The organism is Xanthomonas hortorum pv. cynarae (assembly GCF_002939985.1).
Lineage (GTDB): Bacteria > Pseudomonadota > Gammaproteobacteria > Xanthomonadales > Xanthomonadaceae > Xanthomonas > Xanthomonas hortorum_D.
This window is the reverse complement of the sequence record NZ_MDFM01000003.1, coordinates 55674-111594: the sequence shown is the minus strand read 5'-3', so window position 1 is coordinate 111594 and position 55921 is coordinate 55674. Positions and strand designations below refer to the sequence as shown.

Genomic DNA, 55921 nt, shown 5'->3' with positions numbered 1-55921 from the left:
ACTCCAGTGGCGTAAAGCGCGGGGGTGGTGGATGAACCATGTCTGCAGAAGATAGCCACGCTGCTGTGTTGCGTTTGCGTGACTGCAGTCGCGATCAACAGTTGCCGATGCGCATGTCGTCTCGGCGCCGCTGATGTTGGTCCGTGGCAATCCACGCTCAAGGGTGGCGCGTTACGCCAAGGAGCGTGTTCGGATGGGCGAATCCAGCGCCGCATCGCCGAAGCGGACAGGCCGCTTCGGCCTAAGAGCGTCTAACAAAACTACTGCGCGGCCGGTGCTGGGAATCGGCATGTACCCTCGTACACTGCGGTTCTGAGCGCGCCGTCCGCACCACCTAGCGAGCGAGCGCCTGACAGTGGGTGCAGTGGTTTTGTCGGCCGCATCTTGGTGGATGCAGTCAAAAGTCAAAATCAAACGCTGAATGGGTCGAATGCGCGGTGCCCTCACCGCTCGCGGGACACGCCGTGAATCCGTCCGTGGAGGCTCGGTGGCGGCATCCATGCCGCCACACGGTCCCGCAATCGGTGAGGACACCGCACCAGACAGTTTGCTGGTTGCTTGAAAACATGCACACCGACCATCGCGACTGGTCCTTGCCCGCCCACCATCGCGGGACCTTACGCGGCATGGATGCCGCCTAAGAGCTTACAAGGACGTACTTGCAGCGTGTCCCGCAATGGTGGGTGGGCAAGGGCCCTGCAGCCAGGCAGCAGATCAGCCGGCCTGCAGTGGACTGGCGTGAAGTAGTTTTGTTAGAGCGTGTTATGAACTTTGAAAGAGGGGGGCTGCATTTCCAAGCATCAGGATCGTGAAGACGACGAAGTGCAAACCGGCCAATGTTTCTGGCAGTCGCTCGTAGTCCCGTGCCAGCCGTCTGAAACGATTGACCCACCCGAAACTGCGCTCGACGACCCATCGGCGTGGAAGCAAAACGAAGCCTTTCTTAGCTTCTTGCAGCTTGATGACGTGCAACTCAATGCCTTCTTCCTTGGCCGCCTGTGCCGGTTCTTCGCCGGTATGGCCCTGATCCACAAACGCAATCTTGACCGTTTCACCGGTCACGTGTTGCACTTCTTGAGCCAACGAGCGCACCTGCGCGCGTTCCTGCTCATTGGCCGGCGTGACCTAGACGGCGAGCAGATGTCCTAGCGTATCGACCGCCATATGCACCTTGCTGCCCTTCTTGCGTTTATAGCCATCGTATCCAGCACGCGGCCCACTTTCACAGGTGGACTGCAGCGTTCGGCCATCGAAGATGACCGCGCTTGGCTGGCCTTTCTTCCCCTGTGCCACACGCAAGAGTGAGCGCAGATCGCCGACCATGGCTTCAAAGCAGCCAGCTTGCAGCCAACGCTGCGTTTGCTGATACACCGCCTCCCAAGGTGGAAAATCGTTGGGAAGCAATCGCCACGGTGCGCCGGCGCGTGCGATCCAGCGCAGTGCATTGAACATCGCGCGTAGCTCATACTTGCGCTGCGGTGCCTGCACATTCATCAGCGTCAAATAGGGAGCCGCAAAAGCCCATTCTTCGTCGGAAATATCGGTGGGATAAGGCTTACGAGGCTTCATCCGTATACGTTAACGTGACAAGGGCAAAGTGCATAACACGCTCTAGTCGCTCTTAGTCCCTGGCACGCTCGACATGGGTCTGATTGTCGGGCGTGACAGAGCCGGGGACAAAACGGATATTGATGAGAGGCGGCAGGGATTCGTACAAAGACAGCCGTAGTGAGCTAACTAGTTGTCAATATAGAATTTTTTCAAAGATTCCTGCGGCCCCTCTTTCTGTTACGCAGTGAATGCTGGAGAAATCGTGTTTAGTGCGGCCCCGCGGTGGATAGAACGATGCTGGGGACTCTTGCCGCATCATCAGACTTGTAGCTGTATTTCACCGGCGCATTATTGAAGGTTGAGCCGATCGCCGAATTGCCGGTTGCTGCGTCATACACGTTTTTTTTCTCGTAGAAATTGTACATGTCCCCGCTTGATTCCAGTCGAATCTGGTTGCTATTATTGGTTTTGTAAAAATAGTTTGATTCGGAAAAAACAATGCTGCCGCTACCTACCTGCAAAGCGTTGTACTGCTGCTTTTCATAGCGGCGACCATCGGCAGCGGTGCGCATACCATTGGGCAAGGTGCTATTGTCAAAGTAGTTATTGTAGGCATGGACCCAACCGCGGAGTAGGGGGCGCCCGGCAAGATTGGGGCCAAACCAGTTGTGGTGCATCGTCACGTGCAGCTTATTGCCACCATATACATATGAGTCATTCCTGTTGTGACCAACAAGGATTGCCAAGCGCTCATTTGCGAGGTCATGATAATTTTTATCGACCCAGTTCCATACCGGATCCGGATTCATGTTGACCCAGCTGTTGCTGAAGTAGAAGTGATTGTACGACAGCGTGATGTAATCAGATGACCTGCCGACTGATAAAAGATCATCGCTCATGTCGTAGAAATCGCAGTGGTCGATCCAAGCATTGGATATACGCCGCAATGATACGCCCACGTAGTTGATGCCAATGTTGTTGGAAGTTCCTTCGACTTGGTCAGGCAAGGCTTGCAAGTCGCCGACATTGCCAGAGAATGAGATGTTTCTGATAACCACGTTTTGAATGTTTGTCCCGGCGGGCAGCTTCTCGCCGCTAAATTTCAATTGGATATTCTGCAAAGCCGCGCCACCGCCTGCAGCACCCTCGATTGTTATGTTGTTCCAAGCTGTGCTGGAGAAATTCAGGGTGGTCAATTTTGGGCCGCCGTAGATCTTTCCACGGATGATGATATGATGGTTTTTGGCATTGAATGCCGCTTGCAGCTCTGCAAGCGTTGTCACTGTAATCGCAGTCTCGCCAGATACAGACGCTGAAGAAAATCCACCGGTTCCAGCCTTGGCGATACCAACCTGTGCGATAAAAAAAGCAAGAAACAGCGAGATAATAGAGAAATGCAAATACGGACCTTTACTGGAAAGCGAAGCGTTGATGTGTGTTGCTATTCCTCATGACTACATAGCCAAGTTTGGCTACAGACTGCACGCTGTTCGATTAACTCGAACAGCGTGCAGGTATTCCAGAAATAACGAACGGTTATCTATCAAGTAAGAAATTACGTTACAGCGATTTGCATGCCTAGTTGATGGCTGCTGCCGTCTGATACAGGTTACGGATTGCTGACGTCCACTGAGGACCGAACGAGGTGTGGGTGAACTGCTTATAGGCAAATGAGATCATGCCGACTTCGACGTCCTGCACGGGATCCTCCTCCGTCGAAACCAAAGGTGAGCCGCTGACGCCGGAGCGTGCGTCCCACTCCAGGCCCTCGATGGCATAGTCCTTGTTCATCCATGGGTTCGGCTCTGCTGTGCTGGTCACGCTGACAGGCGTGTTCGCATTGGCACCAGGGTCGGTGTTGTAGCCTGTTTCCCGATATTCGTTGTCGTCTTCCTGACCGACGAAGCGAACACCAGATGCTCCGACAGTATTCGACAAGGTGGCGCCGGAGGGCTTCATTGTCGTGGGGGCTTGCACCTGGAAGAACGCCGTATCGTAGTCGACGGCTCGCTCTGCGACCCAGCGATTATCGGCCGTGATGGTCGTCGCAGGCCACACACCGTAGGGGGCGGTGCCGTTGTAGGCGGGCACGAACACCAAGTCCGACACAAACTTACCTGGTAGGGCAGAGACGCATCGCCCGGAGGTGGCTACGACGTTTCCGGAATCGGAGACGACCGCGTTGCCAGTGCAGCGCTGGTCCACGCCGTTCGCCCGAAAGAAGACAACGCCGAGATGAGCTGCTGGGGAGAATCCTGGAACCGGCACTGATGGATCCGTCTTCGGCGTCGGCACCGATCCTGTCACCACCTTCAACCCTGCGCTCCGGTTTTCACCGCTGGCCAATGCCGAATTCTGCAACTCTGGCGGGTCGCCGTCGACCGGGTTGGCATCCACGAACGATGCGGAAACAGCAGCTTGCATCCGTGCGAGCGTCCAGTGGGAAGTACTCGCATCTCGCTGAGCAGTCGGAACAACGTGCTGCAGGATGGCGCCGGCGGAGAGGTTGACCGACTTGGTGCTTGCAGACACGTCGGTAATCGCTAGGATGGTGAGAATCGCGCAGGAAGCGCGCAGTGATGTGTTTTTCGGCAAATATGCCATGATGATTTTAACCTATATGTTTTGCTTGGAGTTGAGCCACCCAAGCGGATTAATGTAATTAGAATATATAAATACTTTACAAGTAAATCGCAGCTATGCCCATGGTTATGGCAGATTTCCCCCGCCGCTACCATCAGCGCTACTGCTTGTTTTCCTCGAGCGCAAATGCGCTGCATCAGCAGCATGGGTTCTATCCTAACCCTGAGCCGCTCATTTGATTTGTTTTGTTGCGAATGCAATGGTGCGTGTGCGAAGGTTGTTCATTCCCCATCGTCTTCCCAGGCGCGCGCCGGTAACAATGTTGGTGATGTTGGTGCCCAAGCCGAATCGCGTTGTCGCCATGTGTAGACGAAGGTGCGCATCGTCACATGCTGTGTGCAGAGAGACTACCAGACTGGTCACCCGCGTAGACACGCGCATGCGAGACATCGAGATGGCAGATCCCAAAGAGTTGCAGGAAAAATTCTGGAAAGCCTTGAAATCCGATCACACCGTGATGCTGGGCCTGGACGGCGTCGAAGACGGCCATGCGCGCCCGATGACCGCACAGATCGAAGGTGACAGCGGTGGTCCGATCTGGTTCTTTACCTCCAAGGACAATGCGCTGATCGCGATGCTGGGGCAGGGCCGTCGCGTCATCGGCGCCTTCAGCAGCAAGGGGCATGATCTGTTCGCCAGCATCAGTGGCGCCTTGCACGAGGACACTGACCCTGCGGTGATCGATCGCTTATGGAACCCGCACGTTGCTGCGTGGTACGAAGGCGGCAAGGATGACCCGAAATTGGCATTGCTGCGCCTGGACGCGGACCACGCACAAATCTGGCTCAATGGTTCCAGCCTGCTTGCCGGCATCAAGGTGCTGTTCGGTGTCGACCCGAAGAAGGACTATCAGGACAAGGTGGCGGACGTCCCGCTGCGTTGAGGGTTTGTTTGGCGGATGCGGATGGTGATCAGGATCGGCATGTGGCAGCTGTTACGTGCCGCAATGCACACCGGCCGCGTCCGCCTGGCGGCCCTGTCGTGTTTTTGAGCGCTTTGCTTGAAAGTCACATCCAGGTGGTTTTCAGGTATCAACTGGCGCGATGCGCGCACACCAGGGAGATGCGACATGCAACGGATCGAAATTGGCCAGATGGTATTCCTGCGTGATGGTGAAGTCGGCGTAGGCGCAATACGCGATATTCGCAACGAAGGCGCCGAGCTCGTCATCAATATCGAAAACGGCGGCGATTTTGTGCTGCCTGTGTCGGTGGTGCGCGACGTGCATTCCGGTAAGGTGATGCTGGATGTCGATCAGTTGCCTGAAGAGGTGCGCGATGCTTTGCGCCACCCGCACGACAACGAGTTGCGAACCAGTCGGTATGCAGCCAGCAACCCGCAGGACGGCGCGCTTAAGTAAGTGTTCGTCTCCCGGCCCGGGTAATGCGCGGGTGTTCGGCGGTCTGGTGTGGTGCCTTGATGGGTGTCAGTGGCTTCGGTGGCCTTGTCCATCTGTAGCTAAGGGCGTCCCATGCGGCATGGTGACTTTCGGGTCGTGCCGGCCGATGACCGATGTTTTACTGTCCAATCTCAGGACAGTGGAATTGGATGATGGGAATTGGCAAGCTCGCACTGGCTCTATCGATCCTTGTTGCGTTCGAGGCTTGCGGTGCAACGGCTCAACAGGACGAAGCCCAGGTTCGATCTGCCGACGCGGCGTTTTGGAAGGCCTACAACGCCTGCGATATGCAAGCCATTGCGGGTTTGCTCACTGCGGACGTGGAGTTCTATCACGACAAGACCGGGCTCACGACCTCGCGCGAGGCTGTTGTCGACTCTCTGCGTCACGGACCCTGCGCCGACGAAACCTTGCGTCTTCGACGTGAGGCGCTCAACAACAGCATCGCGTTCCATCCGCTCAAGGGCGGTTACGCAATGTTGTCGGGCCGTCACCGCTTTTATGTGCAGGAACGTAACAAAGCGGAGCGATTGGATGGTCAAGCCGACTTCACCACGGTCTGGAAATTTGCCGATGGACGTTGGCGCATGCATCGCGTGCTCAGTTATGCGCATGGCCCCGTGCCGTACACGCCGCCACCAAGAACGACAACACTCCGGTCGCGGTGCTGCAGCGCTACGCAGGCCGCTATCGCTCGCCTCGCATCGGAATCATTCAGATCGCGGTCGCCGGCGATCATCTGACGCTTACCGACGGCAGTTTCATCGCCACGCTCTATCCGCAATCCACCATGCGTTTCTTTGCCATGGAGCGCGATCTGCGTTTTGACTTCGAGACCAACGGCGACGGACTTTCCAAAGTCTTGGAGGTCTATGAAAACGGTGTGGTCAGCGAACGTGCCATGCGCGAAGATCCTGCTGCGCGCGAAGACTGAGCACAGACATGTCTCGCCGGCTGCGTTCGGAAGCACTCAAGCGAATAGATCGATGCAGGCGAGCCGTCACATCACGGGTCTCTGGCTCAGCTGCCCACAACGTCTGGCGGCAGATCATCCAGTAGCAAAAACGTACGTGGCGCGGCATCTGGCGGGCCAGCCGAGGGTAGTGCCGGTTGCTCTGCTTCGTCCTTGAGTTGCACGCCGGATAGCTTGCGTCGAAATGCCTCGCGTAACAGGTACGCAAGTTTGTGCGTGGCTTCGGCGTAACTCAGCCCTTCGGCGCGGATGTTGGAGATGCAATTGCGCGCGGCGTCGGTCAGGCCGAGCCGTGGGGTGTAAGTCAGATACAGGCCCAGGCTGTCGGGCGAACTCAGTCCCGGCCGCTCGCCGATCAGCACGATCACCGCACGGGCCTTGAGCAATTCGCCGACCTCGTCGCCGATGGCCACACGCCCTTGCGCAATCAGCACCACCGGTGCCAACGACCAGCCCTCGTGTGCGGCCAAGCGATCGATATGCTCCAGCATCTGCGGGGCATTGCGGTGTACGGCCAGCGCCGAGAGCCCATCGGCGACCACGACCGCCACATCATGTCCACCGCCATGCACGGCAGTCAGACCACGCAGTTGCGTGGCGGCGTCGGCGGCCAGGCGCCGGCCCAGATCCGGGCGTTGCAGATATACATGCCGATCCGCCGCCGCGCTGTGCAGCAGCATGCTGATACGCCCGCGCTGTTCGAGTTCGGCCTGCAGCGGCGCTGGATCGAACGCCAGATGCACCGCATCGCGTGCTTGCGCATGCGCTAGCTGGAAATCCAGATGTGCAGCTGTCGGCAGGCTGGTGCCGACGCGCCCCAACGCGATCCGTGCCGGCGTGAGGTGACGCAGCTGTGCCCAGGCATCGCGCGGTGGCGTCGTGGGGCTGCTCATTGCGCCGCGCTGCTGTTCAATTGCGCCAGCGCACGCCGGAACGGTGCCGGCACCTCGCTACCGAGTTCGAAGCGGCCATCGCGCAGGCGCAAAATGCCTTGCTGTTCCAGCCACTGTTCGAACTCGGGCGCAGCACGCAGGCCCAGTGCCTGGCGCGCATACAGCGCATCGTGGAACGAGGTGGTCTGGTAGTTGAGCATCACATCGTCCGAGCCGGGGATGCCCATGATGAAATTGATGCCGGCGGTGCCGAGCAGGGTCAGCAGCACGTCCATGTCGTCCTGATCGGCTTCGGCATGGTTGGTGTAGCAGATGTCGCAGCCCATCGGGACGCCGAGCAACTTGCCGCAGAAATGATCCTCCAGCCCGGCGCGGATGATCTGCTTGCCGTCGTAGAGATACTCCGGGCCGATAAAGCCCACCACGGTATTCACCAGCAATGGCTTGAACTGCCGCGCTACTGCATAGGCGCGCACCTCGCAGGTCTGCTGATCCACGCCATGATGCGCATTGGCCGACAACGCGCTGCCCTGGCCGGTTTCGAAATACATCACGTTGTCGCCGACGTTGCCACGGCGCAACGACAGACCTGCCTCGTAGCCTTCCTGCAGCAAGGCCAGATTGATGCCGAAGCTGGTATTGGCAGCTTCGGTGCCGGCGATGGACTGGAACACCAGATCCACCGGCACGCCGCGGCCGATCGCCTCGATGGTTGTGGTGATGTGCGCCAGCACGCAGGACTGCGTGGGAATCTGGTAGCCGGTGATCACCGCATCGAGCATGCGCAACAATGCGGTGGTGGCGGCCAGACTGTCGCTGGCCGGGTTGATGCCGATCACCGCATCGCCGTTGCCATACAACAAACCGTCGAGCACGCTGGCGGCAATGCCGGTGGCGTCGTCGGTGGGGTGGTTGGGTTGCAGGCGCGTCGACAAGCGTCCGCGTAATCCCAGCGTGTTGCGAAAGCGCGTGACCACGCGCGTTTTCTGCGCGACCAGAATCAGATCCTGCACCCGCATCAGCTTGGACACCGCCGCCACCATCTCCGGTGTCAGTCCGGGCGCCAGTGCGGTGAGTGCAGCTTCGTCGGCCTGCGCACTCAACAGCCAATCGCGAAAGCCGCCGACGGTGAGATGCGCGACCGCAGCGAACGCCGTTGCATCGTGTTGGTCGACGATCAAGCGGGTGACTTCATCCGCTTCGTACGGCACCACCGCTTCATCCAGAAAATGGCGCAGCGGCAGGTCCGCCAGCGCCATCTGCGCAGCGACGCGTTGCAGACCGGAGTCGGCGGCGAGCCCGGCCAGTTGATCGCCCGAGCGTGCCGGCGTGGCCTTGGCCAGCAACGTTTTGAGATCGGCAAACTGGAAGCGCTCGCCGCCTGCGGTGAAGGCGAACCCACTCATCTGACAGTGCTCGCAGGCGTGTGCTGGCCGCGCAAGCTCAGCACGCAACACACCGCACCAAACAGCAGCAGACCCACAAAGATCAGCGCCACGATCGGGTTGAACCACACCATCGCCACCAGGCACACCAGCGCCAGCAGCAGCGCAATCGCCGGCACCACCGGATAACCCGGTGCGCGAAAACTGCGCTCAAGCAATGGCTCGGCGCGGCGCAGTTTGAACAGGCTGAGCATGCTCATCACATACATCACGATCGCGCCGAACACCGACATGGTGATCATCGCCGCGGTCAGCGACATGCCCTGGATCTTGACCACGCCATCGCTGCAGATCGCCGCGATACCGATCGCGCCACCGGCCAGAATCGCGCGATGCGGCGTGCGAAAGCGCGACAGCTTGGCCAGCCCATGCGGCAAAAAGCCGGCACGCGCCAATGCGAAGAATTGCCGCGAATAGCCCAGGATGATGCCGTGGAAACTGGCCACCAGACCAAACAGGCCGATCCACACCAGCATGTGCAGCCAGGTCGAGCTATTGCCGACCACCGCTTTCATTGCCTGCGGCAACGGGTCGTTGATGTTGGACAGCTGGCGCCAGTCGCCGACGCCGCCGGCAAACACCATCGTTCCCAGCGCCAGCACCACCAGCGTGAGGATGCCGGCGATGTAGGCGCGCGGGATCGTGCGCTTGGGATCCTTGGCTTCTTCGGCCGCCATCGCCGCGCCCTCGATCGCCAGAAAGAACCAGATCGCAAATGGAATCGCAGCGAAGATGCCGGAGATCGCCGCCGGGCCGAAATCGTTGCTGCCGGCCCAACCGTTGGCGGCAAAACGCGCGACGCTGAAACCCGGCGCCACCACGCCCATGAACACCAGCAGTTCGATCACCGCCAGCAGAGTCACCACCAACTCGAAGGTGGCGGCGATCGCCACGCCGACGATGTTCAAGCTCATGAAGATCACATACGCCCCGATTGCGGCGATACGTGGGTCCAGGGTCGGAAACTGCACGTTGAGATAGGCGCCGATCGCCATCGCGATGGCCGGCGGTGCGAACACGAATTCGATCAACGTGGCCAGGCTCGCCAGCATGCCGCCATAGGTGCCGAACGCGCGCAGGCTGTAGGCGAACGGTCCACCGGCGTTCGGGATGGCCGTGGTCAGCTCGGTGAAGCTGAAAATGAAGCAGGTGTACATCACCGCCACCAGCACGGTGGTCACCAAAAATCCCAGGGTGCCGGCGGTGCCCCACCCGTAGCTCCACCCGAAATACTCGCCGGAAATCACCAGTCCCACGGCGATCCCCCACAGTTGCCAGGTGCCCAGTGTGGGTTTGAGTTGCTCGTTGCGCATGTCGCACATCTCCTGCAGTCGGGGGAGGGGAGATGAAGCACGTCCCACGCCGCAGCGGTGGACCAACCGTCTGGCTCGATCGCTCGTTACGAAAGTGGCGAGGATCGAGGATCGAAGATCGTCCCGGTTATACCCCAAAGCCCCGCGACCAACACAGGCACAGCGGGTAGGCCGCAGAGAACAGGCCGCCACGCTGAGGCAACCAGTGCCCGCTGTTTCATTTCGCTACCCAACGGCTTTATTTGTTGCGCTCAAGTACCAGCAACGGATCGATGCGCACATCGAACCAATTCATCCCCCAATGCAGATGTGGCCCGGTCGCGCGCCCGGTGGCGCCCACCGCAGCAATCATCTGACCCTGCTCCACGCGATCGCCCACTTTCACGTCGATGCGCGACAGGTGCAGAAAGTTGGAGCTCACCCCGAAGCCATGGTCCAGCAGCACCGTACCGCCGGTCAGATACAGATCCGGCGCGGCGAAGGTGACCACGCCGGCGGCCGGCGCCTTGACCGGTGTGCCGGTGGGTACCGCGATATCCATGCCCGAATGACCGGCACCGGGCTGGCCGTTGTAGACACGTGCATTGCCGAAGCGCCCGCTGATGCGGCCCTGCACCGGCCAGATGAAGGGCTGCGCGAAATCGGTGCGCGCATCGTCGCGATCGCGCGCGGCAGTGACCTGCGCCTGTTCGCGCTTGATCCGCTCGGCGATCGCCGCAGGCGGGTTGACGGTCTTGGGAGGCACGCCGTTGACACGTTCCACCGGCCAATCGCGTGGCGTCACTGCGATGCTGGCAGTCTCCTTGCCGCCATCGGGCCGGGTGATCTGCACCTGTAACGGGCCGGTGGCATCGCGGCCGATACCGAACACCACGCTGCCATAGCCGCTCACCCGCAGCGTACGGCCGGCGTACTGCACCTGGCTGCCCGCCGGCACCTTGCCGATCACCATCGCGCCTTGCGAGGCGCTTGGCGGAAACACCACCTCTGCAGCGGCCGCGGACTGCGCAGCGGCGCTGCCAACAGCAAACGCGAGCGGTGCCAGCGCAAGCCAGGCGCCAAACAGGGCTGCGCGCATCAGCGGTCGAAGGTCAGGCGCTGACCGGCGGCACTGCCGACCAACTGTTCGCCATCCCACACCTGCTGGCCGTTGACCCAGGTCGCGGCGATGCGCGAGCGGAAGGTGGTGCCTTCGAACGGCGACCAGCCGCACTTGGACAGCACCTGCTCGCGCTTCACGGTGAACGGGGTGTTGTCGATCATCACCAGGTCGGCGAAATAGCCTTCGCGCAGAAAACCGCGTTCTTCCACATCGAACAACTGCGCCGGCGCATGCGCGAACTTCTGCACGATGCGGGTGATCGGCAGCTTGCCTTCATGCACCAGCTCCAGCGCGGCGACCAGCGCGTACTGCACCAAGGGCAGGCCCGACGGTGCCTGCGCGTAGGGCTTCTGCTTCTCTTCCCAGGTATGCGGGGCGTGGTCGGTGGCGAGCACGTCGATGACGTCTTCGGCCAGCGCTTCGATCAGCGCCAGGCGGTCGTCGGCGTCCTTGATCGCGGGGTTGCACTTGATCAGGTTGCCCAGCCGCGCGTAATCGCTGCGGTCGAAGCGCAAAAAGTGGATGCAGGTCTCGGCGGTGATGCGCTTGCGCACTTTGCCGTCGGCGTCGACCAGCGGGCCGGCTTCGAACAGCGCCAGCTCGTTGGCGGTGGAGATATGCAGCACGTGCAGGCGGGTGTTGTGCTTGCGCGCCAGCGACACCGCCAGCTGCGAAGACTTCAGGCAGGCCTCGCGCGAGCGGATGTCCGGGTGCATCTCCGGAGTCAGCGCATCGCCGTACCTTTCCTTGAATTCGGCCAGCGTCGCATCGATGGTCGGGGTGTCTTCGCAGTGGGTGATGATCGGCGTCGGCGCGTCGCGGAAGATCGCGTCCAGCGTCTCGGGGTTGTCGACCAGCATGTTGCCGGTGGAGGCGCCCATGAACACCTTGATGCCCGGCGCGGTCTTGGGATCCAGCGTCTGGATCGCGGCCAGATTGTCGTTGCTGGCGCCCATGTAGAAGCCGTAATTGGCCCAGGCGCGCCCGGCTGCGGCGTCGTACTTGGACTGCAGCGCAGCCGCATCCAGGGTCGGCGGATTGGTGTTGGGCATGTCCATGAAGCTGGTCAGGCCGCCGGCCACGGCAGCGCCGGATTCGGTGGCGATATCGCCCTTGTGGGTCAGCCCCGGCTCGCGGAAGTGCACCTGGTCGTCGATCATGCCCGGCAGCACCCAGCGCCCGGCCGCGTCCACCACCGTATCGCCTGCAGCCGGAGTGATCTTGTCGGCGATCTTGGCGATGCGGCCAGCTTCGATCAGGAGATCGGCATCGAACTCCTTGCCTTCATTGACCAGGCGGGCATTGACGATGACGGTTCGGCTCATGGGTGGGGTCCTTTGCAGCGGCAGGAAGTGGAAGAGGGCGAAGACGCGGATGTGGGCGCGTCGGGGACGGGATCGAACCCGCCCGGATGGAAAGGATGGCAACGGCCCAGCCGGCGCGCAGCCAGCCAGCAGCCGCGAAGCGGGCCGAAGCGGCCGATCGCGGTCATTGCATACTCCGAGCAACTGGGCGCAAACCGGCAGCGCGGCCCTAACAGAGGGCTAATGAATATTTTGTAGAAGCGCAGCAGCGCGATGAGCAGGCGTGAGATCACTTGCCAATGATATGCCACTTGGACTAATGGGTGGTTGCCGGGGGTCCTTGGGGTAAGCTATAAAGGCCCGCTTTCCCGGGCCCCGGGGGAACCAAGGATGAGCGTTTCGTGGCTGCTAAAAAAACTGCAAACAAGGCCGTAGAGGCCGCCAAGAAGTCCGCCAAACCCGTTGCGAAGAAAGCGGCGGCGCCTGCCGCTGCAAAACCGGCTGCCAAGCAGGCGACGCCGGCCACCAAGCAACCTGTTGCCAAGAAGGCAGCTGTGACCAAGGCCGCTGCCAAGCCGGCGCCGGCCTCCAAGGCCGCAGTGCCCCAGCCCGCGGCTGTTAAACCTGTAAAACCGGCCGCCAAGAGTGCTGCAAAGCCGGCGGCAAACAAGGCAGCTCCGGCTGCCGCCAAACCGGCCGCCACGCCGGTGGCGCCCAAGTCCGTACCGAAGCCGGCTGCCAAGCCGACTCCGGCCAAGTCAGTCCCGGTCAAGGCTGAAAAGCCCGCGCCCGCACCGGCCCCCAAGGCCGTCCCTGCGAAGCCGGCAAAGCCTGCGACCCCGTCAGTTAAGAATCCCGTGCCCGTTTCGAAATCTTCAGCAAAAACACCAACCAAAACCGAAGCCCCCGCCAAGCCCGCCGCGACCCGTCCGGTCGGTAAGGTGGCCGTGGCCGTGACTGCCAAGTCGTCCAGCCCGACGCCCAAGACCAAGTACAAGGTGGTCGACTACAAGATCGACGAGACCACCGGTCGCCCGATCCTGCCGCAGGGCTACAAGCCTGCCGCGGACGAGGAGTACATGAGCAAGCTGCAGCAGGAGTACTTCCGTCAGCGTCTGCAGCGGTGGCGCAACGAGATGGTCGAGGAATCCAAGCAGACCATCGAGAACCTGCGCGAAGAAGTGCGCGATATCGGCGACGAAGCCGAGCGTGCCACCCGCGAGACCGAGAACTCGCTTGAACTGCGCGCCCGCGACCGTGCACGCAAGCTGATCTCCAAGATCGACAGCACGCTCAAGCGTCTGGAAGACGGCGACTACGGCTATTGTGTGGACACCGGCGAAGAGATCGGCCTGGACCGCCTGGAAGCGCGTCTGACCGCCGAGCGCACCATCGACGCGCAAGAGCGTTGGGAGCATCTGCAGAAGCAGCACGGCGATTGATCGTTAGGATTGATCGTTCAGTAAGCGTCGAAGCGTCATTGGTCGACTAAAAAAACCCCGCCATGTGCGGGGTTTTTGATGCGTCAAGGGAACAGGGATGCCGGCTGCGTTCGCTACCGGCATCTCGCCATTGCGCACGTCACTGCAAATCGCGCAGATCCAGCTTGCGTAGCTTCGGCGCCTTCCACGCGGTGGTCGCAACCACGCCCAGCGTGACGCCGCCGCCGATCACCACCGCCGGCACCAGGCCGACCAGGCGCGCCATCACCCCGTCGTAGAACGCGCCCAGCTCGTTGGACGAGCCGATGAAGATGCCGTTGATCGACGACACCCGGCCGCGCATCGCATCGGGCGTGGCCAGCTGCAGGATGGTCTGACGCACCACCACCGAGACGCCGTCGCACATGCCGTAGACCAGCAGGATCGCCGCCGACAGCCAGAAATGCCGCGACAGGCCGAACGCGATCGTGCACAACCCGAAACCGGCCACCGACAGCATCAGGATGCGCCCGGCATTGCGCTGCAGCGGGTGCCGCGCCAGCCACACGCCGACCACGATCGAGCCCAGTGCCGGTGCGCCGCGCAGGATGCCCAGGCCTTCCGGACCGTAGTGCAGGATGTCGTGGATGAAGGCGGGCAGCATCGACACCGCGCCACCCAGCAGCACCGAAAACATGTCCAGCGCCATCGCGCCCAGCATGATCTGGTTGGACAGCACGAATTGCGCACCTTCGGCGATGCTGCGAAAGATCGGCGCGCGTGGGCCCTCGTTGACCGGCTCGCTGACGCGCAACAGGGCCAGCGCCAGGATCGCCACCAACGCCACACTCGCCGCAACGCCATACGCCAGGCCCTTGCCGCCCCAGCCGACCAGCACGCCGCCCAGCGCCGGGCCGATGACCATGCCGGCCTGAAAAGTGACGCTGCCGATGCTGGCGCCGCGCGCGAAGGCTTCGCGTGGCAACGCACGCGCGAACAAGGCGTTGTAAACCGGCGACAGGAACGAGCGCGCCGCACCGGTCAGTGCGATGGCCGCATAGATCGGCCACACGCCTTGTACCGGCAGCCAGCCATGCGTGATCGCCAACAGCAGTAGCGCAGTGGCGACCAGGCCTAGCACCGCGACCATGCCGAGGCGTCGGCGCGGCAGATGATCGACCAGATAGCCGGCAAACGGCGCGATGCAGAAGAACGGCAGGATCTCCGCCAGGCCGATCAGCCCGAGCGAGAGCGGATTGCGGGTGATCTCGTAGATATGCCAACCGACCGTGACTGCGACTATCTGATACGACAGCATCGCCGCCACGCGATACAGTAGCACCAGGCCGAAGCCGGGGTAGGCGAACAGCGTGCGCAGCGAGGCGGCAGGCGAGGGAGGCGTGGGCGTGCTCACTGCTGGGCGCGGGCGGTGTCGCGAATGAAGGCCAGCATCGCCGCCACACCGTTGCTGCGGGTCGGCGACAGGTGCTTGGCCAGGCCAATGCCGGCGATGTAGTCCGGCTCGGTGGCCATGATCTCCTGCGCGCTACGCCCGGAGTACACGCGCAAGGCGAGATAGATCAGCCCGGAGACGATGGCTGAATCGCTGACGGCGTGGAAGTCCAGCCGCTCGGCGTTGCCCTCCGGCACGATCCACACCATCGACTGGCAGCCATGCAGGCGGTGTTCTTCGGTCTTCCACTGTTCCGGGAAAGTGGGCAACTTGCGGCCCAGGTCGATCAGGTACTGGTAGCGCTCGGACCAATCGCTGAAGAAGGAAAATTCCTCGGCGATGGTGGCCTGTGCTTCGATGGCGGTGGGTTCGAGCGGGAAGGGGGTAGTGGTCATCTAAAGTCCAGAATCAATTCTGTGAAAGCCCCTCTCCCTATGGGGCGAGAAGGCGCGGTTTGCGCGCCACTGGCGCGCGTGCCTTGGAGCGCCCGCGCCGCCAGCGCGGGCCGGGGCGCGGAGCGGGGGTTTGGGTGAGGGTACGGGCGAAGCCTCGCGCATCGATTTTTAAGCGATGAGCGAAGCCACCCGCATCTAGTTTCAGCGAGGCTTCGCCCGCACCCTCATCCGGCGCTGCGCGCCATCTTCTCCCGCAGGGAGAAGGGAATAAGATCATGCGCGCTTCCAGCGTACGCCCTGCGGGGTGTCTTCCAGCACGATGCCTTCGTCGGCCAGTTGCTTGCGGATGGCGTCGGCGCGGGCGAAATCCTTGGCTTTCTTTGCCGCATTGCGCTCTTCGACCAGCGTGGTGATGCGCGCATCGTCGCCGGCATCGGTGCCGCGCGAGAACCAGGCCGCCGGGTCTTGCTGCAGCAAGCCTAGCGCCAGGCCTGCGCCGAGCAGATCGGATTTGGCTCGGCGCAGCGCCGCAAGATGCTCGCCGCTTCGCTCGCTGTCCGGCCCGCCCGCCGGTGCCAAATCGTGCAGTGCCCGGCTGGCCTCCTTCGCAAGCTTCGCCAGTGCTGCAAGCGCCAGCGGCGTATTGAGGTCATCGTCCAGCGCAGATTCCACATCGTCAGGAATCGTGGTCGGCTGTGTGGGGCCGACGCCTGAATCGGTTTCGACGGCTGCCAGATCGCGCAACGTGCCATACAGCCGATCCAACGTGTTCTTGGCCTGCTCGATCAAGCCATCCGACCAGTCCAGCGGCTGCCGGTAATGCGCGCTCAGCAGGGCGTAGCGCAGCGCTTCGGGCGGGTGCCTGGCGATCAGGTCGTGTACGGTTTCGATGTTGCCCAGCGACTTGCTCATCTTGGCGCCGCTGAAATTGAGCATGCCGTTGTGCAGCCAGAACCGCGCAAAGGTGGCCCCGCCATGCGCGCACTCGCTCTGCGCGATCTCGTTCTCGTGATGCGGGAACTGCAGGTCCACGCCGCCGGCATGGATGTCGATGGTCGCGCCCAGGTGCGCGGCGGCCATCGCCGAGCATTCGATATGCCAGCCCGGGCGGCCACGGCCCCAGGGCGATTCCCAGCCGGGCAGGTCGTCGCTGGAGGGTTTCCACAGCACGAAGTCGCCGGGGTCGCGCTTGTAAGGGGCCACATCCACGCGCGCGCCGGCCAGCATCTCGTCCGGATCGCGGCGCGAGAGTTTGCCGTAGTGCTCGAAGCTGGCCACCGCGAACAGCACGTGGCCTTCGGCAGCATAGGCATGCCCGTTGGCGATCAGTTGCTCGATCATCGCCATGATTTGCGGAATATGCGCGGTGGCTGCCGGCTCGATGTCCGGGGGGACCACGCCGAGCGCAGCCATGTCCTGGCGGTAGATCGCAGCGAAGCGGTCGGTGATGGTCGAGATCGGCACGCCCTGCGCCTGGGCGGCGGCGTTGATCTTGTCGTCCACGTCGGTGATGTTGCGTGCGTAGCGCAGCGCGCCATAGCGGCGTCGCAGCAGCGCGGCAAGCACATCGAACACCACCGGGCCGCGGGCGTTGCCGATATGCGCGTAGTTGTAGACGGTGGGGCCGCACACATACAGGGTGGGGCTGGTGGGATCGAGCGGCGCGAACGGCTCGACCCGCCGCGTCAGGTTGTTGTGCAGGCGCAGGCTCATCGGCATCTGGAAAAGGGTAACTGCACGATTCTAGCCGGTCGCGGCGGCTAGGCGAACCAAACCCCAGGCAATGGCATGTCATGGCCGGCACTCGCAATCGGATGGGTTGCGTTCAGCCCCGGAGATCGCAAGCTCCATACACTTACGTACTGCCTGGCGACGCCTTCTCTGGTAATGATGCGACCTTCCCTGTTCTTCATGCTGCTGTGTGTGTTTGCCTGGCAGGCACTGGCGGCGCATGCGGCAGAGCCTGACCCCAAGAACCGGGTCGTGGTGATTGAGAACGTGAAGCTGGATTACGCGCAGGTGCTCAACGTGGAGCCGGTCTACCAGACCTTGCGCGCCACCCGCATCGAAGAACAGTGCGAGGCCGAGCAGATTGCGCCTGTCGCCGCTGCGCCTGCGGTAGACGACGAAGGCCGGATCAACCGGATGGTCGATTCGGTCAAGGAGATGTTTTCGCGCCGGCCCGAGCTGCCGTCTGCACCGGTGGCGGTGCCGCCGACCAGCACGCGGCGCAATTGCCGGGTGGTGGAAGTGCCGCGCGAGTTCCGGCGGCCGATCGCCTTCGATGTGGATTACGTCTACAAGGGCACCAAGTACCGTTCGCGGCTGCCGGAAGATCCGGGCAACCGGCTGCGTATCCGGGTCTCGGTGACTCCGTACATTCCCGACGCCATCGTCGCGCCGCCGCGATGACGCGCGCAGCGGTTGCGCCGTGCGCGCATGCATGCGAGGATTCGCGCCCTATGCACGCAAACGCCTTTCAGCACGACACCAGCGCCGCCCGGATGGCCTCCGGCATGACCTCGCGTGCCCGCCGACCGGAATCCCACATTTTCGCTGGGTGACCCGGGCGTTTTGCTGTCCGTTGTTGAAAACCCAGCCTCAAGGCTGGGTTTTTTCGTTTCAGGCGTCATAAAAGTTTCAACCGCAAGAAACGCGCATGTCGCGCACCCCGTCGCTCCTGGCGGACCACGCAGCAGAAGCACGCAGCACAAGGATCGATCGATGTCACTGAAGCACTTCTTGAACACCCAGGACTGGAGCCGCGCCGAACTGGACGCGCTGTTGACCCAGGCCGCGTTGTTCAAACGCAACAAGCTGGGAAGCGAGCTGAAGGGCAAATCGATCGCGCTGGTGTTTTTCAACCCGTCCATGCGCACCCGTACCAGCTTCGAGCTGGGCGCGTTCCAGCTGGGCGGGCATGCGGTGGTGCTGCAGCCGGGCAAGGATGCCTGGCCGATCGAGTTCAATCTGGGCACGGTGATGGATGGCGATACCGAAGAGCACATCGCCGAAGTGGCGCGGGTGCTGGGCCGCTATGTGGACCTGATCGGCGTGCGCGCGTTTCCCAAGTTCGTCGACTGGTCCAAGGACCGCGAGGACCAGGTGCTCAAGAGCTTTGCCAAGTATTCGCCGGTGCCGGTGATCAACATGGAGACCATCACCCACCCGTGCCAGGAGCTGGCGCACGCGATGGCGCTGCAGGAACACTTCGGCACGCAGGATCTGCGCGGCAAGAAGTACGTGCTGACCTGGACCTATCACCCCAAGCCGTTGAACACCGCGGTGGCCAACTCGGCGCTGACCATCGCCACCCGCATGGGCATGGACGTGACCTTGTTGTGCCCGACGCCGGACTACATTCTGGACCCGCGTTACATGGAGTGGGCGGCGCAGAACGTGGCCGAAAGCGGCGGCTCGCTGCAGGTCAGCCACGATATCGACAGCGCCTATGCCGGTGCCGACGTGGTGTATGCCAAGAGCTGGGGCGCGTTGCCGTTCTTCGGCAACTGGGAGCCGGAAAAGCCGATCCGCGACCAGTACCAGCATTTCATCGTCGACGAACGCAAGATGGCGCTGACCAACAACGGCGTGTTCTCGCACTGCCTGCCGTTGCGTCGCAACGTCAAGGCCACCGACGCGGTAATGGATTCGCCCAACTGCATCGCCATCGATGAAGCCGAAAATCGCCTGCATGTGCAGAAGGCGATCATGGCGGCGCTTGCTTCGCAAGCGGGAATCGGGAATCGGGAATAGAGAATCGCAACAGCAAGAACGTTGACCCCCACTTTTACGTACCAAGGAAACGATGATGAGCACTGCTTCCACCATTCCCGATTCCCAACTCCCGATTCCCGGCAGCAAGAAGGACATCGTCCTGGCGTTCTCCGGTGGCCTGGATACCAGCTTCTGCATTCCGTATCTGCAGGCACAGGGCTACGCGGTGCATACCGTGTTCGCCGATACCGGCGGCGTGGATGCCGAAGAGCGTGACTTCATCGAAAAGCGCGCGGCCGAACTCGGCGCCGCCAGCCATGTCACCGTCGATGGTGGTCCGGCGATCTGGAAGGGCTTCGTCAAGCCGTTCGTATGGGCGGGCGAGGGCTATCAGGGCCAGTATCCGTTGCTGGTGTCCGACCGTTACCTGATCGTGGATGCTGCGCTCAAGCGCGCCGAGGAACTAGGCACGCGCAGCATCGCGCATGGTTGCACCGGCATGGGTAACGACCAAGTGCGTTTCGATCTGGCAGTGAAGGCCTTGGGCGACTACCAGATCTTGGCGCCGATCCGTGAAATCCAGAAAGAGCACACCCAGACCCGCGCCTACGAGCAGAAGTATCTGGAAGAGCGTGGCTTCGGCGTGCGCGCCAAGCAGCAGGCCTACACCATCAACGAGAACCTGCTCGGGCTGACCATGTCCGGCGGCGAGATCGACCGTTGGGAAGCGCCGGGCGAGGGCGCGCGCGGCTGGTGTGCGCCGCGCAGCGAGTGGCCGGTGGAGCCGTTGAACGTCACCTTGAAGTTCGTCGAAGGCGAGGCGGTCGCGCTGGACGGCAAGGCATTGCCGGGCGAACAGATTCTGGCCCAGCTCAACAAGCTGTTTGCGCCCTACGGCGTGGGCCGTGGCGTGTACACCGGCGACACCGTGATCGGCTTGAAGGGCCGCATCGTGTTCGAAGCGCCGGGCCTGATTTCGCTGCTGACCGCGCACCGCGCGCTGGAAGATGCAGTGCTGACCAAGCAGCAGAACCGCTTCAAGCCGGACGTGGCGCGCAAGTGGGTGGAGCTGGTGTACGAGGGCTTCTATCACGACCCGCTCAAGACCGACATCGAGGCGTTCTTGCAGTCCTCGCAGTCCAAGGTCAACGGCGAAGTCACGCTGGAAACCCGCGGTGGCCGCGTCGATGCGGTGGCCGTGCGCTCGCCGCATCTGCTCAACACCAAGGGCGCGACGTATGCGCAGTCGGCCGACTGGGGCGTGGAAGAAGCCGAGGGGTTCATCAAGTTGTTCGGGATGAGCTCGACGTTGTATGCGCAAGTAAACCGCTGAGGTTTCGAGTCATGTATGCAAAGCCCCTCTCCCCTCGGGAGAGGGGTTGGGGTGAGGGTACGAGCGAAGCCTGGTGCAATTGGACAGTGCGAGAGCTTCGCCCGCACCCTCATCCGCCCCTTTGGGGCACCTTCTCCCGGTGGGGGAAGGGTGGCTTCGATGAGATTCATGAGCTGTTTGCGCACCTTCCTTACTTCCGTTTAGCCGCTGCTTCGGACCTTTGATCGAACCGATATGACCGATCTACTCGCATCCACCCTGACGCACCTGGAAACGCTGGTGTCCTTCGACACCCGCAATCCGCCGCGTGCGATCGCTGCCGAGGGCGGCATCTTCGATTATCTGCGTGCGCAGCTGCCCGGTTTCCAGGTTGAGGTGATCGACCACGGTGCCGGCGCGGTGAGCCTGTATGCGGTGCGTGGAAAGCCCAACTACCTGTTCAACGTGCATCTGGACACGGTGCCGGATTCGCCGCACTGGAGTGCCGATCCGCACGTGATGCGGCGCACCGACGACCGTGTGATCGGGCTGGGTGTCTGCGATATCAAAGGTGCGGCGGCGGCGCTGGTGGCGGCGGCCAATGCCGGGCAGGGCGATGCGGCATTCCTGTTTTCCTCCGACGAAGAAGCCAACGACCCGCGCTGCATCGCCGCGTTTCTGGCGCGTGGATTGCCGTATGAAGCGGTGCTGGTGGCCGAGCCAACCATGAGCGAGGCAGTGCTGGCGCATCGCGGTATCAGTTCGGTGCTGATGCGTTTTGCCGGGCGTGCCGGGCATGCGTCGGGCAAGCAGGATCCGTCGGCAAGTGCCTTGCATCAGGCGATGCGCTGGGGCGGCAGGGCGCTGGATCATGTCGAGTCGCTGGCGCATGCGCGCTTCGGTGGCTTGACTGGATTGCGCTTCAACATCGGTCGCGTCGATGGCGGCATCAAGGCCAACATGATCGCGCCGGCGGCCGAGGTGCGTTTCGGCTTTCGTCCGCTGCCGTCGATGGACGTTGACGGATTGCTGGCCACCTTCGCCGGATTTGCCGAGCCGGCTGCAGCGCAGTTCGAAGAAACCTTTCGTGGGCCGAGCCTGCCGTCCGGCGATATCGCGCGTGCAGAAGAACGCCGCCTGGCCGCGCGCGATGTCGCCGATGCGCTGGATCTGCCGATCGGCAACGCGGTGGATTTCTGGACCGAGGCCTCGCTGTTTTCCGCTGGCGGTTACACCGCGTTGGTGTACGGCCCCGGCGATATCGCACAGGCACACACCGCCGACGAATTCGTGACGCTTGCGCAGTTGCAGCGTTATGCCGAGTCGGTCCACCGCATCATCAACGGCGCGCACTGACCCGCTTTCACTAACGGCTCGTACCAAAGCCGCATTCCGCGCCTGGCGCGGCCATTCCTCTCTTCGATCACGGCAATGTCCCTCTCCGCACAGCCCCACAAACAGACCCGCCAGACCATCGTGCGCCTGCTTTCGAGCATGGCCAGCGCCAAGGAAATCAGCCAGTACCTCAAGCGTTTTTCGCAGCTCGATGCCAAACGCTTTGCGGTGGTCAAGGTGGGCGGCGCGGTGCTGCGCGACGATCTGGACGCGCTGACCTCGTCGCTGTCGTTCCTGCAGGAAGTGGGGCTGACCCCGATCGTGCTGCATGGCGCCGGCCCGCAGCTGGATGCCGAACTCTCGGCGGCCGGCATCGAGAAGCGCACCGTCAATGGACTGCGGGTGACCTCGCCGGAAGCACTGGCGATCGTGCGCAAGGTGTTCCAGGCCTCCAACCTCAAGCTGGTCGAAGCGCTGCAGCAGAACGGTGCGCGTGCGACCTCGATCACCGGCGGCGTGTTCGAAGCCGAGTATCTGGACCGCGACACCTATGGCCTGGTCGGTGAGGTCAAGGCGGTGAATCTGGCGCCGATCGAGGCCAGCCTGCAGGCCGGCTCGATCCCGGTGATCACCAGCCTGGGCGAGACGCCAAGCGGGCAGATCCTCAACGTCAACGCCGATTTTGCTGCCAACGAACTGGTGCAGGAACTGCAGCCGTACAAGATCATCTTCCTCACCGGCACCGGCGGCTTGCTGGATCCCGACGGCAAGGTGATCGATTCGATCAACCTGTCCACCGAGTTCGATCACCTGATGCAGCAGCCGTGGATCAATGGCGGCATGCGGGTCAAGATCGAGCAGATCAAGGATCTGCTCGATCGCCTGCCGCTGGAATCGTCGGTGTCGATCACCCGGCCGGCAGATCTGGCCAAGGAGCTGTTCACGCACAAGGGCTCGGGCACGCTGGTGCGGCGTGGCGAGCGCGTATTGCGCGCGACCTCGTGGGACGAACTGGATCTGCCGCGCCTCACCTCGCTGATCGAATCCAGCTTCGGCCGGACGCTGGTGCCCGATTACTTCAGCAACACCAAGTTGCTGCGTGCCTATGTCAGCGAGAACTATCGCGCGGCGGTGATCCTCACCGACGAGGGCATGCTGGGTGCAAGCGCGCTGATCTATCTGGACAAGTTTGCCGTGCTCGACGATGCGCAAGGCGAGGGCCTGGGCCGCGCGGTGTGGAATGTGATGCGCGAAGAAACCCCACAGCTGTTCTGGCGCTCGCGTCACAACAACCAGGTCAACATTTTCTATTACGCCGAGTCCGACGGCTGCATCAAGCAGGAAAAGTGGAAGGTGTTCTGGTACGGGCTGGAAAACTTCGAGCAGATCCAGCACTGCGTGGCGCATTGCGCGACGCGTCAGCCGACGCTGCTGGGCTGAGCACGATGGCGTCCATCCCCTTGCCACCGCGCTGGCGCGAGTTGCCCACACTACGCGGCCAACACGTAACGCTGGAACCGCTGCAAGCTGCGCATGCCGTTGGTTTGCGTGCTGCGCTGGGCGACGGTGCGTTGTCGCGGCTGTGGTACACCGGCGTGCCGGCACCGGCGCAGGTGGACGACTACGTGGGCGCGGCGTTGGCTGCGCAAGCCGACGGGCTGGTGCTGCCTTACGTGGTGCGCGATGCGGCCGGTGAGGTCGTCGGCTGCACGCGCTATTACGGGCTGGATGCGACCGTGCCCAGGCTGTCGATCGGCTACACCTGGTACGCGCCGCGCGTGCAGCGCAGCGGCGTCAATACCGACGCCAAGCTGCTGTTGTTGCAGCATGCCTTCGAAACGCTGGGCTGTTTGAGCGTGGTGTTCGAAACCAGCTGGTTCAATCACACCTCGCGCGCGGCAATCGCGCGGCTGGGCGCCAAGCAGGACGGGGTACTGCGCAACCACACCCGCCACGCCGACGGCACACCGCGCGATACCGTAGTGTTCTCCATCATCGATACGGAATGGGCCGGGGTGAAACGCCACCTGCAGTTCCGCCTGGAAGCAAACGCATGACTGTTCAAACAACGACCATCGGCATCATCGGCGCCCGCGGGCATACCGGTTCGGAATTGATCAAGCTGGTGGCGGCGCATCCGCACCTGCGGCTGGTGTTCGTGTCCTCGCGCGAACTGGCCGGGCAAGCTGTGGCCGGCCACAACGATGCCTATCAGGGCGAGTTGCGTTACGAGAGCCTGGATGCCGATGCGGTGGCCGCCAAGGCCGCCGATGTGGTGATCCTGGCGCTGCCCAACGGCAAGGCCGAGCCGTTTGTCGCTGCGATCGATGCCGCCCGGCCGCAAACGGTGTTGATCGATCTGTCGGCCGATTACCGCTTCGATCCGGCCTGGTATTACGGCTTGCCGGAGCTGAAGCGCGGAAAGTACGCCGGGCAGAAGCGCATCAGCAATCCGGGCTGCTACGCCACCGCGATGCAGCTGACGATCGCACCATTGCTCGATCAGCTGGCAGGGCCCCCACAATGCTTTGGCGTCTCCGGCTATTCCGGCGCAGGTACCACGCCCTCGGACAAGAACAACCCCGCGCTGCTGGCCGATAACCTGATGCCGTATGCGCTGACCAACCACATGCACGAGCGCGAGGTCTCTGCGCAGCTCGGCGTGCCGGTGGAGTTCATGCCGCATGTGGCGCCGCATTTCCGCGGCCTCACCATGACCGTCAACCTGTGGCTGCAGCAACCGCTCACACGCGAGCAGATCCAGGCGCGCTACGCGCAGCGTTATGCCGACGAGCCGCTGATCGAGATTGTCGATGAGGCGCCGTGGGTCAGCCGCATCGCCGGCAAGCACGGTGTGCAGATCGGTGGCGTGACATTGGCGCCGGGCAACAAGCGCGTGGTGGTGGTGGCGACGTTGGACAACCTGCTCAAGGGCGCCGCGACGCAGGCGATGCAGAACCTTAACCTGGCGTTTGGCTGGGACGAACTGACTGCAATTGCGCATTGATCGGCGCGCCTGCGCTACGGGCATGTCGACGGCGCGCGCGATGCTTGCAGCGCAAACGTGGTAATGATTTCTTCGGAGCGCTTTTCGCGCCTGCGCTATCGCTCGACTCCGCCTGCGTTGCATGCGGATTTTTTTGAAGGACAGACACGATGACCAACCTGTTGTGGCAAAAACCCGGTGTGGCAGTGGACGCCAAGATCCAGCGCTTCCTGGCCGGCGACGACGTCATCCTGGACCGCGAGTTTTTCCTGTACGACATCGCTGCGAGCAAGGCGCATGCGCAGGGGCTGCAGCACATCGGCATCCTGTCGCTGCAGGAACTGGGCGGGCTGAGCGAGCAACTGGATCTGCTGGCCGATGATTTCCGCAGCGGCGCGTTCGTGCTCGATGCGCAATACGAAGATTGCCATTCGGCGATCGAGGCGCGCCTGACCGAGCGCCTGGGCGATGCCGGCCGCAAGATCCACACCGGACGCAGCCGTAATGACCAGATTCTGGTCGCCACGCGGCTGTGGTTGAAGGACAAGCTGCAACGTGTGGCCGAGCTCAGCGCGGAGATCGCCAAGGTGGCGCTGGACCGCGCGCAAGCCGAGGCCGACCTGCCGGTGCCGGGCTATACGCATATCCAGCGTGCGGTGGTGTCGTCGGCCGGCATGTGGTGGGCGGGCTGGGCAGAAGCCTTTATCGACAATGCACTGCGCGCAACCGACACCTTGCGGTTGGTGGACAGCAATCCGCTCGGCACTGCGGCCGGTTACGGCGTCAATCTGCCACTGGACCGTGCGCATACCACCGCCGAGCTGGGCTTTGCGCGCCTACAGGTCTCGCCGATCTACGCACAGCTCTCGCGTGGCAAGTACGAACTGGCCGCGCTCGAAGCGTTGGGCAGCGCCACCCTGGATCTGCGTCGCATTGCATGGGATCTGTCGTTGTTCACCAGCGGCGAATTCGCCTTCGTCGCGTTGCCGGCGCAATACACCACCGGCAGCTCGATCATGCCGAACAAGCGCAATCCCGACGTCATCGAACTGATGCGTGCCACCCATGCCAGCATCGCAGCAGCGCGGACCGAAATCGAACAGTTGTTGTCGCTGCCCTCCGGTTACCACCGCGATCTGCAGAGCAGCAAGGGCGCGATCGTGCATGGCTTCGGGCGCGGCTTGGCCGCGCTCGAACTGCTGCCGGCGTTGCTGGCCAATCTGGAATGGCGCCCGGACAAGCTGCGCGCGGCGATCGATTCGGGCATGTACGCCACCGATGTGGCGGTGGAAGCGGCCGTGGCCGGTGTGCCGTTCCGCGAGGCCTACAAGGCGGCAGCGGAATCGTCCGACACTGCAGGGCAGGGGCGCACGCCGGAAGGCAGCCTGGCCGCACGCGTCTCGCCAGGCGCCGCCGCGGATCTGCAGCTGGATGTGTTGCGTGCCCGTTGGGAGGCCCTGCGCTGATGGCCGTGATCAGTACCGAGACCGCAGAACACTATCCCTGGGGCGAAGCCTGCGAAGGCTGGCACCTGTTGCGCGACCCCAGCTTGAGTGTGCTCGAAGAACGCATGCCGCCAGGCGTTGCGGAGTCGCGTCATCGGCATAGTCGCGCACGGCATTTTTTCTATGTGCTGGCCGGCGAAGTGATGCTGCAACTGGATGGCGCGCAGCACGTGCTCGGGGTTGGGCAGGGCCTGGACGTGCCGCCTGGCACCACGCACCAGATGCACAATCTGTCCGATGTCGAGGCACGCTTTCTGGTGATCTCGGCACCGCATGGTCGCGACGATCGTGCACCCACGACAGCACGTGCGAAGGACGTCAGCTGATGACCACGCGCTATCTGGTGCTGGCGATGCGCAAGCCGGATTTTCCCGCCGATGTGGTGCAGCCGCATCTGGATTTTCTCGCTGCGTTGCGTGCGGCCGGGCAGCTCGAAATGACCGGTGGTTTCAGCGATCGCACCGGCGGTGCGTATGTGTTGGTCAATCTGGGCAGTCTGGAGGAGGCGCAGCAGATCGTTGCGCGCGATCCCCTGGTGCTGCGCGATGCCTCGACGTTGACGGTTTATGAGTGGAACACGCACTGAGCGTCTGGCTGCCATGACAATCCCTGCCGACCTGCCTTCGTTATTTACCGAGCAGCCGCTGCCGCCATGGCGGCGCGCGGTGCTCAAGGTCGGCAGCAGCCTGTTGGCCGCCGATGGTGGCGGCCTGTCGCCGCGGTTTGCGTTGGGCCTGGCGCAGTTCGTCTCGGCCAACCTGGCCGCAGGGCGCGAGCTGGTGATCGTCTCTTCCGGTGCGGTGGCGGCAGGCCGCGCGATTCTGCCCAAAGCTGCCGAAGCCGGTGCACCGATCGCTGCGCGTCAGGCCTTGGCCGCGCTGGGTCAGGCGCAATTGATCGCGCTGTGGCAGCGCTTTTTCGAACGTCCGGTGGCGCAGGTACTGCTCACCCACGACGACCTGCGCAACCGCCGCCGCTATCTCAATGCGCGCGCCACCCTGGGCGAGTTGTTGCGGCTGGGTGCGTTGCCGGTGATCAACGAGAACGATACCGTCTCGGTGGACGAGCTCAAGCTGGGCGATAACGACAATCTCGCCGCGATTGTGGCCGCGCTGGTCGATGCCGATGCGTTGTTCATCGCTACCGATATCGATGGCTTGTATAGCGCCGACCCGCGCAGCAATCCGTTGGCGCGTCCTCTCGATGAGGTGGCCGAACTCACCGCAGAGGTGCTGGCGATGGCCGGCGGCAGCGGCAGCAGCGTGGGCACCGGCGGCATGCGCACCAAGCTGGAAGCCGCCGCAAAAGCCGGTGCTGCCGGCATCGAAACCTATCTGTTCAACGGCCGCAGCAGCGAGGTGGTGCGCGGGCTTGCGCAGGATCGCCTGCGCGGCACGCGCATCCACCCCGCACGCACGCGCATTGCCGCCCGCAAGTACTGGCTGCGCCACGCACCGGTGGAGCCGGGCGCGATCCTGATCGATGCCGGTGCTGCGGCGGCGCTGGCCGGCAAGGGCGCATCGCTGCTACCGGGCGGTGTGGCCAGCGCGCAAGGCGACTTCCGGCGCGGCGACATGGTGGAGATCCGCCTGCGCGACGCCGATGGCGAACGCTGCCTGGCACGCGGCGTCAGCCAGTACTCGGCAGTGGATATCCGCCGTATCGCCGGCCGCCATTCGCGCGAGATCGAAACCGTGCTCGGTTACAGCTATGGCGAGAATGTGGTGCATCGTGATGATCTGGTACTGTTGTAGCGGGGATTGGAGAATCGGGAATCGGGAATCGCAAAAGCTTTCCACCGAAGTTTCCTTGCTACCGATTCATCGCAGTAAAGTGATGGCGCACGCCTTTACCATTCTCGATTCCCGATTCCCCTAATCCCGATCCCCAAATGACCATCAAAACCCTCGCCCTGCAATGCCGTGATGCTGCGCACGTGCTGTCGCAACTGTCGTCGTCTGCCAAGCAGGCCTTGCTAAAGGCGATGGCCGCTGCGCTGGAACACGATACGGCGGTGATCCTGGCGGCGAATGCGCGCGATCTGGAGGCGGCGCGCGAGAAGGGCGTGGGCACTGCGATGCTCGATCGTCTGGCGCTGGACACAAAGCGCCTGGACGGGATCGCCGCCGCGTTGCGCGAGGTTGCGCAGTTGCCTGATCCGGTCGGGCAGATCACGCGCGAAGATGTGCGCCCCAATGGCATCGTCGTGCAGAAGGTGCGCGTGCCGCTGGGGGTGATCGCGATGATCTACGAGGCGCGCCCGAACGTGACCGCCGACGCCGCAGCGCTGTGCATCAAGGCCGGCAACGGGGTGATCCTGCGTGGCGGCTCGGAGGCGATTCACTCCAACACCGCGATTGCGCGCGCACTGCAGAGCGCATTGCGCGAGGCCAATGTGCCCGAGGCCGCGTTGACGCTGGTCGAGGACCTGCGCCGCGAGACCATGCTGGAGCTGCTGCAGCTCAGCGAGATCGTCGATCTGGCGATTCCACGCGGCGGCGAGGGCCTGATCCGTTTTGTTGCCGAACACGCACGGGTGCCGGTGATCAAGCATTACAAGGGCGTGTGCCATCTGTTCGTGGATGCCTCGGCCGACGTGGACCTGGCCGTACGTCTGTTGGTCGATGGCAAGACCAGCCGACCGTCGGCGTGCAATTCGCTGGAGACCCTGCTGGTGCATGCGGACATAGCCGGGCGCTTTCTGCCAGCCGCCGCGCAAGCGCTGCGCGAACGCAACGTGGAGTTGCGGGGCGATCCGGCAACGCGTGCATTGCTGCCCGAGATCGCCCCTGCCAGCGACGACGATTACGCCGCCGAATTCCTGGACCTGATCCTGGCCATCCGCGTGGTGCCGGATCTGGACACCGCGCTGGCGCATATCCGCCAATACGGCTCGGACCACACCGAAGTGATCGCCACGCAGGACGCAGCCAATGCCGAGCAGTTCGTGCAATCGCTGCGCTCGGCCGTGGTCATGGTCAACGCCTCCTCGCGGTTTTCCGACGGCGGCGAGCTTGGGCTAGGGGCGGAGATCGGCATCTCCACCACGCGTCTGCATTCCTATGGCCCGATGGGACTGGAAGCGCTCACGGTGGAGCGCTTTGTTGTGCGTGGAGAGGGACAGGTGCGCCACTGAAATGGCATGCGTTGCCGGTGCACTCGTGTGGCGCTGTGCAGTGCAGCACCACTTGCCGACATCGACTCGATCACGTGGCCTTCTTTTCTCCTCCAAGCACCGTGCTTATCCATTCATCGCTTGTTGGGGAAACGAAGCCAGTTCCTGACAGACACACCTGTTTCCCGGCGCGGTCCCACTTTTCCATCTTTTCTTTGAATTCGGCGGGATAGTCGTTTGCCCTGCAGGCGATATTGCACCACGGGTCGCAGACATAGATGTCCGCGTCCCAATCTGTCATGTCCGAAGGCAAGGTACCTGCGCGCGGCACTGGGCCGACGATCGCGGCATTGTGTTCTTTTCCGAATAAAGCAAGGTGTGCGACCAGATTGTGATCTTGCTGCAAATAGTTGACGGCCAGGGTCGCCAGTTCACCACAATTGTGCGCGTTCCCATCCATGGCCGACGTCACGACGTCTTCTTCCAGGTCATCGACCTGCTTTCGCATCCTGCGGATCTCTGAATTCGCCTTGTGGATTCGAGCGGCCTCCTCGAAGCCGGCGTTTCGCATCTTGTTGCCCGATTTCAAACGGGGCGCTTTGTAGTACTGGGCCCTGACGGACTGCATGACCTCGCTGACAGCCCTGAGGCTCGGCGAGAGTGGGCGCTGTCGTAAAGACGATCTGCTCACACTCCTGCTAGGGCTCATGCTGCTCAGTCCTGCCAGCACACCACTTGTCTGGTCGGGGCTGTTGACATGCTGCTGCGTGTTGCCCGCTGGCAGCTGCCGGGCCGGAGAACTTTCGGTATATGTGAGTCTTCCGGAATTGACACGATCGACGGAACCGCAAATACCCATGGATGAGCACCTGATTGTTGAAGGCCGCTTCATCATGTGCAAGAACATCCCTGTCGAAAAATGGAAGCGCGAAGCGATTGACTTGTGTGCGAATCGTGGGCATCAGCATCGCTTCCAGCACGCGATGCACGACCAATGTAATACTGAGCGATACATGGACTCTGGTGGTTCAGATGCCTGGACGGCGCCTTGCGGTCAGTCTCCGTGTTCCCAACCCGGCAACCACGACCTTTGACACTCCCCCGGCAGGCCGCCGTCTGCCTACAGTCGACGACTGCCCCCGCACTTTCGGAGTCGTCGATGCGCCGTTTTGCCGCCTGCCTGCTCGCCACCGCCATTGCTGCCGCCACTGGTAGCACGATGGCGCAAACCTCGCCGATGACGCCGGATATCACCGGCAAGCCGTTCGTGGCAGGCGACGCCGCCAACGACTACATCAAGCGCGAAGTGATGATCCCGATGCGCGACGGGGTCAAGCTGCATACGGTGATCGTGCTGCCCAAGGGCGCGCGCAACGCGCCGATCGTGCTCACGCGCACGCCGTACGACGCCAGCGGCCGCACCGAGCGTCTGGCCTCGCCGTATATGAAGGACCTGCTGTCTGCGGGCGATGACGTGTTCGTGGAAGGTGGTTATATCCGCGTGTTCCAGGATGTGCGCGGCAAGTACGGCTCGGAGGGCGAGTACGTGATGACCCGGCCGCTGCGTGGCGCGCTCAATCCCAGCGAGGTCGACCATGCCACCGATGCCTGGGACACCATCGACTGGCTGGTGAAGAATCTCACCGAATCCAACGGCAAGGTCGGCATGATCGGCTCGTCCTACGAAGGTTTCACCGTAGTGATGGCGCTGACCAATCCGCATCCCGCATTGAAGGTGGCCGCGCCGGAGAGCCCGATGATCGATGGCTGGATGGGCGACGACTGGTTCAATTACGGTGCGTTCCGCCAGGTCAATTTCGACTACTTCACCGGCCAGCTCAGCAAGCGCGGCAAGGGTGCCGGCATCCCGCGTCAGGGGCACGACGATTACAGCAATTTCCTGCAGGCCGGCTCGGCCGGCGACTTTGCCAAGGCCGCCGGCCTGGAGCAGCTGCCGTGGTGGCACAAGCTCACCGAACACGCGGCTTACGACAGTTTCTGGCAGGAGCAGGCGCTGGACAAGGTGATGGCACGCACGCCGTTGAAAGTGCCGACCATGTGGCTGCAGGGCCTGTGGGACCAGGAAGACATGTGGGGCGCCATCCACAGTTACGCGGCGATGGAGCCCCGCGACAAGCGCAATACGCTCAACTATCTGGTGATGGGGCCGTGGCGGCACAGCCAGGTCAATAGCGACGCCAGTTCACTGGGTGCACTGAATTTCGACGGCGATACCGCGCGCCAGTTCCGTCGCGATGTGCTGCGCCCGTTCTTCGATCAATATCTGGTCGATGGCGCGCCCACGGCGAGCACGCCGCCGGTGTTCATCTACAACACCGGCGAAAACCATTGGGACCGTCTGCAGGCCTGGCCGCGCAGTTGCGCCAAGGGTTGTGCCTCGACCAGCAAGCCGCTGTATCTGCAGGCCGGCGGCAAGCTGTCGTTCCAGCAGCCGGCGGCGGGGCAGGTGGGCTTTGAAGAATACGTCTCCGACCCGGCCAAGCCGGTGCCGTTCGTGCCGCGCCCGGTGGACTTCGGCGATCGCGCCATGTGGACCACCTGGCTGGTGCAGGACCAGCGCTTCGTCGATGGCCGCCCGGACGTGCTGACCTTCGTCACCGAGCCGCTGACCGAGCCCTTGCAGATCGCCGGCGCACCTGAAGTGCATCTGCAGGCATCCACCAGCGGCAGCGACAGCGATTGGGTGGTGAAGCTGATCGACGTGTATCCGGATGAGATGGCCTCCAACCCCAAGATGGGCGGTTACGAGCTGCCGGTGTCGCTGGCGATCTTCCGTGGCCGCTACCGCGAGAGTTTCAGCGCGCCCAAGCCGCTTGCAGCCAACCAGCCGCTGGCGTTTCAGTTCGGCCTGCCGACGGCTAACCACACCTTCCAGCCCGGGCACCGGGTGATGGTGCAGGTGCAGTCCAGCCTGTTTCCGCTGTACGACCGCAACCCGCAGACCTACGTGCCCAACATCTTCTTCGCCAAGCCAGGCGATTACCGGAAAGCCACACAGCGGGTTTACGTGACACCGGAGCAGCCCAGCTACATCAGTCTGCCGGTACGTTGACTGCACGGGCGCCGCGCGCAGGCGACGCCCACACGTCTTCCAACAGCTGCGGGCGGCAGGCCACCCAGGCGGCGGCCAGCTGCACCAGCAGGCAGATGATCAGGAATACGAACGGCGACGTCCAGCCGCCATGGTGCGCGTGCAACCAGCCGAACAGGAACGGCCCCAGGCAGCTCACTGCATACCCCATGCCTTGCGAGAACCCGGACAACGCCGCCGACCCGGCAGCGGTGCGGCAGCGTTGATTGACCAGCACCAGCGCCAGCGGAAACGTACTCGGGCCCAAACCCAGCAAGGTCACCCAGAGAATCGGCGCGGCCAGCGGTGCCCACCACAACCCGGCAAACGCGACCAGATGGCAGGCCGCGCACAGCAGCACGATCGGGAAGGGATTGCGCATGCGTAACGCCAGCGCCGGCATGGTCAACGCACCGACCATGCCCAGTGCCGCGAATAGCGCGACCATGGTGCCGCCGAATGCGGGCGAGGCGCCGGCTTCGCGCAGCAGCGTCGGCAACCAGGTGAACATCGAATAGGTGATCAGCGAGGTCATGCCGAAGGTCAGCGCCATGCTCCAGCCCAGCGCTGTGCGTGCGACGCGGCCTTCGGCCTCGGTTGTCGGCGTGATCGGTGCAGGCCCGGTGGCGCGCAGGCGGCGATGATTGGCGTACACCAACGCCCAGGCCGCAAACGCCAGCAATGCCGGCAATACCCACACCACCATCGAGCTGCGCCAGCCCAGCGCATCGGCCACCGGCACCGCCAGCAGCGCGGGGAGCAATGTGCCGACCTGCAACACGGTGATGTACAGCGTGCTGACACCGCCCACGCGATCGCCGAAATAGCGCTTCACCAGCGGCGGCAACACCACGTTGCCCATACCCATGCCGGCCAGCGCAATCAGCGATCCGACCAGCAGCCCGGCGGTGTCCGGCAGCAGCGGGCGCAACACCAACCCAAGGCTCGCCAATGCCATCGACAACAGCGCAGTGCGCAGCAGGCCGAAGCGGCGCAGCAACGCAGGCGTGGCGACGCCGGTGAGTGCGAACGCAGCGGTCGGCAACATGCCGATCGCACCCATGGTGGGCGCGCCGAATGCGTACTCAACTGCGATGCGTTCCAGTAGCGGCGTCAACGAGGTGACCGCCGTACGCAAGTTGAATGCGGACAACAAAATGGCAGCCAGCACCAACCCGCGGCCACGTAACTGGGCAGACGAGCAAGCACCGGCAATGACAACAGACATGACAGACCATCCGCACTGCGCGCATCGCTGCGCCAGCGCCTGAAAACACAAAACCGGCACGAGGCCGGTTTTGTGTTTTGAAACTGGTCGGGGAGACAGGATTCGAACCTGCGACCTCTACGTCCCGAACGTAGCGCTCTACCAGACTGAGCTACACCCCGAAGGAGCCGCGTATGTTACATACGGATTGCCGAATCGGCAAGCATCTGCGCGATTTATTTTACTGACGCGGCTGACCACGCTCGGATTCGCGTGCTTCGAACCACATGCCGTTGAGCACGGCGGCCAACGCAGCCAGGCCGGTGCCGAGGATCCATGCGAAATACCACATCGGTGTTCTCCTTAAAATTGTTGAAGGGTGTGAGATGTCGAGCGGGTGCGACAACGTGCTTGTGCACCGCAGTCGCAGCGGGCGCGCTCAATACGCGTTGGGATTGGCCGACAGTTCATCGGCCGTGACCTTGTCCTTGAGCACGCGGTAGACCCAGCTTGTGTAGGCCAGCACGATCGGCATGAACACCGCAGTCGCCAGCAACATGATCCACAGCGTCAGACGGCTGCTGGACGTATCCCACAGCGTCAAGCTCATGCGCGGTGCAGTGGAGGAGGGCAGCAGGAACGGAAACAGCGCAAAGCCGACAGTGAGAATGATGCCGACGATGGCGCAACCCGAAGCGATGAACGCCAGGCCGCCACGCCGCACACGCAGCAGCAGCGCATTCATCGCAAGCCCGACCAGGCCGACCAGCGGTGCCATCAAGGTGGCCGGCATGCTGCTGTAGTTGTGCAGCCAGCCACCGGCGGCGGTGAGCGCGGCGGTCTTGGCCAGCGGATTGGTCGGTGCATCGGTGGCCAGGACCGAAGTCACCGCGTAACCAGGCAGCCCCAGCGCGACCCATGCACCGGCTGCCGCAAACAACGCCACCGCAAACAGCGCGGCGATGCTGCCGAAACGCGCCGCACGCTCTGCCACCGACCCATCGGTCTTGAGCACCAGCATCGCCGCCCCGTGCGCCATCAGCATCGCCACGCTGAGCAAACCGGCGAGCAGTGCGAATGGCGCCAGCAAGCCGAACAGATTGCCGGTGTAGAAGATGCGCATGCTGTCGTCGAAATGGAACGGCACCCCGAGCAGCACGTTGCCGACTGCCACGCCCATGATCAATGCCGGAATGCAGCCGCCGATAAACAACGCCCAGTCCCAGGTGGTGCGCCAGCGCGGATCCACCAGTTTGCCGCGGAACTTGAAACCGACCGGACGCAGGATCAGCGCGAACAGGATCAGGAACATCGCCAGATAGAATCCGGAAAAACTCACCGCGTACAGCGGCGGGAATGCAGCGAAGATCGCGCCGCCGCCCAGGATCAACCACACCTGGTTGCCCTCCAAGACCGGCCCGATGGTGTTGATCACCAGGCGGCGTTCGGCATCGTTGCGGGCAACCAGCGGCAGCAGCGTGCTGACGCCCAGATCGAAGCCGCCCATCACCGCGTAACCGGACAGCAACACGCCAAGCAGCAGCCACCAGATCACACGCAATGTGGTGTAGTCGAGCAAGATGAAATCCATGATGTCTCTCCTGGCTTACGGTGCGCCGCCGGCCAACGCGCCGGTGCTCAATGGGGCGTCGGGTGAGGACGCGTGGGGCGAGGTGCTGTTCGGTGATGGGGTGGGTTGCGTTGGCGGAAACAGCGCATCCGGGCCCTTGCGGATCGTCTTCAGCGACAGCTTGATCGCGATGACCAGCAGCGTGGTGTACAGCGCGGTGAAGCCGACCAGCGTCAACACGATTTCGTATAGATCCAGGCCCGATGCCGCATAGAAACTCGGCAGCACGCCTTCCACCGCCCACGGCTGGCGGCCGTATTCGGCCACGAACCAACCGCACTCGATCGCAATCCACGGCAGCGGCAGCGTCCACAGCGCCAGCGTCAGGAACCAGCGCTTGTCCTGGAAGTTGTGCTTGCAGGCAAACCAGAACGCGACGGCGAAAAAGGCGATCAGGTAGATGCCGATGGCGGCCATGATGCGGAAGGTCCAGAACAGCGGCAGCACCCGCGGTACGGTGTCCATAGCGGCCTGGGCAATCTGCTCGGGAGTGGCATTGCCGATATCGTCGCGGTAGCGCTTGAGCAGCAGGCCGTGGCCCAGATCCTGCCAATGCGCATCGAAAATCTTGCGCGCCTCGACATCGTCCTTGTTGGCGCGCACCCGTTGCAACGCGCCGTAGGCGATCTGGCCGCCGCGAATGCGGTGCTCGGCACGTCCGACCAGTTCCAGAATGCCGGGGATCGGCTCATGCAGCGAACGGGTGGCGATCAAGCCCATCAGGTACGGGATCTTGATCGCGTAGTCGTTGCTGTGGGTCTGCTGGTTGGGAATGCCGAAGGCAGTAAAGTTGGCCGGCGCGGCTTCGGTTTCCCACATCGCCTCGATCGCCGCCAATTTCATTTTCTGATGCTCGTTGGCGGCATAGCCGCTCTCATCGCCGAGCACCACCACCGACAGCGACGACAACAGCCCGAATGCCGCCGCCACCGCAAACGAGCGCCGCGCCATCTCCACATGGGTGCCACGCAACAGATAGAACGCGCTGATCGACATCACAAACACCGCACCGAGCACGTAGCCGGCGCTGACGGTATGCACGAACTTGGCCTGCGCCACCGGGTTGAACAGCACCGCCATGAAATCGACCACTTCCATGCGCATGGTGTCCGGGTTGAACACCGCGCCGGTCGGGTTCTGCATCCAGCCGTTGGCGATCAGGATCCACAGCGCGGAAAAGTTGCTGCCCAGTGCCACCAGCCAGGTGGTGGCCAGATGCTGCACCTTGCTCAGGCGGTTCCAGCCGAGGAAGAACAGGCCCAGGAAGGTCGCCTCCAGAAAGAACGCCATCAGGCCTTCGATCGCCAGCGGCGCGCCGAAGATGTCGCCCACGTAATGGCTGTAGTACGACCAGTTCATGCCGAACTCGAACTCCATCACGATGCCGGTGCCCACGCCCATGGCGAAGTTGATGCCGAACAGCACGCCCCAGAACATGGTCATGCGCCGCCAGATCTGCTTGCCGGTCATCACATAGACGCTCTCCATGATGCCGAGCAGGAACGACAGGCCCATGGTCAGCGGCGGAAAGATGAAGTGGTACATCGCGGTGACTGCGAACTGCAGCCGCGACAGTTCAACAACTGTCGAGTCGATCATGGCGGGGTGGCCTGGTTGGGTGTCGATGAAGGAATGCAACCGATCATCTGCGCTTGCCGCGACACGCGCGTTGATCCAAATCAATGCCGTGGCGAGCGGGTGCGGCACAATGCACAGCCCGTAGCGGGAAGTGGCGACTTACAATCGCTTGCAACACGATGTCCTCTTAGAGAGCGATGTGAGCCAGCCCAGCGTGCGAGCCAGCGAAACGCCAGCCCAGCGCCGTCAACGCGGCCAATGGCTGGATGCGCTCGCCGCACCGGCTGCGCGTGCGAAGCGGCTGGCGGGTGTGGCGGTCGCGGTATCGGGCGTGCTGCTGCTGGCGCAAGCAGCGGCGATCGCCTGGTTGTTGCAGGCGGTGCTGGTGCAGCATCTGCCACTGCTGCACTTACGCGATGTGGGCCTGGGGTTGTTGGCTGTGCTGGTCGGACGCGCCTTGCTCAATGCCTGGGCGCAGTCGCTGACCGGCGAGGTGGCCGATGTGGCCAAACGCGAACTGCGGGCACGCATCGCACGCCGGCTGGTGCAGCACGGGCCGGTGTGGTTGCGCCGCCAACGCAGCGGCGAGCTGGGCGAATTGAGCCTGGCCCACACCGATGCGCTGGAAGGCTATTTCGTCGGCTACCAACTCGCGCGCACCGAGATGATGCTGGTGCCGCCGCTGATTTTGATCGCGGTGTTTTCGGTCGACTGGGTGGTGGGCCTGGTGTTGCTGCTGACTGCGCCGCTGATTCCGTTTTTCATGATGCTGGTGGGTTGGGGCGCCGAAGCTGCGGGGCGCGAGCAACTTGGCGAGCTGGCGCGGATGGGCGGGCATTTTGCCGATCGCCTCAAAGGCCTGGGCCTGCTACGTGTGTACGGGCGCGGCGAGGCCGAGTTGAGCGGCATTGCCGCCGCAGCCGAGGGCGTGCGCGAGCGCTCGCTCAAGGTGCTGCGGATCGCGTTTCTGTCGTCCACCGTGCTGGAATTCTTCGCTTCGGTGAGCGTGGCGATCGTGGCGCTGTACTTCGGGCTGAGTTATCTGGGCATGCTCGATCTGCACGGCTTGCCGACGCTGGGCGCGGGCATGTTCTGCCTGCTGCTGGCGCCGGAATTCTTTGCGCCGCTGCGGCGGCTGGCCGCGCATTACCACGACCGTGCCAATGCGCTGGCGGCGGTGGCCGAAGCCGAGCGCTTGCTGGAAGGCTTCGCGCCGCCCGCAATCGCGCAAGCGGCCACGGTGCCGCCGCGTGCATTGGAACCGGCGCAGGCACATGCACCCCTGTTGCAGGCGCGTGGACTGGCGCTGCGTCCACCGGGTGCGCCACACGTGGTGGTTGAGCATTTTTCGCTGATCTTGCAGCCGGGGCAGCGCGTGGCGTTGATCGGTGCAAGCGGTAGCGGCAAGAGCACGTTGCTGGAAGGCTTGGCCGGCTGGCTCGCGCCCGAGGCGGGCAGCGTGGTGTTGCGCCCGGGTGCACGCATTGGCTATGCCACGCAGCGGCCGTATCTGTTTCACGGCAGCATCGCCGACAACCTGCGCCTGGCCGATCCGCAGGCCAGCGATGCGCGGCTGCATGCAGTGGCCGACGCGGCGCAGGTACTGCGGTTTGCCGCGCAATTGCCGGCCGGCCTGGACACGGTGATCGGCGAACGCGGCTTCGGGCTGTCCGGTGGCGAGGCGCGGCGCGTGGCGCTAGCACGGCTGTTGCTGCGCGAGCCGGACCTGTTGCTGCTGGACGAGCCCACCGCCTTTCTCGACCCCGACACCGAAGCGGAGTTGCTGCGTACGCTGGGCGTGTTCGCACGCGGCCGCGCGGTGATCCTGGCCACGCATAGTGCTGCAGTGATGCGCTGGGCCGATACGGTGATCGATCTGCGCGGCGCCACCGTCGCAGCGGAGCTGCCATGAACAGCACGCCCCCCGATCGTCTGCGCGATGTGTTTCGCCGGCATGTCTGGCGCCTGCTGCTGTCGGCGCTGCTGGTGCTGGTCACCATGCTGGCGGGCGTTGGCTTGCTCGGTCTGTCCGGCAGTTTTCTGACCGCCGCTGCATTGGCGGGTGTTGCCGGCATGGGCACGGGTTTCAATTTCTTCTCGCCCTCGGCCGGCATTCGCGCGCTGACCTTTGCGCGCATCGTTTCGCGCTACGGCGAAAAATTGATCGGCCACGATGCCACCCTGCGTATCGCCCGGGACCTGCGCGTGTGGTTCTTCCGCCGTGCGTTGCCGCTTGCGCCAGGCCGGTTGTCGGCCACGCGTACCGGCGATCTGCTGGCGCGGCTGATGTCCGATATCGGCGAAGTCGATGGATTGAGCGTGCGTGCGCTGGCGCCGTTGACCGCGTTGCTGGGGATCTGGCTTGCCGGTGCGGGGGCAGCGGCGCTGATTTATCCGCCCGCCGCGCTGTTGCTGATGGTGCTCGGTGTGGTCATCGGTGGCGTGGTGCCGTGGCAGGTGGCACGCGGCGGTGCGCAGCGCGAAAAGCTGCGTGCGCAGCAACGCACCGCGTTGCGGACGCAGGCCTTCGAAGGGCTGGAAGGTGTAGCCGATCTGACTGCTGTCGATGCGCAAGGTGCCTGGCTGCATCAGGTCGATGCAGCAGCGGCGGCCGTCGTCGATGGCGACCGCATTCAGCGCCGTCGCTTGATCGGCGGCAATCTGCTGCACGCCGTCTGTGGCGGCATCGGCCTGGCCGGCATGGTGTGGCTTGGGTTGAGTGCGGCAGAGCGCGGATTGATTGCGGCGGAAATGGCGGCCGGCTTAGTGTTTTTGACCATGGCGTTGCTGGAAGTCTGGGCCGGCGCCGGGCTCGCCTTGCAGGCACTGCAGAGCGCACGCGTTGCCGCCAAACGCCTGCAGTCCATCGTCGATCAGGCGCCGTCGGTCATCGATCCTCCGCATGCAACGGATGCGCCACGCAGCGGCACGCTGCACCTGCATCAGGTCAGCTTTGCGTGGCCGGGCAGCGTACGTCCGGTGTTGCAGGCGCTGGATCTGACGCTGGCGCCTGGCGAGCGTATCGCCATCAGCGGCGACAGCGGTAGCGGCAAGAGCACCTTGTCCGCGTTGCTGCTGCGCTTGTGGGACCCGCAGGCCGGGCAGGTGACGTACGCCGATATCGACCTGCGCCACTTCGCGCAGACGCAATGGCATCAACGCATTGCCTGGCTGCCGCAGAATGCCCCGGTCTTTGCCGGCACGGTGCGTGAAAATCTGCTGATCGGCGATGCAAGCGCCAGCGATGCCGCCATGTGGAGCGTGCTGGATCAGGTGCGGCTGCGCGAGTGGGCAACTGCACAGAACGGCCTGGACACCTGGGTTGGCGAAAACGGCGCCACCCTCTCGGCCGGCCAGGCGCGCCGGCTCGCACTGGCACGCGCGCTGCTGCGCGACGCACCGATCCTGCTGCTGGACGAACCCACCGACGGCCTGGACGTGGACACCGCACACGCGTTGCTGCTGGATCTCTCCGCTGCACTCGGCGAGCGCAGCCTGGTGATGATCACCCACGACAGCGTGCCGGCTGGTGTGGTGCATCGGCGTTATCGCATGCGCGCGGGCGTGTTGGAACTGTTGCGCTGACGCGTTTCTTTCGATGCGCCAGCAGCGAATAGGTGGCGGCCCATGCCATGCCGTGTGGGTGAGGTGTTGTAGGTCTTGGCATCGATTTTTTGCACGCACCGGCATCGCACGCGCGTCGCTCACTCCAGCAACGCGTGTAACGCATTCATCAGTGCAGGCTGGCGCAATGCCACAAACAACATGGCGACGTTTACCACGACGATGATCCAGAACCGCAGCTGGAAGGCCGCCTTGCTGGACTTGTGTCGGAACAGCCCTTGCGCAAACAATGCCCCCGGCCATCCGCCGAGCAGCGCGATGATGTGCAAGCTCGTTTCCGGTGTGCGTTGCGGGCCGCGCTGTGCTGCGCTCTTGTCGCGCCGGTAGACGATCATCGCCACCACACTGGCGGCCGCGTACCACAGTGCCAGCAGCGCCGGCAGTCGACCTGCAACCACTATCGCTGCCATGCCGATCAAGAACAGCATGGCTAGCGTCTTGCGCGGCGGTCCACGATGCTGCGGCGGGGCACGACGCCGTTGCGCGGTTCTGGAGATCAGCAAGCGTCCAGAAAGTCGCGCACGGCCGGACCGAAGCGCGCGAAATCGACCAGGAAGGCGTCGTGGCCTTGTGGCGAATCCAGCCCCAAAAACTGTGCGTCGGCGCCACCGGCGCGCAGGCCTTCGGCGATCTGTTCCTGTTGCTGCACGGGAAACAGGATGTCGGTGTTGGCACCGATCGCCAGCGCGCGCGCGATGCGGATCTGCGCCAGGCCGGCCAGCACCGTGGCGTCGGTCGAGACTCCTGTGTCTGGCTTGGCGGCGAGGTGTGAATTATCGACTTGCTGGCCATCGACTCCGGCGTCAATGACCGGTTTGTCGTCGACATACTCGGCCAGATCGAACCAGTCCATCGAGCGGCTCAGATACAGATAGCAGTTGGGATCGAAGAAGCGCACGAAGCGGCGCGCGTGGCCTTCCAGATAACTTTCTACCTGGAATTCCAGGCCGAAAGGGTCGTCGGCAGCCTGCTCGGAATCCAATCGTACGCGACCAAACCTACCGTCCCATTCCAGCGCGGAGCGGTAGGTGATCACGCCGAGTTTGCGCGCCATACGCATGCCCGATTCGGGATAACGGGTGTCGTCGTAGTGGCCGCCGTTCCAGTGCGGATCCAGGCGGATGGCTTCACGCTGCAGCGAGCGGATGGCGATCGAGAACGGCAACGCCTGCGCGCTGCCGGAGATGTTGATGTGGCTGCGCGCAATGCCTTGGTGCCGCAGCAGCAACGCCAACGCGGTCATGCCGCCCATCGAGTTGCCGATCAGGCAGGCAAGTTGTTCGATGCCCAACGCGCGCACGACATCGGCTGCGGCATCGGCCACATCTTCGATCGACAACTCCGGAAATGTCAGGCGATACAGCGCACCGGTGGCGGGGTCGATCGAGGCCGGGCCGGTCGAGCCCTTGCAACTGCCCAGGGAATTGACGCACACCACGAACCAGCGCTCGGTATCGATCGGCTTGCCTGGCCCGAGCATCGCTTCCCACCAACCCGGTTCGGGGCTGGCTTGATTTGCCGCAGCATGCGCGTTCGGCGACAGTCCGGTGACGATCAACACCGCATTGCTGCGGTCGGCGGTCAGCGTGCCCCAGGTTTCGTAGGCGACGTGCGCCTGGTGCAGCGCGCCGCCACGCTTCATCGGAAACGGCGAGGGCAGGGAGTGGAAGCGCGTGCCGGGGGGGATGAATTCAGTCATGTCGCAATTCTATCTGCCATGGCGTGCGCCGGGTGCAGGATGGGAATGGGTTTGAGCCCTTGCGCTGCTTGATGTCAGCCTTCAGAGCGGCTGATCTGCTTCTTGGCTGCAGGGCCCTTGCCCGCCCACCCTCGCGGGACACGCCGCAAGTACGTCCGTGTAGGCTCTTACGCGGCATCCATGCCGCGTAAGGTCCCGCGACGGTGGGCGGGCAAGGACCAGTCGAGATGGTCGGTGTGCATGGTGAAAGCAATGTACTTCTAATGCGCTAGATCTCATGTGGTTGCAGCCCGTACTCGCAAGCCAATGCAACCCGCGAGATGGACCGCTTTTTACTTGGCTACCGACCAACTTCCTGGTGCGGTGTCCTTGCCGATTGCGGGACCGTGTGGCGGCATGGATGTCGCCACCGAGCCCCATGGATGGGTTTACGGCGTGTCCCGCGAGCGGCGAGGGCATCGCGCCCTCGACCAACGCGGCTTGGGACCATCCAGATGACGGTGGTGGCAGCTAACACAACGATGGCGCAGCCGTTACTCGGTGCGGCATGTGATAAGTGACACTCCGATTCCTCGGCGCCGTCCACATCGGCCTTACGACTGCGCGCTACGTTTTGTGGCCGCTCTTCGTCCATTGGCCCAAGCGTCGCAACGAAACGTGGCGAGCAATCAGCGCCCGATCACCAACTCCACTGGCGCGTCGGCAGGCAGTGTCACCATCACTGGCGCGCTTTCCACATCGTCGGCCTGGCGCATCGCGTTGCCGCTGCGCGACACCCGTGCCAGCACCTGCACTTTGTCCAGCGACGACAGCGTGCGCGTCGGCATCGGGCTGTCACCATCGTCCAGGGTGATGGTCAACGGCAACTCGCTGAGCGTGTGTTTTTCCACCGCCACCGGCATGGGAGTGTCTGCGGCGCGTGCGATCACGAAGACGCTGGTATCGCTGTGCAATCCGGCGCGTTTGGCGAACTCGGCATCCAGCGTTACGCGCACCTGGATGCGTTTGCCGCTGGCTGCAGCAGCAGGCGCAGCCGGCGCCTGGATCGGTTCCAGCTTGGCCTCACCACGTGCGGCGTTGATCTGTTCGAGCAGGCCGGGGCGCGTGTTGGCATCGACCACAGCGAGCAACGGCGTCCAGGTCTCGCTGGCTTTGGCTGGTTGACCGGCCTGCCGCTGCACCACACCCAGAAACCAGCGTGCGCGTTGATGGTCCGGTTGCACCGCCAACGCATGTTCGAGCAGACGCATGGCCTGCGGATCGGGGCGCCCGCTGTCGTCGGCGAGCATGCGCGATTGCGCGGCAGCCACCAGCACGTCTGGCTCATCCGGGCGCAACGCAACCGCGCGCGCAAACGCATCACGCGCTTCGGCGAATTTCTGCTGGCTGGACAGCGAGCGCCCCAGCAACACCCAGCCTTCGGCTTGATCGGGATTGCTTGCCAGTGCCGCGCGCAGTTGCACGATGGCTTCGTCCAAAGAGCGTGGTGTGGCCGGTCGATTGGCCGGCTGTTCGATCGCGCTCGGCGTGCCGACCAACCAATACAGCGCGGCACTCGCCGCCAGCAACAACACTGCGACGCTGGCAGCCAGTCCGCGCGTCTGGCCCCACAGCGGCCGCAGCGCCACGGCGAACGCGAGCAAGGCCAGCACCACCACTGCAACGACGAAGCCGACCATCACCACTCCTGCTCATCGGCGGGCAAGGCGGGCGCAGCAACGCTGCGTCGGCGCACCACGAATACAACGGCGCCGGCACCCAGCAACAGCACCAGCAGCGGGCCGAACCACAGCAACCACGTTCTAGATTCGACGCGTGGCCGATACAGCACGAACTCGCCGTAACGGGCGACCAGAAACTGGCGGATTTGCGTATCGCTGCGGCCTTCGTGCATCAACGCCAACACTTCGCGGCGAAGGTCCTGGGCGATTTGCGCATTGGAGTCGGCCAGCGACTGGTTCTGGCATTGCACGCAACGTAATTCGGCAGTCAATGCGTGGAAGCGTGCTTCTTCTTCGGCAGAGGCATAGCGCAGCGGCGCCGGGTCGCCGACCGGCTGGGCCAGGGCCAGCCAGGGCAACAACAGCAGCGTCAGCAGCCAGGCGCGCATCATCGGCTGGTGTGCAGATCCGGTGCGGCGCTGGGCGAGCGTTCGATCTTGCTCAGCGCCGGAATCAGCTGGGTGTCGATGATGGATTGGGTGAGCATGCCGCTGTACTTCCAGCGCACCACGCCGCGCCCATCGACCAGAAAGGTTTCCGGTGCCGCCGCGATACCAAAGTCGATCGCGGTACGGCCGTCCTTGTCGGCGACAACCAGCAGATACGGATTGCCCAGTTGTTCCAGCCAGCGCAGCGCATCGGTGCGCTCGTCCTTCCAGTTGTAGCCGATCACGCGCACGCGCTTGGTCAGCGCAAAGCGGCTCAACACCGGATGCTCCTCGCGGCAGGCCGGGCACCAGCTGCCCCACACGTTGATGATGTAGGGGGCGCCACGCAGCTCGCGTGCGTGCACCACGATGCTGGGGTCGTGCAGCAGCGGCAGCGCGAACTCCGGCGCCGGTTTGCCGATCAGCGCCGAGGGCAGGGCATCGCGATCGTCCTGACCGGAGCGCACCACCGCGTAGACCAGCAGCGCTGCAAGCGCGAGCAGCAGCACGATGGCACCCACGAGTACGGCAGTGGGCAGGCGGGGCGAACGTGACTCAACCATCTTGGATCTCCGAAGAACGACGAAAACGCCGGTCGGCCGCGGTGACCAGGCCACCGAGCGCCATCAGCAGCGCCCCCAGCCAGATCCAGCGGACGAACGGTTTGAGGTGGACGCGCACCGCCCAGGCCTGATTGCCCAGCGGTTCGCCAAGGGCGACATACAGATCGCCGAACGGACCGGGGCGGATCGCCGCCTCGGTCAAGGTCTGCCCGCCGCTGGCGTAGCGGCGTTTTTCCGCATGCAGCAGGCCCACCGGCGCATCGTCCTTGAACACCTGCAGGTTGGCACGATCGGAGACGTAATTGGGGCCGCGCAATTCTTCGACGTGATCGAAGTGCAGCGCGTAGCGGCCGATCTGCATCTGCTCACCGGGCGCCAAGGCGACCTCGCGCTGCAGGCTCAGCGATTCCACCAGCAAGGCGCCGGCCAGGAACACCGCCACGCCCAGATGCGCCAACACCATGCCCAGCATTTCGGCAGTGAATTTGCGCCCCTTGGCCGCACGCCGTGTCCACAGGAAGCGCAGCGTGCCCAGCAGCACCCAGGCCGCGCCAGCCGCACCGATCGCCGCTTTCCACTGGCCCTGCGGTGCGGTGAACCACGCCAGCACGCCTGCGGCAATCGCCAGGCCCGCCCACGGCGCCAGCATCGCCAACGGGCGCGAGGCCTGCTCGCGCTGCCAGCGGGTCAGCGGGCCGAACGGCAACAGCGCCACCAGCGGCGCCATCAACACCACAAACAGCGTGCCGAAGTAGGGCGGCCCCACCGACAACTTGCCCAGACCCAGTGCGTCGGCCAGCAGCGGATACAGCGTGCCCAGCAGCACCATCGCGCAGGCGCAGGTGAGTAGCAGGTTGTTCAACAGCAACAAGGTCTCGCGCGAGCTGGCGGCGAATGCGCGGCGCGGGTCATTGACCAACGACAAGCGCGGTGCGCGTATCGCGTACAGCACCAGCGAACCACCCACCACTGCCAGCAGGAACACCAGAATGAACAGCCCGCGCGAGGGATCGGCCGCAAACGAATGCACGCTGGTCAGCACGCCCGAGCGCACCAGGAACGTGCCCAATAGCGATAGCGAAAATGCAGCGATCGCCAGCAACAAGGTCCAGCTGGCGAAGTTGCCGCGCTTTTCGGTGACTGCCTGCGAATGCAGCAACGCGGTGCCCACCAGCCACGGCATGAAACTGGCGTTTTCCACCGGGTCCCAGAACCACCAGCCACCCCAGCCCAGTTCGTAGTACGCCCACCAGCTGCCCAGCGCGATGCCGACGGTGAGCATCGCCCAGGCCACATTGGTCCACGGCCGCGTCCAGCGCAGCCAGCGTGCATCCATCCGGCCTTCCAGCAGCGCGGCGATGGCGAAGGCGAACGGCACCGCAAAGCCGACGTAGCCGCAATACAGCATCGGCGGATGGATGATCAGGCCGGGGTCCTGCAATAGCGGATTCAGATCGGCGCCTTCCAGCGGCACCGGAAACAACCGCGCAAACGGATTGGAGGTGAACAGCAAAAACGCCAGGAACCCAATACTCACCAGCGCCATCACCCCGAGCACGCGGGCAATGACATGCGCGGGTAGCTGCCGCGACCACAGCGCCACCGCACCGGTCCACAGCGCCAGCACCAGCGTCCACAGCAGAAGTGAGCCTTCGTGCGCGCCCCACACCGCCGAATAGCGATACATCACCGGCAACAAACTGTTGGAATTCTCGGCGACGTAGCGCACCGAAAAGTCCTGCACCAGGAAGGCATGCGTCAACAGCGCGAATGCCGCAGCGATCAGGCCCAGCTGCACCAGGGCTGCCGGCCGCGCGACCGCCATCCAGCTGCTGCGTCCGCGCTGCGCACCGGCCAGCGGCAGTGCGGCCTGCACCAACGCCACCAGCAACGCCAGAATCAGCAAAAAGGTACCGAGCTCAGGCAGCATCGGGCAGGCATGTTTGTGAGCGTGAAGCGGTGCAATCCATCCGAGCGCAATGACCGGGTATCATCCCTGCAACATCGGTACAAGGGTGCGCATGCACCGCGACGGTGTCGGCCAAGCTCCTACTGCGCAAGCCATCAAGTTGCAGCAATGCCACCGCCCTAACGCATCCCATCAACGCAGCCCTCCAGCCTGGTCCGCCGCCGCCGGCACATCGTGCTTGCGATGCGCGCTGCCCATCTTGTCGGCGACTTCCTTCGGCATATAGGTCTCGTCGTGCTTGGCCAGGATATCTTCGGCCACGAATACGCCTTGCTGCATGCGACCGGTGGCCACCACCGCCTGACCCTCGCGGAACAGGTCCGGCAGGATGCGGTCGTAGCGCACAGCCAGCTGTGCATCGCCGTCGGTAACACGGAACTGCGCTTCCAGCGAGCCGGAGGCGCGTTTGAACGAGCCTTTTTCCACCATGCCGCCCAGCCGGAAGCGCGCGTGCTCGCCGGCGTCGCCGCGTAGTACTTCCGATGGGGTGTAGAGATAGGCCACATTGCGCTGCAGCGCCATCGCCACCAGCGTTGTCGCCAGCCCGCCGGCCAGCACCAGCGCGATCACCAACCACATCCGGCGGCGCCGTTGCTGGTTCACCGGATCAGCTCCGCATCGGTGGGCACCGCCGCGCGCTTGCGCTCGCGCAGGCGCCGCGCCTGCGCAATCTTCAAGGCACGGCGCACCTGCCAGCGGCCGGCGACCAGGTCCCACAGCAGTACCAGCACGAACACCGCGTAGGCGGCGATGACGTAGGGCAGGTAGCTCATGCCGCGCCCTCCGGGGCATCGCGCACGACCCAGGCCTTGCCGGCCTCGCGGCGCAGGTTGTCGGCGCGCGCGCGCGTCAGCAGCGACCCGGCGAACCAGAACTTGGTGCCGATCACCATCAGCCACAGCGGCAGCAGCATGCTCGCATCGATGGTCGAGGGGCCGAGCAGGCGAATGCTCTGGCCTTGATGCAGCGAGTTCCACCACACCACCGAATAGCGGATCACCGGCAGCAGCGCCACGCCGACGATCGCCAGCAATGCCGCGGCGCGCGCCGCCTGACGTCGATCGTCGATGGCGTGATACAGGCCGATCACACCCAGATACAGAAACAGCAGGATCAATTCGGTGGTCAGGCGCGGGTCCCAATCCCACCAGGCGCCCCACATCGGCTTGCCCCAGATGCTGCCGGTAAGCAAGGTGATCACGGTGAACGCAGCGCCGATCGGCGCGCAGGCCATTGCAAGGATTTCGCAGATCTTGATACGCCAGATCAGCGCAATCGCCGCATACAGTGCCATCAGCCCGAACACGAACAGGCTCATCCACGCGCTGGGCACATGGATGTAGAGAATGCGGAAGCTGTCGCCCTGCTGGTAATCGGCCGGCACCGCGAACAAGGCCTGCCAGATGCCCACGCCCAGCAGCACCGCGGCCAGCGCATAGCACCACGGCGCCCAGCGCGCAGTGAAACGGTCGAAGATTGGGGGGGAGGCGAGTTGGTGGAACCAGTGGACGACGACGTTCATACGATGGCAGTAGCCCTTGGAATGGCATTAGCTCTCGAAACAGCAGGGGCGCTTGCAACTGAAATAGCGCTTGCAACTGCAATGGCGCTCGGCGCTGTGCGCCTCATCACCACGGCATCGATCACACACTCAGCTCAGCGAAATACGGATCGCGGCAGCCGCAGCCAGCGGCGCCAGAACCACACCGATCACCAAACCGGCGCCCAACAACAACAACGCACCCACCGCATCCTGTCCTTGTCCACTTGCCGCAACACTGCCGGCACCAAACACCAGCACCGGCACATACAACGGCAACGCCAGCAACGCCACGAGAATACCAGAGCGTTTCATCGTCACCGTCAGCGCTGCAACCACGGCGCCGAGCAAACTTAAGAGCGGTGTTCCCAGCGCCAACGATGCCAGCAACACGGGGAGTTGGTCATGTGGCAGGTGCAGCAATTCGCCCAGCAGCGGCGTCACCGCAATCAGCGGCAACGCGCTGGTCGCCCAGTGCAGCAGCACGCGTACCGCGATCAGCCACGCCAACGGCACCGGCGCCAGCAGCCATTGCTCCATCGAGCCGTCTTCCACATCGCTGCGGAACAACGCATCCAGCGACAGTAAACCGGCCAGCAGTACCGACAACCACAACACCGCTGGCGCGGCCTGCGCCAGCAGGTCTGGGCGTCCGCCCAGGCCCAGCGCGAACAACACCACGATCAGCAGCGCGAACAGGGCCGGCTGCAGCGCGTCGCTGCGGCGCCGCCACAGCAATTGCAGATCGCGGCTGAGCAAGGCGCGCGCGGCCTGCCATAGCGAGGGTTGTGGCGAATGCAGGCTCATGCCGCCGCCTCCAGCGTGAGCATGCGTGTGCGCACCGGCGGCGCCGCGTAGGCGCCGTGGGTGGTGACCAGCGCCGCGCCACCACCGCGCAGATGCGCGGAGATCATCCGGTTGACCAGGGTGATGCCGTCCAGATCCAGGTTGGCGTAGGGCTCGTCCAGCAGCCACAGCGGGGCCGGCGACAGCCACAACCGCGCCAATGCCAGGCGCTTGCGTTGGCCGGCCGACAATTGCCGCACCAGTGCATCTTCGTAACCGGCCAGGCCGACGATGGCCAGCGCACTGCCGGGCATCTGCTTGGCGCGGCGGCCATGCAAACCGCACAGAAAGTGCAGGTTCTCCAGCGTGCTGAGGTCTGCCTTCAGGCCCGGCAGGTGGCCCAGATAAGCCATGAAGCGGCTGCGGTCGCCGCGCCGCGCGGTCTTGCCGTCGATCAGGATCTGCCCACGCTCCACATGCAGCAGCCCGGCCAGCACCCGCAACAGCGTGGTCTTGCCGGCGCCGTTGTCGCCCTGCACCAGCAAGGCCTCGCCGGCATCGACATGGAAATCCAGCGGGCCGAACACCGGCTCCTCGTTGCGGCTGAAGGCCAGGGCGCGCGCGGCCAGCAGCGGTGGCGCAGTGTGCAGCGGTTCGATCATCGGCGCAGCGGGCTCCCGTCGCAGGACGGCATGGGGAAGGGCCTGGGCATGGCACGCTCCAGACTGGGCGCGCATTGTAGCGACGATGGCCCGGTGCCGGGGGCGAGTGGGGCGGCCTGATGTGTCCGGGAACGCTGTTTTGCACCGGCCGGGCGCAACCGCCTGGCGGCTTTGCGTACACTCGCGGTCCCCCCGTTTCTTGTCCGGACCGGCACGATGTCCCTCACGACCAAGCTGCCCAAGGTGGGCACCACCATCTTCACCGTCATGTCGCAGCTGGCGGCCGAGCACGGCGCGGTGAATCTGGGCCAGGGTTTTCCCGATTTCGCAGTGCCGTCGCGGCTGGTCGATGAACTGACCAAGGCCATGGCGGCCGGCCACAACCAGTACCCGCCGATGACCGGCGTGGCGGCCTTGCGCCAGGCCATCGCCGGCAAGGCGCAGCGCTGCTACGGCGCGCAGGTCGATGCCGACAGCGAGATCACCGTCACCAGCGGCGCCACCGAGGCGATCTTCAACGCCATCCACGCGGTGGTGCGTGCAGGCGAGGAGGTCATCGTGCTGGACCCGGCCTACGACTGCTACGAGCCGGCGATCGATCTGGCCGGCGCGCGCGCGGTGCACGTGGCGCTGGATCCGCAGACCTTCGCGGTCGATTGGGATGCCTTGCGCGCGGCGATCACGCCGAAGACGCGCCTGCTGCTGATCAACTCGCCGCACAACCCGTCCGGCGCGATGCTGTCTGCCGCCGACATGCAGACGCTGACCGAACTGCTGCGCGGCACAGAGATCTTCCTGCTCTCGGACGAGGTCTACGAACACATCGTGTTCGACGGCCGCCGTCACGAGTCTGTGTTGCGTTGGCCGGAGTTGCGCGAGCGCGCATTCGTGATTTCCAGCTTCGGCAAGACCTATCACTGCACCGGCTGGAAGATCGGCTACGCCATCGCACCGCCCGCACTGAGCGCCGAGTTCCGCAAGGTGCACCAGTACAACACCTTCACCAGCTTCGGCCCGGCTCAACATGCGTTTGCCGCAATGATCCGCGACGAACCCGAACACGACGAGCAACTAGGCGCCTTCTACCAAGCCAAGCGCGACCGTTTCCGCGAACAGCTGCTGACCACACGTCTGAAGCCATTGCCGGTGCCTGGCGGCTATTTCCAGCTGGTGGATTATTCGGCCATCAGCGATCTGCCCGACACCGAGTTCGTGAAGTGGCTGACGGTGGAGAAGGGCGTGGCGGCGATTCCGCTCTCACCGTTCTATGAAACCGCGCCCGCTGGCCAGCGTCTGGCACGGCTGTGCTTTGCCAAGAACGATGCGACGCTGGATGCGGCGATCAAGCGCTTGCAGCAGCTCTGAGGGGCGGGGAATCGGGAATGGGGATTCGGGAATCGAAAAGCCGGTTGGTCGCTTTCGATCTGAATCCGCAGAAAGCCTGATGCCATGAAGCCGCACGAAAACTCGCCGTCCGATTCCCGATTCCCGATTCCCGATTCCCGATTCCCGATTCCCGAATCCCGATTCTCCATTCCCGAGCCTCAACCATGCACGACCTTCGCATCTCGCTTGTCCAGGGTGACACCCGCTGGCATGACCCGGCCGGCAATCGCGATTACTACGGCGCGTTGTTGGAGCCGTTGGTCGGGCAGACCGATCTGGTGATCCTGCCGGAGACCTTTACCAGTGGGTTCTCCAACGATGCCATCTTCAAGGCGGAAGGCATGGACGGCCCCACGGTGGCGTGGATCCGTGCACAGGCAGAAATGCTGGGGGCCGCCGTCACCGGCAGCGTGCAGGTGCGCACCGAACAAGGCGTGTTCAACCGCTTGCTATGGGCTACCCCGGATGGCGCGCTGCAGTCCTACGACAAACGCCATCTGTTCCGCTTCGGTAACGAGCATCTGCGCTACGCGGCCGGGCGCGATCGCCTGACGGTGGAATGGAAGGGCTGGCGGATCAATCCGCAGGTCTGCTACGACCTGCGTTTTCCGGTGTTCTGCCGCAATCGCTACGATGTCGAGCGGCCGGGCCAGCTGGATTTCGATCTGCAACTGTTCGTGGCCAACTGGCCGTCTGCGCGCGCCTATGCGTGGAAGACGCTGCTGCGCGCACGTGCGATCGAGAACCTGTGCTTTGTGGCGGCGGTCAACCGCGTCGGCGTCGATGGCAATCAGCTGCACTACGCCGGCGATAGCGCGGTGATCGATTTCCTGGGCCAGCCGCAGGTGGAAATTCGCGAGCGGCCGCAGGTGGTCACCACCACCATCAGTGCGTCGGCGCTGGCCGAGCATCGCGCGCGCTTCCCGGCGATGCTGGATGCGGATACGTTTTCGTTGACGGAGTAGGCGGTTGGGATTAGGAATTAGAGATTAGGGATTCGCAACTGCGGGCATGCTGCTGCCTGCGCCAATGTCGCTTACGCCAATCCCGAATCCCGAATATCCAATCCCCAATCCCGGCTACTCAGCCAGCCGAATTTCGTAAAGCTTCGGCCAATGCTTGCCGGTCACGAACAGGCGATCGTGCTTGGCGTCATAGGCGATGCCGTTGAGCACATCGTTGCCCGGATCCGTCAGTGTCTGGTCATCCGGCACCAGTGCCTTCAAATCGATCCAGCCGACCACCTTGCCGCTGGCCGGGTCGATGCGTGCGATGCGCGTGGTCAGCCAGACATTTGCCAACAACTCGCCTTTCACCCATTCCAGCTCGTTGAGGTTGTCCAGTGGCCTGCCGCTGGCGGTGACCTTGATGCTGCCGACCTGTTGCAGCGTCTCCGGATCGAGGCGGCGGATGGTGGAGCTGCCATCGCTCATGTACAGGCTGCTGGCATCGCTGGTCAGCGCCCAGCCCTCGCCGGAGTACGCAAAACGCGTACGCGGCGTGAGGGTGGCCAGGTCGTAGACAAAGCCTTGCTGATTGCGCCAGGTCAGTTGAATCAGCTTGTCGCGCCAGGCCACGATGCCTTCGCCGAAGTAGGGCGGCGGTGTCGTGGCTTGCTGCAATACGCGGCCGGTGTGCAGCTCGACCTTGCGTACGCTGGAACGGCCAAGTTCCCCGGTGCTTTCGTAAAGGTATCCGTCCAGATAGAACAGGCCCTCGGTGAACGCGCCGGTGTCGTGCGGATAGGTCTTCACCACAGTGTAGCGCTGGGTCGGAATGGCCTCGCCGGCAATGGCCACGGACGGCAACAACAGGGCGGTCAACAGGGTGAGGTGAGCGGTGCGCAGCATGCCGCGATCATCCCATGCGCAAGGCGCTTCCTGCACCACCAGGCACGCCTGGCGGCAGCGGCAATCATTCGCTGAACGGTCGCCTGTGCGATGCCCGGAAGTTGTCGCGACTGCCACGTCGGCGCTGCTAGGCTCGGCGCCACGTTAATCAACCGGAATGCCCACATGATCAAGTCGCTTTCTCTTTTCGCGCTGCTGGGCGCTGCCGCACTCGCACCGCAGGCGCAGGCCGCAGGCAACATCGACTGCAAACTGTCGTTCAATCTGGAAGGCTGGTCGGTGTTCTACAAGACCGCCAGCGGCACCGGCACCATCACCTGCGACAACGGTGCAGTGATTCCGGTCAAGATCTCCAGCAAGGGCGGCGGCCTGACGGTTGGCAAGTCCAAGATCACCGGCGGCCGCGGCACCTTCAGCGGCGCCTACAGCCTCAATGATCTGCTCGGCACCTACGCGGCGGCCGAAGCGCACGCCGGCATCGTCAAATCCAGCACCGCGCAGGTCGTCACCAAGGGCGACATTTCGCTGGCCCTGGCGGGAACGGGCGAGGGCGTGGATCTGGGCGTCAATGTAGGCAACTTCGTGATCGAGCGTCGCAAGTAAGGCGCAGCAGATCGCGCTGAAGACGGCACTGAACACGCGCATCGGACGGCCGTGCAACACGCACTGCTCGTAACTACGCATACCGACCATCTCGACCGGTCCTTGCCCGCCCACCGTCGCGGGACCTTACGCGGCATGGATGCCGCGTAAGAGCCTACACGGACGTACTTGCGGCGTGTCCCGCGATGGTGGGCGGGCAAGGGCCCTGCAGCCAAGCCGCAGATCACTTGTTGGCCGCGCTAAAGCTGCCTCGCGTGCCGGTTCGCTGGTGCGAGCCACAGTTAATATTTTCGCGCTTACTTCGATGTATCGCGTGATTCAAGCGGACGTGATCCAAGCAGAAACGAAAAACGGCCCTTCGCAGGGCCGTTTTTTTTATTGCGCGTCTTGTAGCTTAGCGACCGCGATTGCCACCACCTGGCGGCCGACGGTTGCCGCCACCCGGCGGACGACCACCCGGACCACCTGGGCCACGTGGAGCGCCGCCCGGGCCACCGGGACCGCGATTACCGCCCGGTCCACGGTTGCCGCCTGGGCCGCCTGCACGCGCACCGGTCGGGCGACCAGCTGCCGGACGTGCCGCGCCATACGGGCTGAAACCCGGGTTGGCGTGGTCGGACGGGAAGCTCGGTGCGTTGCCCGGGTGACCGTACGGATGCTTGCGCTGACCCTGGCCTTGACCCTGCGACTGGCCTTGTCCACCGCCGCCGCCAGCACCGCCACGGCCCTGACCCTGACCCTGACCTTGGCCGCCTGCACCCGGTCGCGCGCCGCCCGGACCCTTCTTGGCGTACGGACGGGCCTGGCCGGTGCCGGGACCGCTGGGGCCGGCGTTGCGGTGGCCGCTCGGGCCGGTGCTCACGCCATCGGGCACATACCAGCTGCGGAACGCGGCCGGATTGCCGTCCGGCAACGCGCGATCGCCCTTGCCCGGCGCGCGCGGCTTGAACGGGCGCTGCTGCGACTGCCGCGCGGCCGCTTCGCCGCTGACCGTCAGGCCACCCTTGAAACCACCGGGCTTGCCGCGACCACGGCCGCCACGATCGTCACGCGGATTGTCGAAACGCCGCAGCTCGCGGCCTTCGTCGGCACCGGAGGTCTGGCCATTGACGTACGCATTGCTGCGGCCATCGCGCGAGACGTGCACGGTGGATTTGGCCGCACGGCGCTGGCCGATCACCGGCTGCAGCGTCAGTGCCGACGGTGCGCCTTCTTCCAGCTTGAGTTCGGCGCGCAGGGCGTCGACCTTTTCCTGCGCCACTTCGACCGACTGCCCACGCAGCAACTCGCGCGGCAGCGAGATCTTGCCGTATCGGCTGCGCTTGAGGCGGCTGACCTGGCAGCCTTGCGACTCCCACAGGCGGCGCACTTCACGGTTGCGGCCTTCCTTGACCACCACGCGGAACCAGTCGTGCGAGTCGGTACCGCCGATGCGCTCGATCTCGTCGAACTTGGCGCCGCCGTCTTCCAGCAGCACACCGCGCGACAGGCGCTCGATGATGGCGTCGGAGACCTTGTCCTCGCCTTCCGGCGCACGCACGCGCACCACGTATTCGCGTTCGACCTCGTAAGAGGGATGCATCATCGCGTTGGCCAGCTCACCGTCGGTGGTCAGCAGCAGCAGGCCGGTGGTGTTGATGTCCAGGCGGCCGATCGCGATCCAGCGCGAGCCCTTCAATGCCGGCAGCGACTCGAATACGGTCGGGCGGCCTTCGGGATCTT

Annotated in this window: 53 protein-coding genes, 1 tRNA gene, 2 other RNA genes and 1 pseudogene (1 of these 57 running past the window's edge); 25 read left to right on the top strand and 32 right to left on the bottom strand. The window is 63.8% G+C overall.

Features of this window, described 5'->3' with window-relative positions; translation table 11 throughout:
- Window positions 1-289 precede the first annotated feature (289 nt).
- A non-coding RNA gene (locus XcyCFBP4188_RS03195) (sX9 sRNA) lies at window positions 290-379 on the top strand.
- Window positions 380-762: 383 nt separating this feature from the next.
- On the opposite strand, the pseudogene XcyCFBP4188_RS03185 reads toward XcyCFBP4188_RS03195, so the two are convergent.
- From XcyCFBP4188_RS03185 to XcyCFBP4188_RS03175, 3 genes and pseudogenes are all read right to left on the bottom strand, one after another.
- Window positions 763-1569, bottom strand: a pseudogene (locus tag XcyCFBP4188_RS03185) (IS5 family transposase).
- 248 nt (window positions 1570-1817) lie between these two features.
- A complete protein-coding gene (locus tag XcyCFBP4188_RS03180; RefSeq protein ID WP_006452616.1) occupies window positions 1818-2951 on the bottom strand; it encodes a pectate lyase family protein in 1134 nt (377 codons plus the stop codon).
- Window positions 2952-3129: 178 nt separating this feature from the next.
- On the bottom strand, window positions 3130-4155 hold the full coding sequence (locus XcyCFBP4188_RS03175; RefSeq protein ID WP_172839266.1) for a hypothetical protein: 1026 nt from the start codon (window positions 4153-4155) through the stop codon (window positions 3130-3132).
- A gap of 418 nt (window positions 4156-4573) precedes the next feature.
- Between XcyCFBP4188_RS03175 and XcyCFBP4188_RS03170 the strand changes: the two genes are divergently transcribed.
- The 4 genes from XcyCFBP4188_RS03170 (at window position 4574) to XcyCFBP4188_RS22470 (ending at window position 6527) form a co-directional block, all read left to right on the top strand.
- Complete coding sequence (locus tag XcyCFBP4188_RS03170) at window positions 4574-5077, top strand: pyridoxamine 5'-phosphate oxidase family protein (RefSeq protein WP_174705825.1); 504 nt, start codon at window positions 4574-4576, stop codon at window positions 5075-5077.
- Between the two features lie 186 nt (window positions 5078-5263).
- Window positions 5264-5554, top strand: coding sequence for a hypothetical protein (locus tag XcyCFBP4188_RS03165; protein WP_006452612.1), 291 nt, complete (start codon window positions 5264-5266; stop codon window positions 5552-5554).
- Between the two features lie 191 nt (window positions 5555-5745).
- Window positions 5746-6336: a nuclear transport factor 2 family protein gene (locus XcyCFBP4188_RS03160; protein WP_160113173.1), complete on the top strand. Its 591-nt coding sequence runs from the start codon at window positions 5746-5748 to the stop codon at window positions 6334-6336.
- Entirely contained in the window at window positions 6258-6527 is a 270-nt protein-coding gene (locus XcyCFBP4188_RS22470) for a DUF3471 domain-containing protein (protein ID WP_146094025.1), read from the top strand. The genes XcyCFBP4188_RS03160 and XcyCFBP4188_RS22470 overlap by 79 nt, the downstream gene beginning before the upstream one ends.
- Window positions 6528-6613: 86 nt before the next feature.
- On the opposite strand, the gene eutC is transcribed toward XcyCFBP4188_RS22470, so the two are convergent.
- From eutC to XcyCFBP4188_RS23745, 7 genes are all read right to left on the bottom strand, one after another.
- Window positions 6614-7459 carry an ethanolamine ammonia-lyase subunit EutC gene (gene eutC, locus XcyCFBP4188_RS03155; RefSeq protein ID WP_006452609.1) on the bottom strand — a complete coding sequence of 282 codons (846 nt, stop codon included), beginning with the start codon at window positions 7457-7459 and terminating at the stop codon, window positions 6614-6616.
- The gene (locus XcyCFBP4188_RS03150; protein WP_104591614.1) at window positions 7456-8865 is read right to left on the bottom strand and encodes an ethanolamine ammonia-lyase subunit EutB; all 1410 of its coding nucleotides are present in this window, start codon (window positions 8863-8865) and stop codon (window positions 7456-7458) included. The genes eutC and XcyCFBP4188_RS03150 overlap by 4 nt, the downstream gene beginning before the upstream one ends.
- Window positions 8862-10226, bottom strand: coding sequence for an ethanolamine permease (gene eat, locus XcyCFBP4188_RS03145; protein ID WP_104591613.1), 1365 nt, complete (start codon window positions 10224-10226; stop codon window positions 8862-8864). Before eat ends, XcyCFBP4188_RS03150 begins: the two co-directional genes overlap by 4 nt.
- A gap of 229 nt (window positions 10227-10455) precedes the next feature.
- Window positions 10456-11295 (bottom strand): M23 family metallopeptidase, encoded by an 840-nt coding sequence (locus tag XcyCFBP4188_RS03140; RefSeq protein WP_006452606.1) that lies wholly within the window; start codon window positions 11293-11295, stop codon window positions 10456-10458.
- On the bottom strand, window positions 11295-12644 hold the full coding sequence (locus tag XcyCFBP4188_RS03135) for a dihydroorotase (RefSeq protein WP_046932616.1): 1350 nt from the start codon (window positions 12642-12644) through the stop codon (window positions 11295-11297). The genes XcyCFBP4188_RS03140 and XcyCFBP4188_RS03135 overlap by 1 nt, the downstream gene beginning before the upstream one ends.
- A complete protein-coding gene (yidD, locus tag XcyCFBP4188_RS03130; RefSeq protein WP_043889253.1) occupies window positions 12641-12934 on the bottom strand; it encodes a membrane protein insertion efficiency factor YidD in 294 nt (97 codons plus the stop codon). The genes XcyCFBP4188_RS03135 and yidD overlap by 4 nt, the downstream gene beginning before the upstream one ends.
- A 5-nt stretch (window positions 12935-12939) precedes the next feature.
- Window positions 12940-13587: a hypothetical protein gene (locus XcyCFBP4188_RS23745; RefSeq protein ID WP_255171873.1), complete on the bottom strand. Its 648-nt coding sequence runs from the start codon at window positions 13585-13587 to the stop codon at window positions 12940-12942.
- On the opposite strand from XcyCFBP4188_RS23745, the gene dksA reads away from it, so the two are divergent.
- Window positions 13577-14065, top strand: coding sequence for an RNA polymerase-binding protein DksA (gene dksA / locus XcyCFBP4188_RS23740; RefSeq protein ID WP_411245397.1), 489 nt, complete (start codon window positions 13577-13579; stop codon window positions 14063-14065). The two genes, XcyCFBP4188_RS23745 and dksA, sit on opposite strands and share 11 nt — an antisense overlap.
- A 139-nt stretch (window positions 14066-14204) precedes the next feature.
- Here dksA and XcyCFBP4188_RS03120 read toward each other — a convergent pair whose 3' ends face one another.
- The 3 genes from XcyCFBP4188_RS03120 to cysS all read right to left on the bottom strand — a co-directional run bounded on the left by XcyCFBP4188_RS03120 (window position 14205) and on the right by cysS (window position 17605).
- Entirely contained in the window at window positions 14205-15458 is a 1254-nt protein-coding gene (locus tag XcyCFBP4188_RS03120) for an MFS transporter (RefSeq protein WP_006449429.1), read from the bottom strand.
- Window positions 15455-15892, bottom strand: coding sequence for a SufE family protein (locus XcyCFBP4188_RS03115; RefSeq protein ID WP_006449428.1), 438 nt, complete (start codon window positions 15890-15892; stop codon window positions 15455-15457). The genes XcyCFBP4188_RS03120 and XcyCFBP4188_RS03115 overlap by 4 nt, the downstream gene beginning before the upstream one ends.
- Before the next feature lie 273 nt (window positions 15893-16165).
- On the bottom strand, window positions 16166-17605 hold the full coding sequence (cysS, locus tag XcyCFBP4188_RS03110) for a cysteine--tRNA ligase (RefSeq protein ID WP_043907735.1): 1440 nt from the start codon (window positions 17603-17605) through the stop codon (window positions 16166-16168).
- A 198-nt stretch (window positions 17606-17803) separates the two neighbouring features.
- On the opposite strand from cysS, the gene XcyCFBP4188_RS03100 reads away from it, so the two are divergent.
- From XcyCFBP4188_RS03100 to XcyCFBP4188_RS03045, 12 genes are all read left to right on the top strand, one after another.
- Window positions 17804-18304, top strand: a complete 501-nt coding sequence (locus tag XcyCFBP4188_RS03100) for a hypothetical protein (RefSeq protein WP_043889250.1) — start codon at window positions 17804-17806, stop codon at window positions 18302-18304.
- Between the two features lie 312 nt (window positions 18305-18616).
- A complete protein-coding gene (locus XcyCFBP4188_RS03095) occupies window positions 18617-19648 on the top strand; it encodes an N-acetylornithine carbamoyltransferase (RefSeq protein ID WP_006449425.1) in 1032 nt (343 codons plus the stop codon).
- A gap of 52 nt (window positions 19649-19700) precedes the next feature.
- Entirely contained in the window at window positions 19701-20942 is a 1242-nt protein-coding gene (locus XcyCFBP4188_RS03090; RefSeq protein WP_174705824.1) for an argininosuccinate synthase, read from the top strand.
- A gap of 234 nt (window positions 20943-21176) precedes the next feature.
- Window positions 21177-22277: an acetylornithine deacetylase gene (locus XcyCFBP4188_RS03085; RefSeq protein WP_006449423.1), complete on the top strand. Its 1101-nt coding sequence runs from the start codon at window positions 21177-21179 to the stop codon at window positions 22275-22277.
- 75 nt (window positions 22278-22352) lie between these two features.
- Window positions 22353-23696 carry an acetylglutamate kinase gene (locus tag XcyCFBP4188_RS03080; RefSeq protein ID WP_006449422.1) on the top strand — a complete coding sequence of 448 codons (1344 nt, stop codon included), beginning with the start codon at window positions 22353-22355 and terminating at the stop codon, window positions 23694-23696.
- A gap of 5 nt (window positions 23697-23701) precedes the next feature.
- The gene (locus XcyCFBP4188_RS03075; RefSeq protein WP_043907725.1) at window positions 23702-24313 is read left to right on the top strand and encodes a GNAT family N-acetyltransferase; all 612 of its coding nucleotides are present in this window, start codon (window positions 23702-23704) and stop codon (window positions 24311-24313) included.
- A complete protein-coding gene (argC, locus tag XcyCFBP4188_RS03070) occupies window positions 24310-25263 on the top strand; it encodes an N-acetyl-gamma-glutamyl-phosphate reductase (protein ID WP_095574799.1) in 954 nt (317 codons plus the stop codon). The genes XcyCFBP4188_RS03075 and argC overlap by 4 nt, the downstream gene beginning before the upstream one ends.
- A 149-nt stretch (window positions 25264-25412) precedes the next feature.
- Window positions 25413-26708, top strand: a complete 1296-nt coding sequence (locus XcyCFBP4188_RS03065; protein WP_046932732.1) for an argininosuccinate lyase — start codon at window positions 25413-25415, stop codon at window positions 26706-26708.
- Complete coding sequence (locus tag XcyCFBP4188_RS03060; RefSeq protein WP_167393494.1) at window positions 26708-27073, top strand: cupin domain-containing protein; 366 nt, start codon at window positions 26708-26710, stop codon at window positions 27071-27073. Before XcyCFBP4188_RS03065 ends, XcyCFBP4188_RS03060 begins: the two co-directional genes overlap by 1 nt.
- The gene (locus tag XcyCFBP4188_RS03055; protein ID WP_006449417.1) at window positions 27073-27333 is read left to right on the top strand and encodes a YciI family protein; all 261 of its coding nucleotides are present in this window, start codon (window positions 27073-27075) and stop codon (window positions 27331-27333) included. Before XcyCFBP4188_RS03060 ends, XcyCFBP4188_RS03055 begins: the two co-directional genes overlap by 1 nt.
- 13 nt (window positions 27334-27346) lie before the next feature.
- A complete protein-coding gene (gene proB, locus XcyCFBP4188_RS03050) occupies window positions 27347-28501 on the top strand; it encodes a glutamate 5-kinase (RefSeq protein WP_006449416.1) in 1155 nt (384 codons plus the stop codon).
- A 137-nt stretch (window positions 28502-28638) separates the two neighbouring features.
- Entirely contained in the window at window positions 28639-29883 is a 1245-nt protein-coding gene (locus XcyCFBP4188_RS03045) for a glutamate-5-semialdehyde dehydrogenase (protein WP_104591610.1), read from the top strand.
- Window positions 29884-29953: 70 nt separating this feature from the next.
- Here the strand turns inward: XcyCFBP4188_RS03045 and XcyCFBP4188_RS03040 are convergent, their stop codons facing one another.
- Window positions 29954-30451: a hypothetical protein gene (locus XcyCFBP4188_RS03040; RefSeq protein WP_139051542.1), complete on the bottom strand. Its 498-nt coding sequence runs from the start codon at window positions 30449-30451 to the stop codon at window positions 29954-29956.
- Window positions 30452-31021: 570 nt separating this feature from the next.
- Between XcyCFBP4188_RS03040 and XcyCFBP4188_RS03035 the strand changes: the two genes are divergently transcribed.
- Entirely contained in the window at window positions 31022-32935 is a 1914-nt protein-coding gene (locus XcyCFBP4188_RS03035; RefSeq protein WP_104591609.1) for a CocE/NonD family hydrolase, read from the top strand.
- On the opposite strand, the gene XcyCFBP4188_RS03030 is transcribed toward XcyCFBP4188_RS03035, so the two are convergent.
- The 5 genes from XcyCFBP4188_RS03030 to XcyCFBP4188_RS03010 all read right to left on the bottom strand — a co-directional run bounded on the left by XcyCFBP4188_RS03030 (window position 32916) and on the right by XcyCFBP4188_RS03010 (window position 37389).
- Window positions 32916-34181 carry a CynX/NimT family MFS transporter gene (locus XcyCFBP4188_RS03030; protein WP_104591608.1) on the bottom strand — a complete coding sequence of 422 codons (1266 nt, stop codon included), beginning with the start codon at window positions 34179-34181 and terminating at the stop codon, window positions 32916-32918. The genes XcyCFBP4188_RS03035 and XcyCFBP4188_RS03030 overlap by 20 nt on opposite strands.
- A gap of 84 nt (window positions 34182-34265) precedes the next feature.
- A tRNA-Pro gene (locus XcyCFBP4188_RS03025) sits at window positions 34266-34342 on the bottom strand.
- 59 nt (window positions 34343-34401) lie between these two features.
- On the bottom strand, window positions 34402-34512 hold the full coding sequence (gene cydX / locus XcyCFBP4188_RS03020) for a cytochrome bd-I oxidase subunit CydX (protein WP_006449411.1): 111 nt from the start codon (window positions 34510-34512) through the stop codon (window positions 34402-34404).
- Window positions 34513-34599: 87 nt separating this feature from the next.
- On the bottom strand, window positions 34600-35751 hold the full coding sequence (gene cydB / locus XcyCFBP4188_RS03015; RefSeq protein ID WP_104591607.1) for a cytochrome d ubiquinol oxidase subunit II: 1152 nt from the start codon (window positions 35749-35751) through the stop codon (window positions 34600-34602).
- Window positions 35752-35766: 15 nt separating this feature from the next.
- Window positions 35767-37389 (bottom strand): cytochrome ubiquinol oxidase subunit I, encoded by a 1623-nt coding sequence (locus tag XcyCFBP4188_RS03010; protein ID WP_104591647.1) that lies wholly within the window; start codon window positions 37387-37389, stop codon window positions 35767-35769.
- A 148-nt stretch (window positions 37390-37537) separates the two neighbouring features.
- Between XcyCFBP4188_RS03010 and cydD the strand changes: the two genes are divergently transcribed.
- Entirely contained in the window at window positions 37538-39280 is a 1743-nt protein-coding gene (gene cydD / locus XcyCFBP4188_RS03005; protein ID WP_104591646.1) for a thiol reductant ABC exporter subunit CydD, read from the top strand.
- Window positions 39277-40953, top strand: coding sequence for a thiol reductant ABC exporter subunit CydC (gene cydC / locus XcyCFBP4188_RS03000; protein ID WP_006449407.1), 1677 nt, complete (start codon window positions 39277-39279; stop codon window positions 40951-40953). The genes cydD and cydC overlap by 4 nt, the downstream gene beginning before the upstream one ends.
- A 119-nt stretch (window positions 40954-41072) precedes the next feature.
- Here cydC and XcyCFBP4188_RS02995 read toward each other — a convergent pair whose 3' ends face one another.
- The gene (locus XcyCFBP4188_RS02995) at window positions 41073-41402 is read right to left on the bottom strand and encodes a DUF1294 domain-containing protein (RefSeq protein ID WP_248283107.1); all 330 of its coding nucleotides are present in this window, start codon (window positions 41400-41402) and stop codon (window positions 41073-41075) included.
- A gap of 86 nt (window positions 41403-41488) precedes the next feature.
- Window positions 41489-42691 (bottom strand): homoserine O-acetyltransferase MetX, encoded by a 1203-nt coding sequence (gene metX, locus XcyCFBP4188_RS02990; protein WP_006449405.1) that lies wholly within the window; start codon window positions 42689-42691, stop codon window positions 41489-41491.
- 547 nt (window positions 42692-43238) lie between these two features.
- On the opposite strand from metX, the gene XcyCFBP4188_RS02985 reads away from it, so the two are divergent.
- Window positions 43239-43312, top strand: a non-coding RNA gene (locus XcyCFBP4188_RS02985) — sX9 sRNA.
- A gap of 47 nt (window positions 43313-43359) precedes the next feature.
- On the opposite strand, the gene XcyCFBP4188_RS02980 is transcribed toward XcyCFBP4188_RS02985, so the two are convergent.
- The 9 genes from XcyCFBP4188_RS02980 to ccmA form a co-directional block, all read right to left on the bottom strand.
- Window positions 43360-44370 carry a tetratricopeptide repeat protein gene (locus XcyCFBP4188_RS02980; RefSeq protein WP_006452122.1) on the bottom strand — a complete coding sequence of 337 codons (1011 nt, stop codon included), beginning with the start codon at window positions 44368-44370 and terminating at the stop codon, window positions 43360-43362.
- Complete coding sequence (locus XcyCFBP4188_RS02975) at window positions 44370-44804, bottom strand: cytochrome c-type biogenesis protein (RefSeq protein WP_006452121.1); 435 nt, start codon at window positions 44802-44804, stop codon at window positions 44370-44372. The genes XcyCFBP4188_RS02980 and XcyCFBP4188_RS02975 overlap by 1 nt, the downstream gene beginning before the upstream one ends.
- Window positions 44801-45403 (bottom strand): DsbE family thiol:disulfide interchange protein, encoded by a 603-nt coding sequence (locus XcyCFBP4188_RS02970; protein ID WP_006452120.1) that lies wholly within the window; start codon window positions 45401-45403, stop codon window positions 44801-44803. The genes XcyCFBP4188_RS02975 and XcyCFBP4188_RS02970 overlap by 4 nt, the downstream gene beginning before the upstream one ends.
- Entirely contained in the window at window positions 45396-47333 is a 1938-nt protein-coding gene (locus XcyCFBP4188_RS02965; RefSeq protein ID WP_104591604.1) for a heme lyase CcmF/NrfE family subunit, read from the bottom strand. The genes XcyCFBP4188_RS02970 and XcyCFBP4188_RS02965 overlap by 8 nt, the downstream gene beginning before the upstream one ends.
- 171 nt (window positions 47334-47504) lie before the next feature.
- Window positions 47505-47975: a cytochrome c maturation protein CcmE gene (gene ccmE / locus XcyCFBP4188_RS02960; RefSeq protein WP_043910239.1), complete on the bottom strand. Its 471-nt coding sequence runs from the start codon at window positions 47973-47975 to the stop codon at window positions 47505-47507.
- Entirely contained in the window at window positions 47972-48145 is a 174-nt protein-coding gene (locus XcyCFBP4188_RS02955) for a heme exporter protein CcmD (RefSeq protein WP_006452117.1), read from the bottom strand. The genes ccmE and XcyCFBP4188_RS02955 overlap by 4 nt, the downstream gene beginning before the upstream one ends.
- Window positions 48142-48894: a heme ABC transporter permease CcmC gene (gene ccmC, locus XcyCFBP4188_RS02950; RefSeq protein ID WP_006452116.1), complete on the bottom strand. Its 753-nt coding sequence runs from the start codon at window positions 48892-48894 to the stop codon at window positions 48142-48144. The genes XcyCFBP4188_RS02955 and ccmC overlap by 4 nt, the downstream gene beginning before the upstream one ends.
- A 129-nt stretch (window positions 48895-49023) precedes the next feature.
- A complete protein-coding gene (gene ccmB, locus XcyCFBP4188_RS02945; RefSeq protein ID WP_006452115.1) occupies window positions 49024-49719 on the bottom strand; it encodes a heme exporter protein CcmB in 696 nt (231 codons plus the stop codon).
- Window positions 49716-50360, bottom strand: coding sequence for a heme ABC exporter ATP-binding protein CcmA (ccmA, locus tag XcyCFBP4188_RS02940; protein WP_006452114.1), 645 nt, complete (start codon window positions 50358-50360; stop codon window positions 49716-49718). Before ccmA ends, ccmB begins: the two co-directional genes overlap by 4 nt.
- 216 nt (window positions 50361-50576) lie before the next feature.
- Between ccmA and XcyCFBP4188_RS02935 the strand changes: the two genes are divergently transcribed.
- Together XcyCFBP4188_RS02935 and XcyCFBP4188_RS02925 are read left to right on the top strand one after the other, a co-directional pair.
- Window positions 50577-51725, top strand: a complete 1149-nt coding sequence (locus XcyCFBP4188_RS02935; protein ID WP_104591603.1) for a pyridoxal phosphate-dependent aminotransferase — start codon at window positions 50577-50579, stop codon at window positions 51723-51725.
- A 185-nt stretch (window positions 51726-51910) separates the two neighbouring features.
- Entirely contained in the window at window positions 51911-52711 is an 801-nt protein-coding gene (locus XcyCFBP4188_RS02925; RefSeq protein ID WP_104591601.1) for an amidohydrolase, read from the top strand.
- A gap of 114 nt (window positions 52712-52825) precedes the next feature.
- Here the strand turns inward: XcyCFBP4188_RS02925 and XcyCFBP4188_RS02920 are convergent, their stop codons facing one another.
- Complete coding sequence (locus tag XcyCFBP4188_RS02920; RefSeq protein ID WP_006452111.1) at window positions 52826-53596, bottom strand: glutaminyl-peptide cyclotransferase; 771 nt, start codon at window positions 53594-53596, stop codon at window positions 52826-52828.
- 165 nt (window positions 53597-53761) lie between these two features.
- On the opposite strand from XcyCFBP4188_RS02920, the gene XcyCFBP4188_RS02915 reads away from it, so the two are divergent.
- The gene (locus XcyCFBP4188_RS02915) at window positions 53762-54199 is read left to right on the top strand and encodes a hypothetical protein (protein ID WP_006452110.1); all 438 of its coding nucleotides are present in this window, start codon (window positions 53762-53764) and stop codon (window positions 54197-54199) included.
- A gap of 394 nt (window positions 54200-54593) precedes the next feature.
- Here the strand turns inward: XcyCFBP4188_RS02915 and XcyCFBP4188_RS02905 are convergent, their stop codons facing one another.
- A protein-coding gene (locus XcyCFBP4188_RS02905; RefSeq protein ID WP_046932449.1) for a pseudouridine synthase crosses the window boundary here: on the bottom strand, window positions 54594-55921 show its 3' portion. Its footprint extends 313 nt past the window's final position; 1328 of the gene's 1641 nt are visible here — the last part of the coding sequence; the start codon falls outside the window, past its right edge — the gene reads right to left on this strand; the stop codon is at window positions 54594-54596.

What these genes read in the sequence shown, in the direction of transcription:
- XcyCFBP4188_RS03010 (WP_104591647.1), bottom strand. Translation starts at nt 37,389, where the DNA reads ATGATCGACTCGACAGTTGTTGAACTGTCGCGGCTGCAGTTCGCAGTC.
- XcyCFBP4188_RS03075 (WP_043907725.1), top strand. Translation starts at nt 23,702, where the DNA reads ATGGCGTCCATCCCCTTGCCACCGCGCTGGCGCGAGTTGCCCACACTA.
- XcyCFBP4188_RS03170 (WP_174705825.1), top strand. Translation starts at nt 4,574, where the DNA reads ATGCGAGACATCGAGATGGCAGATCCCAAAGAGTTGCAGGAAAAATTC.
- XcyCFBP4188_RS03045 (WP_104591610.1), top strand. Translation starts at nt 28,639, where the DNA reads ATGACCATCAAAACCCTCGCCCTGCAATGCCGTGATGCTGCGCACGTG.
- XcyCFBP4188_RS03080 (WP_006449422.1), top strand. Translation starts at nt 22,353, where the DNA reads ATGTCCCTCTCCGCACAGCCCCACAAACAGACCCGCCAGACCATCGTG.
- XcyCFBP4188_RS02980 (WP_006452122.1), bottom strand. Translation starts at nt 44,370, where the DNA reads ATGGTCGGCTTCGTCGTTGCAGTGGTGGTGCTGGCCTTGCTCGCGTTC.
- XcyCFBP4188_RS02975 (WP_006452121.1), bottom strand. Translation starts at nt 44,804, where the DNA reads ATGATGCGCGCCTGGCTGCTGACGCTGCTGTTGTTGCCCTGGCTGGCC.
- XcyCFBP4188_RS02970 (WP_006452120.1), bottom strand. Translation starts at nt 45,403, where the DNA reads ATGGTTGAGTCACGTTCGCCCCGCCTGCCCACTGCCGTACTCGTGGGT.
- XcyCFBP4188_RS03165 (WP_006452612.1), top strand. Translation starts at nt 5,264, where the DNA reads ATGCAACGGATCGAAATTGGCCAGATGGTATTCCTGCGTGATGGTGAA.
- XcyCFBP4188_RS02965 (WP_104591604.1), bottom strand. Translation starts at nt 47,333, where the DNA reads ATGCTGCCTGAGCTCGGTACCTTTTTGCTGATTCTGGCGTTGCTGGTG.
- cysS (WP_043907735.1), bottom strand. Translation starts at nt 17,605, where the DNA reads ATGAGCCTGCGCCTGCACAACAACCTGACGCGGCGGGTCGAGCCGTTC.
- proB (WP_006449416.1), top strand. Translation starts at nt 27,347, where the DNA reads ATGACAATCCCTGCCGACCTGCCTTCGTTATTTACCGAGCAGCCGCTG.
- XcyCFBP4188_RS03090 (WP_174705824.1), top strand. Translation starts at nt 19,701, where the DNA reads ATGATGAGCACTGCTTCCACCATTCCCGATTCCCAACTCCCGATTCCC.
- metX (WP_006449405.1), bottom strand. Translation starts at nt 42,691, where the DNA reads ATGACTGAATTCATCCCCCCCGGCACGCGCTTCCACTCCCTGCCCTCG.
- cydX (WP_006449411.1), bottom strand. Translation starts at nt 34,512, where the DNA reads ATGTGGTATTTCGCATGGATCCTCGGCACCGGCCTGGCTGCGTTGGCC.
- XcyCFBP4188_RS02925 (WP_104591601.1), top strand. Translation starts at nt 51,911, where the DNA reads ATGCACGACCTTCGCATCTCGCTTGTCCAGGGTGACACCCGCTGGCAT.
- XcyCFBP4188_RS03135 (WP_046932616.1), bottom strand. Translation starts at nt 12,644, where the DNA reads ATGAGCCGAACCGTCATCGTCAATGCCCGCCTGGTCAATGAAGGCAAG.
- XcyCFBP4188_RS03140 (WP_006452606.1), bottom strand. Translation starts at nt 11,295, where the DNA reads ATGCGCGCAGCCCTGTTTGGCGCCTGGCTTGCGCTGGCACCGCTCGCG.
- XcyCFBP4188_RS03085 (WP_006449423.1), top strand. Translation starts at nt 21,177, where the DNA reads ATGACCGATCTACTCGCATCCACCCTGACGCACCTGGAAACGCTGGTG.
- XcyCFBP4188_RS02915 (WP_006452110.1), top strand. Translation starts at nt 53,762, where the DNA reads ATGATCAAGTCGCTTTCTCTTTTCGCGCTGCTGGGCGCTGCCGCACTC.
- ccmC (WP_006452116.1), bottom strand. Translation starts at nt 48,894, where the DNA reads ATGAACGTCGTCGTCCACTGGTTCCACCAACTCGCCTCCCCCCCAATC.
- XcyCFBP4188_RS03035 (WP_104591609.1), top strand. Translation starts at nt 31,022, where the DNA reads ATGCGCCGTTTTGCCGCCTGCCTGCTCGCCACCGCCATTGCTGCCGCC.
- XcyCFBP4188_RS03055 (WP_006449417.1), top strand. Translation starts at nt 27,073, where the DNA reads ATGACCACGCGCTATCTGGTGCTGGCGATGCGCAAGCCGGATTTTCCC.
- cydC (WP_006449407.1), top strand. Translation starts at nt 39,277, where the DNA reads ATGAACAGCACGCCCCCCGATCGTCTGCGCGATGTGTTTCGCCGGCAT.
- XcyCFBP4188_RS02995 (WP_248283107.1), bottom strand. Translation starts at nt 41,402, where the DNA reads ATGGCAGCGATAGTGGTTGCAGGTCGACTGCCGGCGCTGCTGGCACTG.
- ccmB (WP_006452115.1), bottom strand. Translation starts at nt 49,719, where the DNA reads ATGAGCCTGCATTCGCCACAACCCTCGCTATGGCAGGCCGCGCGCGCC.
- XcyCFBP4188_RS03150 (WP_104591614.1), bottom strand. Translation starts at nt 8,865, where the DNA reads ATGAGTGGGTTCGCCTTCACCGCAGGCGGCGAGCGCTTCCAGTTTGCC.
- argC (WP_095574799.1), top strand. Translation starts at nt 24,310, where the DNA reads ATGACTGTTCAAACAACGACCATCGGCATCATCGGCGCCCGCGGGCAT.
- XcyCFBP4188_RS03160 (WP_160113173.1), top strand. Translation starts at nt 5,746, where the DNA reads ATGGGAATTGGCAAGCTCGCACTGGCTCTATCGATCCTTGTTGCGTTC.
- XcyCFBP4188_RS03115 (WP_006449428.1), bottom strand. Translation starts at nt 15,892, where the DNA reads ATGACCACTACCCCCTTCCCGCTCGAACCCACCGCCATCGAAGCACAG.
- XcyCFBP4188_RS03095 (WP_006449425.1), top strand. Translation starts at nt 18,617, where the DNA reads ATGTCACTGAAGCACTTCTTGAACACCCAGGACTGGAGCCGCGCCGAA.
- XcyCFBP4188_RS02955 (WP_006452117.1), bottom strand. Translation starts at nt 48,145, where the DNA reads ATGAGCTACCTGCCCTACGTCATCGCCGCCTACGCGGTGTTCGTGCTG.
- XcyCFBP4188_RS03100 (WP_043889250.1), top strand. Translation starts at nt 17,804, where the DNA reads ATGCTGCTGTGTGTGTTTGCCTGGCAGGCACTGGCGGCGCATGCGGCA.
- XcyCFBP4188_RS03060 (WP_167393494.1), top strand. Translation starts at nt 26,708, where the DNA reads ATGGCCGTGATCAGTACCGAGACCGCAGAACACTATCCCTGGGGCGAA.
- cydB (WP_104591607.1), bottom strand. Translation starts at nt 35,751, where the DNA reads ATGGATTTCATCTTGCTCGACTACACCACATTGCGTGTGATCTGGTGG.
- ccmA (WP_006452114.1), bottom strand. Translation starts at nt 50,360, where the DNA reads ATGATCGAACCGCTGCACACTGCGCCACCGCTGCTGGCCGCGCGCGCC.
- XcyCFBP4188_RS03030 (WP_104591608.1), bottom strand. Translation starts at nt 34,181, where the DNA reads ATGTCTGTTGTCATTGCCGGTGCTTGCTCGTCTGCCCAGTTACGTGGC.
- XcyCFBP4188_RS02935 (WP_104591603.1), top strand. Translation starts at nt 50,577, where the DNA reads ATGTCCCTCACGACCAAGCTGCCCAAGGTGGGCACCACCATCTTCACC.
- eat (WP_104591613.1), bottom strand. Translation starts at nt 10,226, where the DNA reads ATGTGCGACATGCGCAACGAGCAACTCAAACCCACACTGGGCACCTGG.
- XcyCFBP4188_RS03175 (WP_172839266.1), bottom strand. Translation starts at nt 4,155, where the DNA reads ATGGCATATTTGCCGAAAAACACATCACTGCGCGCTTCCTGCGCGATT.
- XcyCFBP4188_RS03065 (WP_046932732.1), top strand. Translation starts at nt 25,413, where the DNA reads ATGACCAACCTGTTGTGGCAAAAACCCGGTGTGGCAGTGGACGCCAAG.
- XcyCFBP4188_RS02920 (WP_006452111.1), bottom strand. Translation starts at nt 53,596, where the DNA reads ATGCTGCGCACCGCTCACCTCACCCTGTTGACCGCCCTGTTGTTGCCG.
- eutC (WP_006452609.1), bottom strand. Translation starts at nt 7,459, where the DNA reads ATGAGCAGCCCCACGACGCCACCGCGCGATGCCTGGGCACAGCTGCGT.